This is a genomic window from Kribbella sp. NPDC104740 (assembly GCF_055583505.1).
On sequence record NZ_JBVJNV010000007.1, the window covers coordinates 1 to 56,138 of the forward strand.

The 56,138-nt window shown below is 69.2% G+C and carries 54 protein-coding genes (1 of these 54 running past the window's edge); 24 read left to right on the forward strand and 30 right to left on the reverse strand.

What is annotated here, in order from left to right; translation table 11 throughout:
• Positions 1–123: 123 nt before the first annotated feature.
• Complete coding sequence (locus tag ACZ6Z4_RS30470; RefSeq protein ID WP_363664982.1) at positions 124–1,800, reverse strand: ABC transporter substrate-binding protein; 1,677 nt, start codon at positions 1,798–1,800, stop codon at positions 124–126.
• A gap of 175 nt (positions 1,801–1,975) precedes the next feature.
• The gene (locus ACZ6Z4_RS30475; RefSeq protein ID WP_363664981.1) at positions 1,976–2,986 is read right to left on the reverse strand and encodes a LacI family DNA-binding transcriptional regulator; all 1,011 of its coding nucleotides are present in this window, start codon (positions 2,984–2,986) and stop codon (positions 1,976–1,978) included.
• A 256-nt stretch (positions 2,987–3,242) separates the two neighbouring features.
• Here ACZ6Z4_RS30475 and ACZ6Z4_RS30480 point away from each other — a divergent pair, with 256 nt between their 5' ends.
• Together ACZ6Z4_RS30480 and ACZ6Z4_RS30485 are read left to right on the forward strand one after the other, a co-directional pair.
• The gene (locus ACZ6Z4_RS30480) at positions 3,243–4,457 is read left to right on the forward strand and encodes an ROK family transcriptional regulator (RefSeq protein WP_465571877.1); all 1,215 of its coding nucleotides are present in this window, start codon (positions 3,243–3,245) and stop codon (positions 4,455–4,457) included.
• A gap of 99 nt (positions 4,458–4,556) precedes the next feature.
• Positions 4,557–5,897 (forward strand): GH1 family beta-glucosidase, encoded by a 1,341-nt coding sequence (locus ACZ6Z4_RS30485; RefSeq protein WP_465571882.1) that lies wholly within the window; start codon positions 4,557–4,559, stop codon positions 5,895–5,897.
• A gap of 3 nt (positions 5,898–5,900) precedes the next feature.
• Here the strand turns inward: ACZ6Z4_RS30485 and ACZ6Z4_RS30490 are convergent, their stop codons facing one another.
• Positions 5,901–6,602: a TetR/AcrR family transcriptional regulator gene (locus ACZ6Z4_RS30490; RefSeq protein ID WP_465571885.1), complete on the reverse strand. Its 702-nt coding sequence runs from the start codon at positions 6,600–6,602 to the stop codon at positions 5,901–5,903.
• A gap of 95 nt (positions 6,603–6,697) precedes the next feature.
• Between ACZ6Z4_RS30490 and ACZ6Z4_RS30495 the strand changes: the two genes are divergently transcribed.
• Both ACZ6Z4_RS30495 and ACZ6Z4_RS30500 read left to right on the forward strand, forming a co-directional pair.
• On the forward strand, positions 6,698–8,221 hold the full coding sequence (locus ACZ6Z4_RS30495) for a GMC family oxidoreductase (RefSeq protein WP_465571889.1): 1,524 nt from the start codon (positions 6,698–6,700) through the stop codon (positions 8,219–8,221).
• On the forward strand, positions 8,218–9,717 hold the full coding sequence (locus ACZ6Z4_RS30500) for a GMC family oxidoreductase (protein ID WP_465571892.1): 1,500 nt from the start codon (positions 8,218–8,220) through the stop codon (positions 9,715–9,717). Before ACZ6Z4_RS30495 ends, ACZ6Z4_RS30500 begins: the two co-directional genes overlap by 4 nt.
• 45 nt (positions 9,718–9,762) lie before the next feature.
• Here ACZ6Z4_RS30500 and ACZ6Z4_RS30505 read toward each other — a convergent pair whose 3' ends face one another.
• The gene (locus ACZ6Z4_RS30505) at positions 9,763–11,028 is read right to left on the reverse strand and encodes a family 16 glycosylhydrolase (protein WP_465571895.1); all 1,266 of its coding nucleotides are present in this window, start codon (positions 11,026–11,028) and stop codon (positions 9,763–9,765) included.
• 285 nt (positions 11,029–11,313) lie between these two features.
• On the opposite strand from ACZ6Z4_RS30505, the gene ACZ6Z4_RS30510 reads away from it, so the two are divergent.
• From ACZ6Z4_RS30510 to ACZ6Z4_RS30520, 3 genes are all read left to right on the forward strand, one after another.
• Positions 11,314–13,212 (forward strand): ricin-type beta-trefoil lectin domain protein, encoded by a 1,899-nt coding sequence (locus tag ACZ6Z4_RS30510; RefSeq protein WP_465571897.1) that lies wholly within the window; start codon positions 11,314–11,316, stop codon positions 13,210–13,212.
• Positions 13,213–13,330: 118 nt separating this feature from the next.
• Positions 13,331–14,149, forward strand: a complete 819-nt coding sequence (locus tag ACZ6Z4_RS30515) for a MerR family transcriptional regulator (protein ID WP_465571900.1) — start codon at positions 13,331–13,333, stop codon at positions 14,147–14,149.
• A 3-nt stretch (positions 14,150–14,152) separates the two neighbouring features.
• Complete coding sequence (locus ACZ6Z4_RS30520; protein ID WP_363664972.1) at positions 14,153–14,506, forward strand: VOC family protein; 354 nt, start codon at positions 14,153–14,155, stop codon at positions 14,504–14,506.
• A 9-nt stretch (positions 14,507–14,515) separates the two neighbouring features.
• On the opposite strand, the gene ACZ6Z4_RS30525 is transcribed toward ACZ6Z4_RS30520, so the two are convergent.
• The gene (locus ACZ6Z4_RS30525; protein ID WP_363664971.1) at positions 14,516–14,845 is read right to left on the reverse strand and encodes an ArsR/SmtB family transcription factor; all 330 of its coding nucleotides are present in this window, start codon (positions 14,843–14,845) and stop codon (positions 14,516–14,518) included.
• A 117-nt stretch (positions 14,846–14,962) separates the two neighbouring features.
• Here ACZ6Z4_RS30525 and ACZ6Z4_RS30530 point away from each other — a divergent pair, with 117 nt between their 5' ends.
• Complete coding sequence (locus tag ACZ6Z4_RS30530; protein WP_465571907.1) at positions 14,963–15,799, forward strand: SDR family oxidoreductase; 837 nt, start codon at positions 14,963–14,965, stop codon at positions 15,797–15,799.
• 71 nt (positions 15,800–15,870) lie between these two features.
• Here ACZ6Z4_RS30530 and ACZ6Z4_RS30535 read toward each other — a convergent pair whose 3' ends face one another.
• Entirely contained in the window at positions 15,871–16,305 is a 435-nt protein-coding gene (locus tag ACZ6Z4_RS30535) for a MarR family winged helix-turn-helix transcriptional regulator (RefSeq protein ID WP_465571910.1), read from the reverse strand.
• Positions 16,306–16,368: 63 nt separating this feature from the next.
• On the opposite strand from ACZ6Z4_RS30535, the gene ACZ6Z4_RS30540 reads away from it, so the two are divergent.
• Positions 16,369–16,980, forward strand: coding sequence for a maleylpyruvate isomerase family mycothiol-dependent enzyme (locus tag ACZ6Z4_RS30540; protein WP_465571913.1), 612 nt, complete (start codon positions 16,369–16,371; stop codon positions 16,978–16,980).
• On the opposite strand, the gene ACZ6Z4_RS30545 is transcribed toward ACZ6Z4_RS30540, so the two are convergent.
• Genes ACZ6Z4_RS30545 through ACZ6Z4_RS30555 form a run of 3 tightly spaced genes read right to left on the reverse strand, consistent with a single transcriptional unit; the run spans position 16,973 to position 19,879 of the window.
• Entirely contained in the window at positions 16,973–17,899 is a 927-nt protein-coding gene (locus ACZ6Z4_RS30545) for a phosphotransferase family protein (RefSeq protein ID WP_465571916.1), read from the reverse strand. The two genes, ACZ6Z4_RS30540 and ACZ6Z4_RS30545, sit on opposite strands and share 8 nt — an antisense overlap.
• Before the next feature lie 52 nt (positions 17,900–17,951).
• Positions 17,952–18,611 (reverse strand): LuxR C-terminal-related transcriptional regulator, encoded by a 660-nt coding sequence (locus tag ACZ6Z4_RS30550; RefSeq protein ID WP_465571919.1) that lies wholly within the window; start codon positions 18,609–18,611, stop codon positions 17,952–17,954.
• On the reverse strand, positions 18,602–19,879 hold the full coding sequence (locus ACZ6Z4_RS30555; protein ID WP_465571922.1) for a sensor histidine kinase: 1,278 nt from the start codon (positions 19,877–19,879) through the stop codon (positions 18,602–18,604). Before ACZ6Z4_RS30555 ends, ACZ6Z4_RS30550 begins: the two co-directional genes overlap by 10 nt.
• Positions 19,880–20,011: 132 nt before the next feature.
• On the opposite strand from ACZ6Z4_RS30555, the gene ACZ6Z4_RS30560 reads away from it, so the two are divergent.
• Positions 20,012–20,689, forward strand: a complete 678-nt coding sequence (locus tag ACZ6Z4_RS30560; protein ID WP_465571925.1) for a DedA family protein — start codon at positions 20,012–20,014, stop codon at positions 20,687–20,689.
• Positions 20,690–20,817: 128 nt separating this feature from the next.
• The gene (locus tag ACZ6Z4_RS30565; RefSeq protein ID WP_465571928.1) at positions 20,818–21,360 is read left to right on the forward strand and encodes an NADPH-dependent FMN reductase; all 543 of its coding nucleotides are present in this window, start codon (positions 20,818–20,820) and stop codon (positions 21,358–21,360) included.
• Between the two features lie 4 nt (positions 21,361–21,364).
• Here the strand turns inward: ACZ6Z4_RS30565 and ACZ6Z4_RS30570 are convergent, their stop codons facing one another.
• The 12 genes from ACZ6Z4_RS30570 to ACZ6Z4_RS30625 form a co-directional block, all read right to left on the reverse strand.
• Positions 21,365–21,868: a VOC family protein gene (locus ACZ6Z4_RS30570; RefSeq protein ID WP_465571933.1), complete on the reverse strand. Its 504-nt coding sequence runs from the start codon at positions 21,866–21,868 to the stop codon at positions 21,365–21,367.
• Positions 21,869–21,950: 82 nt separating this feature from the next.
• A complete protein-coding gene (locus ACZ6Z4_RS30575) occupies positions 21,951–24,497 on the reverse strand; it encodes an FtsX-like permease family protein (protein ID WP_465571936.1) in 2,547 nt (848 codons plus the stop codon).
• A complete protein-coding gene (locus tag ACZ6Z4_RS30580) occupies positions 24,494–25,282 on the reverse strand; it encodes an ABC transporter ATP-binding protein (RefSeq protein WP_465571941.1) in 789 nt (262 codons plus the stop codon). Before ACZ6Z4_RS30580 ends, ACZ6Z4_RS30575 begins: the two co-directional genes overlap by 4 nt.
• Positions 25,283–25,352: 70 nt before the next feature.
• Entirely contained in the window at positions 25,353–26,468 is a 1,116-nt protein-coding gene (locus ACZ6Z4_RS30585) for a condensation domain-containing protein (RefSeq protein WP_465571948.1), read from the reverse strand.
• On the reverse strand, positions 26,465–27,358 hold the full coding sequence (locus ACZ6Z4_RS30590; protein WP_465571951.1) for a hypothetical protein: 894 nt from the start codon (positions 27,356–27,358) through the stop codon (positions 26,465–26,467). The genes ACZ6Z4_RS30585 and ACZ6Z4_RS30590 overlap by 4 nt, the downstream gene beginning before the upstream one ends.
• A gap of 128 nt (positions 27,359–27,486) precedes the next feature.
• On the reverse strand, positions 27,487–28,368 hold the full coding sequence (locus tag ACZ6Z4_RS30595; protein WP_465571955.1) for a phosphotransferase family protein: 882 nt from the start codon (positions 28,366–28,368) through the stop codon (positions 27,487–27,489).
• On the reverse strand, positions 28,365–29,318 hold the full coding sequence (locus ACZ6Z4_RS30600) for a Gfo/Idh/MocA family protein (RefSeq protein ID WP_465571959.1): 954 nt from the start codon (positions 29,316–29,318) through the stop codon (positions 28,365–28,367). Before ACZ6Z4_RS30600 ends, ACZ6Z4_RS30595 begins: the two co-directional genes overlap by 4 nt.
• Positions 29,308–30,477: an ATP-grasp domain-containing protein gene (locus ACZ6Z4_RS30605; protein ID WP_465571965.1), complete on the reverse strand. Its 1,170-nt coding sequence runs from the start codon at positions 30,475–30,477 to the stop codon at positions 29,308–29,310. Before ACZ6Z4_RS30605 ends, ACZ6Z4_RS30600 begins: the two co-directional genes overlap by 11 nt.
• The gene (locus ACZ6Z4_RS30610) at positions 30,474–30,725 is read right to left on the reverse strand and encodes an acyl carrier protein (RefSeq protein WP_465571971.1); all 252 of its coding nucleotides are present in this window, start codon (positions 30,723–30,725) and stop codon (positions 30,474–30,476) included. The genes ACZ6Z4_RS30605 and ACZ6Z4_RS30610 overlap by 4 nt, the downstream gene beginning before the upstream one ends.
• 2 nt (positions 30,726–30,727) lie before the next feature.
• On the reverse strand, positions 30,728–31,903 hold the full coding sequence (locus ACZ6Z4_RS30615; protein WP_465571975.1) for a radical SAM protein: 1,176 nt from the start codon (positions 31,901–31,903) through the stop codon (positions 30,728–30,730).
• Complete coding sequence (locus tag ACZ6Z4_RS30620) at positions 31,903–33,117, reverse strand: MFS transporter (RefSeq protein ID WP_465571978.1); 1,215 nt, start codon at positions 33,115–33,117, stop codon at positions 31,903–31,905. Before ACZ6Z4_RS30620 ends, ACZ6Z4_RS30615 begins: the two co-directional genes overlap by 1 nt.
• A 180-nt stretch (positions 33,118–33,297) precedes the next feature.
• Positions 33,298–33,912 (reverse strand): TetR/AcrR family transcriptional regulator, encoded by a 615-nt coding sequence (locus tag ACZ6Z4_RS30625; protein WP_465571981.1) that lies wholly within the window; start codon positions 33,910–33,912, stop codon positions 33,298–33,300.
• A gap of 102 nt (positions 33,913–34,014) precedes the next feature.
• Here ACZ6Z4_RS30625 and ACZ6Z4_RS30630 point away from each other — a divergent pair, with 102 nt between their 5' ends.
• The 8 genes from ACZ6Z4_RS30630 (at position 34,015) to ACZ6Z4_RS30665 (ending at position 43,247) form a co-directional block, all read left to right on the forward strand.
• Entirely contained in the window at positions 34,015–35,016 is a 1,002-nt protein-coding gene (locus ACZ6Z4_RS30630; protein WP_465571984.1) for a hypothetical protein, read from the forward strand.
• A 181-nt stretch (positions 35,017–35,197) separates the two neighbouring features.
• Positions 35,198–36,598, forward strand: coding sequence for an extracellular solute-binding protein (locus ACZ6Z4_RS30635; protein ID WP_465571987.1), 1,401 nt, complete (start codon positions 35,198–35,200; stop codon positions 36,596–36,598).
• Positions 36,599–36,631: 33 nt separating this feature from the next.
• Complete coding sequence (locus ACZ6Z4_RS30640) at positions 36,632–37,564, forward strand: carbohydrate ABC transporter permease (protein ID WP_465571990.1); 933 nt, start codon at positions 36,632–36,634, stop codon at positions 37,562–37,564.
• Positions 37,561–38,388 carry a carbohydrate ABC transporter permease gene (locus ACZ6Z4_RS30645; protein WP_465571993.1) on the forward strand — a complete coding sequence of 276 codons (828 nt, stop codon included), beginning with the start codon at positions 37,561–37,563 and terminating at the stop codon, positions 38,386–38,388. Before ACZ6Z4_RS30640 ends, ACZ6Z4_RS30645 begins: the two co-directional genes overlap by 4 nt.
• Before the next feature lie 16 nt (positions 38,389–38,404).
• The gene (locus tag ACZ6Z4_RS30650) at positions 38,405–39,673 is read left to right on the forward strand and encodes a M16 family metallopeptidase (RefSeq protein ID WP_363664947.1); all 1,269 of its coding nucleotides are present in this window, start codon (positions 38,405–38,407) and stop codon (positions 39,671–39,673) included.
• Positions 39,670–41,013 (forward strand): M16 family metallopeptidase, encoded by a 1,344-nt coding sequence (locus ACZ6Z4_RS30655; protein WP_465571997.1) that lies wholly within the window; start codon positions 39,670–39,672, stop codon positions 41,011–41,013. Before ACZ6Z4_RS30650 ends, ACZ6Z4_RS30655 begins: the two co-directional genes overlap by 4 nt.
• A 55-nt stretch (positions 41,014–41,068) precedes the next feature.
• Positions 41,069–41,455 carry a DUF4190 domain-containing protein gene (locus tag ACZ6Z4_RS30660; RefSeq protein ID WP_465572000.1) on the forward strand — a complete coding sequence of 129 codons (387 nt, stop codon included), beginning with the start codon at positions 41,069–41,071 and terminating at the stop codon, positions 41,453–41,455.
• A 106-nt stretch (positions 41,456–41,561) separates the two neighbouring features.
• Positions 41,562–43,247: a S8 family peptidase gene (locus tag ACZ6Z4_RS30665; protein ID WP_465572006.1), complete on the forward strand. Its 1,686-nt coding sequence runs from the start codon at positions 41,562–41,564 to the stop codon at positions 43,245–43,247.
• 47 nt (positions 43,248–43,294) lie between these two features.
• Here the strand turns inward: ACZ6Z4_RS30665 and ACZ6Z4_RS30670 are convergent, their stop codons facing one another.
• The 3 genes from ACZ6Z4_RS30670 to ACZ6Z4_RS30680 all read right to left on the reverse strand — a co-directional run bounded on the left by ACZ6Z4_RS30670 (position 43,295) and on the right by ACZ6Z4_RS30680 (position 45,362).
• The gene (locus ACZ6Z4_RS30670; RefSeq protein ID WP_465572012.1) at positions 43,295–44,047 is read right to left on the reverse strand and encodes a DUF4190 domain-containing protein; all 753 of its coding nucleotides are present in this window, start codon (positions 44,045–44,047) and stop codon (positions 43,295–43,297) included.
• Positions 44,048–44,117: 70 nt separating this feature from the next.
• Positions 44,118–44,834 (reverse strand): DUF4190 domain-containing protein, encoded by a 717-nt coding sequence (locus ACZ6Z4_RS30675; RefSeq protein ID WP_465572017.1) that lies wholly within the window; start codon positions 44,832–44,834, stop codon positions 44,118–44,120.
• 102 nt (positions 44,835–44,936) lie between these two features.
• Positions 44,937–45,362, reverse strand: a complete 426-nt coding sequence (locus ACZ6Z4_RS30680; protein WP_465572021.1) for a CBS domain-containing protein — start codon at positions 45,360–45,362, stop codon at positions 44,937–44,939.
• 145 nt (positions 45,363–45,507) lie between these two features.
• On the opposite strand from ACZ6Z4_RS30680, the gene ACZ6Z4_RS30685 reads away from it, so the two are divergent.
• From ACZ6Z4_RS30685 to ACZ6Z4_RS30700, 4 genes are all read left to right on the forward strand, one after another.
• Entirely contained in the window at positions 45,508–46,725 is a 1,218-nt protein-coding gene (locus ACZ6Z4_RS30685; RefSeq protein ID WP_465572024.1) for an MFS transporter, read from the forward strand.
• A gap of 132 nt (positions 46,726–46,857) precedes the next feature.
• Positions 46,858–47,100 (forward strand): hypothetical protein, encoded by a 243-nt coding sequence (locus ACZ6Z4_RS30690; protein ID WP_465572027.1) that lies wholly within the window; start codon positions 46,858–46,860, stop codon positions 47,098–47,100.
• A gap of 244 nt (positions 47,101–47,344) precedes the next feature.
• Complete coding sequence (locus ACZ6Z4_RS30695) at positions 47,345–47,698, forward strand: hypothetical protein (protein ID WP_465572031.1); 354 nt, start codon at positions 47,345–47,347, stop codon at positions 47,696–47,698.
• 13 nt (positions 47,699–47,711) lie between these two features.
• A complete protein-coding gene (locus ACZ6Z4_RS30700) occupies positions 47,712–48,584 on the forward strand; it encodes a formylglycine-generating enzyme family protein (protein ID WP_465572034.1) in 873 nt (290 codons plus the stop codon).
• 32 nt (positions 48,585–48,616) lie between these two features.
• On the opposite strand, the gene ACZ6Z4_RS30705 is transcribed toward ACZ6Z4_RS30700, so the two are convergent.
• From ACZ6Z4_RS30705 to ACZ6Z4_RS30725, 5 genes are all read right to left on the reverse strand, one after another.
• Positions 48,617–49,708 (reverse strand): Gfo/Idh/MocA family protein, encoded by a 1,092-nt coding sequence (locus tag ACZ6Z4_RS30705; RefSeq protein WP_465572039.1) that lies wholly within the window; start codon positions 49,706–49,708, stop codon positions 48,617–48,619.
• Positions 49,705–50,652 carry a Gfo/Idh/MocA family protein gene (locus ACZ6Z4_RS30710; protein ID WP_465572042.1) on the reverse strand — a complete coding sequence of 316 codons (948 nt, stop codon included), beginning with the start codon at positions 50,650–50,652 and terminating at the stop codon, positions 49,705–49,707. The genes ACZ6Z4_RS30705 and ACZ6Z4_RS30710 overlap by 4 nt, the downstream gene beginning before the upstream one ends.
• Positions 50,653–50,790: 138 nt before the next feature.
• The gene (locus ACZ6Z4_RS30715) at positions 50,791–52,416 is read right to left on the reverse strand and encodes an extracellular solute-binding protein (RefSeq protein ID WP_465572045.1); all 1,626 of its coding nucleotides are present in this window, start codon (positions 52,414–52,416) and stop codon (positions 50,791–50,793) included.
• A gap of 18 nt (positions 52,417–52,434) precedes the next feature.
• Positions 52,435–53,343, reverse strand: a complete 909-nt coding sequence (locus ACZ6Z4_RS30720; protein ID WP_465572047.1) for a carbohydrate ABC transporter permease — start codon at positions 53,341–53,343, stop codon at positions 52,435–52,437.
• A complete protein-coding gene (locus ACZ6Z4_RS30725; protein WP_465572050.1) occupies positions 53,340–54,206 on the reverse strand; it encodes an ABC transporter permease in 867 nt (288 codons plus the stop codon). The genes ACZ6Z4_RS30720 and ACZ6Z4_RS30725 overlap by 4 nt, the downstream gene beginning before the upstream one ends.
• 270 nt (positions 54,207–54,476) lie before the next feature.
• Between ACZ6Z4_RS30725 and ACZ6Z4_RS30730 the strand changes: the two genes are divergently transcribed.
• The gene (locus tag ACZ6Z4_RS30730) at positions 54,477–55,475 is read left to right on the forward strand and encodes a LacI family DNA-binding transcriptional regulator (RefSeq protein ID WP_465572053.1); all 999 of its coding nucleotides are present in this window, start codon (positions 54,477–54,479) and stop codon (positions 55,473–55,475) included.
• Between the two features lie 21 nt (positions 55,476–55,496).
• Here the strand turns inward: ACZ6Z4_RS30730 and hisN are convergent, their stop codons facing one another.
• Positions 55,497–56,138 carry the 3' portion of a histidinol-phosphatase gene (hisN, locus tag ACZ6Z4_RS30735; RefSeq protein WP_465572056.1) on the reverse strand. Its footprint extends 138 nt past the window's final position, so the window shows 642 of its 780 coding nt (coding positions 139–780); its start codon lies beyond the right edge, outside the window — the gene reads right to left on this strand; the stop codon is at positions 55,497–55,499.

Here is a 56,138-nt window from a genome sequence, read left to right on the forward strand (position 1 = left end):
TTTTGTGTTCTGGGGTCGGTTTGCCCTGGGTCCCTCCCCCTTTCCTGGTCTTTTCTTGGGGTTGGCCCGGGGGCCCGCCCCCCCCCCCCCCCCCGCCCCCCCCCCCCCCCCCCCGGCGGGTTGTCAGGCCCCTGCGGGCTTCAGCTTCAGGACGATCTCCAGCGCGTTCTGCTGGGTCGGCTGCGCCGGTCCGTACGGGTTGGTGTCGTCCGGCCACCCGACCCAGTTCTTGGTGCTGTAGAGCGCACCGATGTTGGAGGCACCGGTCGGGATGATCGGCATCTGCTCGACCATGATCTTCTGCAGCGTGTTCAGCGCCGCGGTGCGCGCGGCGTCGTCGGCCGCGTTGGCGTACTCGTCCAGCGCCTTGGTCGCGTCGGCGTTGCTGAACCGGCCGTAGTTGCCGCTCACGCCACCCTTGCCGACCGGCTTCAGGATCTTGCCGTCCATGATGTTCTGGTAGATGTCGTACGGCGTCGCGCCGCCGTTGGTCCAGTGCATGCCGGCCTGGAAGTTGCCCTCGTCGAAGGCCTTGAACCAGGCGTCCTGGTTGGCCTTGTCGACGGTCGCCTTGATGCCGATCTGGGACAGGTTGTCCTTGATGATCTCCAGGCTGGTGACGTAGTCCGACCAGCCGGCCGGGTTGGTCAGCGTGATCGTGACCGGCTTGCCGGTCTGGTCCTTCAGGGTGTCGCCCTCGAGCTTGAAGCCGGCCGCGGCCAGCTCGGCCTTGGCACCCTCGACGTCGACGGCGTGCTTCTTGTCCTTGAACTCCGGCGCGATGTAGGACTCACCGGCCGGGGCCGGGATGCCGGTGACGGACTCGATCTTCGGGTAGAAGTACCCGGCCTCGGCCTGGGTGAAGATGTCGTCGCGGTTGATCACCTTGTCCATCGCCCGGCGCAGCGCCGGGTTGTCGAACGGCTTCACCGTGGTGTTGATCCACAGGCCGTGGATGCCCAGCGTGCCCGGCGCCCAGACCTTGTGGTTCTTCTCGTCCTTGGCCTGGAAGACCGTCTTCACGTTCGGGACGAAGACGAAGCTCCACTCCGAGGCGCCGTTGGCCAGCGCGGTGGTCTGCGCGTTGTTGTCGTTGTACGACGTGTAGCGCAGCTCCTTGACCTTCGGCAGCTCCTGCCAGTACTTGTCGCGCAGCTCCAGCGTCGTGGTCTGCGGCGTGAACGACTTGAGCTTGTACGGGCCGGTGCCGATCGGGTCCTTGACGGTGTCCTGGCTCGGGTCCTTGAACGTCGACCACTGCGCCTTCGGCACCACGAAGACGCCGAGGATCTTGTTCTGGTTGACGAACTGCGAGCGGGTGAAGGTCAGCTCGACCTTGTTCCCGGTCTGGGTGATCTTGTCGTACGGGATCGCGTCCTGGTTCAGGCCCTCGTTGTCCTTGCGGAGCTGGAACGAGTAGGCCACGTCCTCGGCGCTCATCGGCTTGCCGTCGGACCAGGTGACCCCGTCGCGGATCGTGAAGGTGACCTTCTTGAAGTTGTCGGCCCAGGCGAACTCGGTGGCCAGCCAGGGCTTGCCCGGCTCCTGCGGCTTGAGCGCGTTGATCATCACCAGCGGTTCGTAGATCATCCACCGGTACCCGAGCGAGGCGCCCGAGGAGGAACCGAGGAACGGGTTGTGGTTCTCGGTCTGCGGCCCGTTCGGCATGCCCACGTTGAGCACCGTGGCGCCGCCGCCGGCGTTGGCGTTCGAGTTGGTGGTGTCCCCGTTACTGCAGGCAGCGGTTGCTGCCGCGAGCAGGCCCGCGAGGGCCAGCGCGACTGTGCGTCGTGCTCGCATCGTTCCTCCTGTGTTCGTCAACTACTTGGCGGATGACTCCGGTTGACCCGGTCAGTGGTGTCGCATCGTGCCGTGAAAGCGCTCTCATGAGAAGAGCGCACGGCTTAACGGATCGATATCGGGACTACTGGGTGCCGGTGGCGAAGCAGGGGCAGCTACCTCGCCACCGGACGCTCTAAGAGGGGCGGGCGGGGGCGGTTGAGCTGCGCACGATCAACGTCGTGGGCAGCACTTGGGGTGCCTCCGGCAGCGGCTTGCCGCCGAAGTAGTCCATCAGCATCCGGGCCGCGGCCTGCCCCATCTGGCGCATCGGCTGATGCACCGTGGTCAGCGGCGGCTCGGTGTGCTGGGCGTACGGGATGTCGTCGAAACCGACCACCGACACGTCGTTCGGCACGTTCCGCCCGGTCTCCCGGACGGCCTGGATGGCCCCGCCGGCGGACAGGTCGTTGTGCGCGAAGATCGCGTCGAACTTGGTGCCGGCCTCGAGCGCCTGCTGGACGCCGCGGCGTCCGCTCTCGTGGGTGAAGTCGCCTTCGAAGACGAGCCGTGGGTCCAGCTCGAGGCCGGCCGCCGCGTAGGTGTCGCGGAAACCGTCCAGGCGTTCCTGGGTGCAGCCGAACCAGTCCACGCCGGTGATCACCAGCGGGCGGCGGCGGCCGAGCTCCAGCAGGTGCCGGGCGGCGGCCTCACCTCCGGCCCGGTTGGTGGTGGCGACGGACGGGAACACGGGTTGCTTGGCCCGGTCGTCGATCAGGACGACCGGCAGGCCGCGCGAGTGCAGCTGCTCGATGTAGGACAGCGTGCCCTCGGGCTCGATCACCAGCAGGCCGTCGAACGACTGCGCCGAGACCTGCGAGGCGAACTGCTGCATCGACTCCTCACCCCGGTTGCAGGTGAACAGCAGCAGGCCGTAGCCCTCGGTCTCGACCACGTCGACGGCTCCCTGCAGGACCTCGCCCATCCAGGGCCAGGTCAGCGAGGGGACCAGCATGCCGACGATCCGGGTCCGGCCGCGGGCCAGGCCGACGGCCCGGGCGCTGGGCACGTACCCGAGCTCGGCGATCACCTGGCGGACCCGTTCGGCGGTCCGCAGATCGAGCTCGCCCTTGCCGTTCAGGACCCGCGAGACGGTGGTCTTGCTGACTCCGGCACGGGCCGCGACATCGGCGATCGTGATCGACATACACAGCTCCCCTCGGGCGGTCGGGGTGGTGCGGGGCGGATGGAGCTGCTCCCGGAGCCGGTCGTCGGAACCGGTTTCGGAAGCGGTTCCGTAGAGTGAAGCGGTCCGTGCGGGGTGACGTCAATCACGGACCGGTAACGAAAGTCACTACTAAGTTCAAATCGTGTAAGAAGTGCGGTGGGCTGAGCTTGGAACTCCTCGTGCGGCAGGATGACGTCAACTGATGGAAGCTGCCGGAAAGGGTCGGGAAAACACCATGGACGGACGCCGGACGACGGTGCGCGACATGCGGCGGTCCAACCGGTCGGTGATCCTGACCAGCATCTACCGGCAGGGACCGCTGAGCCGCTACGAGCTGGGCCACGAGACGTCGCTGAGCGCGGCCAGCGTGAGCAACCTGGTCGGCGAGCTGCTGGACGAGGGCATCGTCGAGGAGGCCGGGTCCGTCGAGTCCGACGGCGGCCGCCCACGGGTGCTGCTCCGGGTCGCGCCCAGCTTCGGGTACGTCGTCGGCGCCGAGGTCGGCGAGACCCGGGTCCGGGTCGAGCTGTTCGACCTCGCGATGACGGTGCTGGCGACCGTGGTCTACCCGATCGAGACGCCGAAACCCGCGCCCGAGCTGGCGGTGAAGTACGTGCTGCAGGGGCTCGACGCGGTGATCACGCAGGCCGGCGTACCGGCTGAGCGGGTGCTCGGGCTCGGGGTGGCTGTCGCCGGTGTGGTCGAGGGACCCGCGGACGCGGTCGTGCACGCACAGACGCTCGGGTGGGACGGGGTTCCGCTCGGGGCGATGCTGGCGGCGGGGACTTCGATCCCGATCCAGGTCGACAACGGTGCGAACACGCTCGGCCAGGCGGAGATGTGGTTCGGCGCCGGGCGGGGTGCGACGGATGCCGTCGTGGCGCTGGTCGGGTCTGGTGTCGGTGCTGCCTTGGTGACTGGTGGGACGAGCTACCGGGGGACTCGCAGCAGCGCCGGCGAGTGGGGCCACACCACGATCATGTACGGCGGCCGCCGGTGCCGGTGCGGTGCCGAGGGATGTCTCGAGGCGTACGTCGGCGCCGAGGGTGTGCTCGACCGGTACCGGCTGGCCGGTGGGCCCGCCGCGCGGTCGGACGACGACGAAGCGGCCTTCATCGGGCTGCTCGGCGCGGTCGACTCCTCCGAGGTCGCCGCCAAGGTCGTCGAGGACACGATCGGGTACCTGGCCGCGGGGTTCGCGAACCTGGTGAACCTGGTCAACCCGGAGCGGATCGTGCTCGGTGGCTGGGCGGGGTTGCTGCTGGGGGAGCGCTACCTCGCGGAGCTGCGCGAGGCCGTCGGCAAGCACGCGCTGCACCGGCCGTACGCGCAGGTGACGATCGAGCTGTGCGAGCTCGGCCGGGACGCGGTGGCGCTGGGCGCCGCGACGCTGCCGGTGTTGCGTCTCCTCCGCGAAGGCGGCACCGCCAAACGAGTCAGCACCGCCTGATCCCCGCAAGTTCCGGAACCTGAACTCGCTGCGCAGGGTTCAGGACTTCAACTATGCTTTGAAAAAACCGCCTTCTCCACCACCCTTTGGGGGTCACCGATGGTCGAGCTCTCCCCGCTTCGGCAGGACTTCGTCTGGGGTACCGCCACCTCGGCGTACCAGATCGAGGGCGCTGTCGACGCCGACGGCCGGCTGCCGTCGATCTGGGACACGTTCTGCCGGGTGCCCGGCGCGATCGACAACGGTGACACCGGTGACGTGGCCTGCGACTCCTACCACCGCTGGCCCGACGACCTGGCCCTGATCAAGCAGCTCGGCGTCGACGCGTACCGGTTCTCGATCGCCTGGCCGCGGGTGATCCCGACCGGGTCCGGCGCCGTCAACGCGCCCGGTCTGGCGTACTACGACCGGATGGTCGACGACTTGCTTGCCGAGGGCATCAAGCCCTTCGTCACCTTGTACCACTGGGATCTGCCGCAGGCGCTGCAGGACACCGGCGGCTGGGACAACCGCGACACGGTGTACCGGTTCGCCGAGTACGCCGCGGTCGTCGGCGCGAAGCTCGGCGACCGCGTGCGCGACTGGGTGACGCTGAACGAGCCGCTCTGCTCGGCCTGGATCGGCCACTGGGAAGGCCGGATGGCGCCCGGCATCACCGACCCGGCGACCGCCGTGCGCGCGTCGTACAACCTGTTGCTGGCGCACGGGCTCGGCGTGCAGGCACTGCGCGAGTCGTGCCCGGAGCCGCCCTCGGTCGGCCTGGTCGTGAACCTGAGCGGTTGTGAGCCGGCCAGTCAGAGCGCCGAGGACATCCGCGCGTCGCGGATCGCCGACGGGCACATCAACCGCTGGTGGCTCGACCCGACGTCGGGCCGCGGCTTCCCGGCCGACATGGTCGAGACGTACGGCGTGGAGCTGCCCGAGCAGCCCGGCGACCTGGACGTCATCGCCGCGCCGACCGACTTCATCGGCCTGAACTACTACTTCCGCCAGATCATCAAGGCCGACGACTCGGTGCCGGTGCTCGGTTTCAGCCAGGTCCCCGGGCCGAACCCGGAGCACACCATGCTCGACTGGGAGATCCACCCGGCCGGCCTGGAGGAGCTGATCCTGCGGCTGGCCAAGGAGTACGACGCGGAGAAGATCTACATCACCGAGAACGGGTCGGCCTGGGTCGACTCGCCCGACGCGGAGTTCAACGTCGACGACGCGCAGCGGACGGCGTACCTGGAAGGGCATCTCGCGGCGTGCGTTCGCGCGGTGCAGCAGGGTGCTCCGCTGGCCGGGTACTTCGCGTGGTCGCTGATGGACAACTTCGAGTGGGCCTACGGGTACGCGCCGCGCTTCGGTCTCGCGTACGTCGACTACCCGAGCGGCCGGCGGGTGATGAAGACCAGCGGCAGGACGTACGCCGACCTGGTGCGGTCGCACCGCGCGTAACGGTCAGTTCGTGTCCGCCAGGCGGCGCAGCCAGTCGTCGAGCAGCGCCGCCTCGGTCGGGCTCAGCGGGTTCCCGGGATGATTGCCTAGGGCAACGCGCAGTGCGGTCGCCTGGGACGGGACGTCGCTGGCCGCCTCGGTCGGCCCGGTGGTGATCGAGCTCAGCACCAGCTCGCGGGTGACCGCGGACAGCTGCGGGTCGCGGTCCGCGGGCGGGATCGCGATCTGGGACAGCACCAGGCCGAGGCCGTTGGCGTAGATCAGCGCGGTGGCGCGCTCGACGCTCATCGTCAGCCGCCCGGCCGCGGCGACCCGGGCCACCATGCCGGTCAGTCGTTCCAGCGCCTCCGCGCGCAGCGTCGAGGCCTTCTCGTCGCCGGGACCGCCGTACCCGAGGGTGTAGAACATCGGCTTGGTGAGGCCGAAGTCGACGTGCAGGTCCCAGGAGCGGCGCAGGTCGTCGACCGGGTCGTCGGTCTCGCCGAGGCCGCGCTTGTCGCGCAGGTAGTCCTCGAAGGCCTGGGTCGCGACCGCGTCCAGCAGCCCGTCCATGTCGCCGAACTGCCGGTAGATCGTCGGCGGCTGGACGCCGGCCGCCGTACTGACCGAGCGGGTGGAGACCGCGGCGCGGCCGCCTGCGGTGAGCAGGTCGGTGGCGGCGCGGACGATCCGGTCGCGGGTGTCCGCCCGGGTGCTGGTTGGCATGTTATCGACGATAACAGCAAGTGGCCTACGCTGATTCTCGTTCCGGTGGTACACCTGAAGGTGTTATCACTGGAAACATCTCGAGGGGAACTGACGTGAATGACCACGACTACATCGTCGTCGGCGGCGGAACGGCGGGCTGCGTGCTGGCGACGCGGCTGTCGGAGAACGCCGGCGTACGGGTGCTGCTGCTCGAGGCGGGCGCCGCCGAGGCGCTGCCCGAGGCGGCGATCCCGCCGGCGTGGCCGGCGCTGTTGACCAGCTCGATGTCCTGGGGCGAGCTCACGGTCGACCAGCCCGGCACGGGCGGCCAGGTGCCGCTGCCGCGCGGCCTCGGCCTGGGCGGCGGCTCCGCGATCAACGCGATGAGCTTCCTGCGCGGCCACGCCTCCAGCTACGACGCCTGGGCCGAGAACGGCGCCAAGGGCTGGTCGTACGCCGACCTGCTGCCGTACTTCAAGCGCAGCGAGACCGCTCCCGGCCGGGACCCGGAGCTGCGCGGTACCGACGGTCCGGTGATCGTCGGCCCGGCCGACCCGGTGAACCCGGTGCTCGAAGCGTGCCTCGATGCCGCGATCGAGACCGGGTACCGCCGCGCCAGCGACCTCAGCAGCGGTGTCGAGGAAGGCTTCGGCGCGTCCGACCAGAACGTGTACGCCGGCCGCCGGCAGAACTCCGCCGACGCGTACCTGACCCCAGAGGTCCGCGGCCGGGCCAACCTGGAGATCGTCACCGAGGCGCTGGCCCACAAGCTCCTGATCGAGGACGGTCGCTGCATCGGCGTCGAGTACGCCGTCGCGGGCGCGGAGCCGACTTCGGTCCACTGCACCAGTGAGGTGGTGCTGGCGGCCGGCGCGATCGGCTCGGCCCAGCTGCTGATGCTGTCCGGTGTCGGCCCGCAGGACCACCTGCGCGAGGTCGGCGTCGACGTCGTACTGGATCTGCCCGGTGTCGGTGGCAACTTCCATGACCACCCGACCGCCGGTGTCGCGTTCAGCGCGACCCGGACCGTCGAGCACAACAACTTCAACCACGCCGACGTGGCCGGGCTGATCCGCACCGACCCGTCGCTCGACGTCCCGGACCTGCAGCTGCTGTTCGTCGACGTCGCCCAGGTCGCCGAGCACGGCGGTTACGCGGGCGCGCCGGCGAACGGGTTCACGATCCGGGTCTCGACGATGCTCCCGCGCAGCCGCGGCACGGTCCGCCTGGCCGGACCGGCCGCCGGGACGCCGCCGCTGCTCGACCCGAACTACTTCGCCGACGAGTACGACGTCGAGACGATGGTCACCGGGGTCCGGATCGCCCGCGAGATCGCGAAGGCGAGCGCGCTCGACGGCTGGCGCGGCACCGAGCTGTCGCCCGGGCCGGACGTCGACGACGACGCGGGGCTGGCGGCGTACCTGCGGGCCACGATGATCTCCTACTGCCACCCGGTCGGGACCTGCAAGCTCGGCACCGACGAGCTCGCCGTGGTCGACCTCGACCTGCGGGTGCACGGGATCGACGGTCTCCGGGTCGCCGACGGATCGGTGATCCCGTCGTTGCCCTCGGCCAACACCAACGCCACCGTGTACGCGATCGCCGAGCGCGCGGCCGACCTGATCCTGCGCGGATGACGTACGACTACATCGTCGTCGGCGGCGGAACGGCGGGCAGTGTGCTCGCCGCTCGCCTGTCCGAGCGACCCGACGTACGGGTGCTGCTGCTGGAGGCGGGCGCGCGCGAGCCACACCCGTTGGTCGCCGAGCCTCGCGATCACTACCTGCTGCGGCAGAGCTCTTTCAGCTGGGGCGACAGCACCGTCGTCCAGGCGGCCACCGGTACGGCGACGGAGTTGCCGCGCGGCCGCGGGCTCGGCGGCTCCTCGGCCATCAACGCGATGCTCTTCGTCCGCGGGCACCGGTCCGGGTACGACGACTGGGCCGAAGCCGGTGCCAAGAGTTGGGGCTTCACCGACCTGCTGCCGTACTTCAAGCGCAGCGAGACGGCGATCGGCCGTGACCCGGAGCTGCGTGGACAGAGCGGGCCGGTCGTGGTCGGTCCCGCCGACCCGCCGAACCCGGTGCTCGCGTCGGTGCTCGACGCCGCCGTCGAGGTGGGTCATCGGGCCGCGACCGACATCGGCGGCGGACTCGAGACCGGCTTCGGGCTACCCGACCTCTCGATCGTCGCCGGGCTGCGGCAGACCGCTGCCGACGCCTACCTGACACCGGAGGTGGTTGCCCGGAGCAACCTCGAGATCGTCACCGACGCGACCGTGCACGAGGTGCGGATCGTGAACCGGCGCGCGGTCGGCGTCCGGTACAGCACGTACGGCGCGCTGCTGTCGGTCGACTGCACCCGCGAGGTCGTGCTCGCCGCGGGCGCGATCGGGTCGCCGAAGCTGCTGATGCTGTCCGGCGTCGGGCCCGCGGACCACCTGCGCGAGCTGGGGATCGCGGTGCTCGGCCACCGTCCGGGCGTGGGGTCGAACCTGCAGGACCACCCGCTCGCGAACGTGGTCTTCGGCACGGCCACGGCGGTCCCGCCGGCGCGGAACAACCACGCCGAGCTGATCGGGCTGCTCCAGGTCGATCCCGTGGCCGCGGGCCCCGATCTGCAGTTCGTGGTGACGGACCTGCCGCAGGTGCCGGCCGGCGCACCGCCGTACGGGTTCACGATCAAGCCGTCGGTGATGCGGCCGTACAGCCGGGGATCGGTCCGGCTGGCGAGCACCGTCGCGACGGCGGCGCCGCTGATCGACCCGAACTACTTCGCCGACCCGCGCGACACCACGACGATGCTGCGCGGGATCGACCTGGCACGTGAGCTCGGCGCCGCGCGGGCGCTCGCCGAGTGGGGTCCGACCGAGATCGCGCCGGGGCCGGCGCTGACCGCGCGGGACGACCTGCGCGAGTACGTCGGGCGCACGCTCGCGTCGTACTGTCATCCGGTCGGGACCTGCGCGATCGGGGACGGCGAGCAGGCGGTCGTGGACAACGACCGGCGGGTGATCGGCATCGACGGGTTGCGGGTCGCGGACGCGTCGGTGATGCCGTCACTGCCGTCGGCCAACACGGTCGCGACCGTCTACGCGATCGCCGAACGGGCGGCCGAGCTGCTGCTGGCGTGACGAAAGGGCCAGACCGGGACGGCCTGGCCCTTCGTCGTGCTCAGGTCAGACGTTCCACTTCTGGTTCGCGCCGCCGCCGCAGGTCCAGATCTGCGTCGGGGTGGCGTTCGCCGAGTTGTTGCCGGTGACGTCGAGGCACTTGTTCGCCCGTGGGTTCACCAGATCTCGTGCGCCGGAGTACGTCCACTGCTGGGCCGCGTTGCCGTTGCAGGTCGCGATCTGGACCCGGGTGCCGTCGGCGGTCCCGGCGTTCGCGACGTCCAGGCACTTGCCCAGGGCCCGGATCGTGCCGTCGCCCGGCCGGGTCCACTTCTGCGCGGCGCTGCCGTTGCAGTCGTACAGCTGGACGGTGGTGCCGTCGGCCGCGTTCGCGCCGGCGACGTCCAGGCACTTGCCGGCCAGGCCGGTGATCTGGCTGCCGGACCCGCCGCTGCTGCCCAGGGTGGAGACCCGGACGTAGTCGACGACCATCGACTGCGGCATCACCGTGCTGCCGTCGGGGTAGCCCGGCCAGTAGCCGCCGACCGCGACGTTCATGATCATGAAGAACGGGTGGTTGTAGACCCACTGCCTGCCGCCGAGGTCGGCCGGCGTCCGGCGCTGGTACTGGACACCGTCGACCGACCAGGTGATCGAGTCCGGCGCCCAGTCCACGGCGTAGGTGTGGAAGTCGTTGCGGAACGGCTGGCCGTTCGGCGACTGGTACGCCGCGCCGATGCCGCCCTCGCCGGAGTAGCCCGGGCCGTGGATGGTGCCGTGCACGGTGTTCGGCTCGCGGCCGATGTTCTCCATGATGTCGATCTCGCCGTCGTTCGGCCAGTTGCCGCCGCCGAGCATCCAGAACGCCGGCCAGACGCCCTGGGTTCCGGGGATCTTGATCCGGGCCTCGAAGCGGCCGTAGGTCTGGGTGAACGTCTGCGCGGTGAGCAGCCGGGCCGAGGTGTACTCGCAGGTGCCGTAGTGGCACTGGAAACCGCCGCTCTCGCGGCGGGCGGTGATCACCAGGTTGCCGCCGCCGTCGAGCGCCGCGTTGCGGGTCGAGTTCGTGTAGTACTGGCGCTCGTTGTTGCCCCAGCCGCCGCCACCGATGTCGTAGCGCCACTTGGCGGGGTTCGGGGCCTGGCCGTTCGGGCCGTCGAAGGTGTCCTCCCAGATGGTGGCCTGCGGGGCCATCACCTGAGCGGCCGCCGCGGCCGCGGTCTCGGACTGGGTCCGGGCGTCGGCGGGGGACTGGAGTACGGCGGTGCCGAGCAGCGCGGCGCCTGCGGTGAGCAGCGCGGCGGCCCGGAACCGGGAACGCGGGACTCTCATGCGTGCCTCATTTCTCGCTCGGCCGGAGGGGCGTCCGGCCGGTAGGGGCGGGGGCGGGACGTGAACGAGACAGTTCGCTTGTGCGACGGAAGCGTGCCGTGAGAACGCTCCCACGTCAAGGCCACACGTAAATACAAGGCGTGAAAAAAGGCGTCGTACGGCATTGACTCCGGCAGGCACCGATGGTTACCTGCTGATGACCACCAGTTGCGGCGCGGGCAGACGCCGGATCCGGGGTGCAACGCCTCGTCCCCTGAACCCCTTGAGCAAAAGGGAGATCCGCCCATGCCCAGCCCTCTTCGTCGTGCCCGCCCCGGACGACGACGCCTGCTGCCCGCCCTGGCCGGGTTCGCCGCCCTCTCGGTGCTGGCCACCGGTCTCAGCCTGAGCAACCCGACGCCGGCGCAGGCCGCCGGCGAGCAGGTCAACGTCTGGCTGACCACCACCAACGACGCCGCCGGACGCAACGTCACCCGCGGCCTGCAGCAGCAGGCGCCGGTGAACTTCGGCCCGGCCGGCGGCAGCGCGAACCAGACGGTCAACGTCAACGAGAACACGACGTACCAGACCTTCGAGGGCGGTGGCGCGTCGTTCACCGACAGCGCCGCGTGGCTGCTGAACAGCAGCAACACGATCTCCGCCGCGACCCGCAACCAGGTGATGAAGGATCTGTTCGACCCGGTCAACGGGATCGGCCTGGCCTTCACCCGCAACCCGATGGGTGCCTCCGACCTGGCGCGGTTCAACTACTCCTACGACGACACCTGCTGCGACCTGAACGACTTCACGATCAACCACGACCTCGCCGACGTCGTACCGCTGACCAAGCAGGCCAAGCAGCTGAACCCGGCCCTGAAGGTCAAGGGCGCTCCGTGGAGCGCGCCGGCCTGGATGAAGGACAACAACAAGTTCACCAACCGCGGCTGGCTGAAGGCGGAGTACTACCCGCTCTACGCGCAGTACTTCGTCAAGTACGTGCAGCAGAACGAGGCCGCCGGCAACCACATCGACTACGTGTCGGTGCAGAACGAGCCGACCTGCTGCGGCAACGACAACACCGGCTACGCCTCGATGAACTGGAACGGCGCCGGGCTGCTGAACTTCACCAAGAACCACCTGATCCCGGCGTTCCGGGCGGCCGGCATCACCACCAAGGTGATGGTGCTGGACTACAACTGGGGCAACTACAACGACCTCGGTTCGGTCCCGCTGGCCGACGCCGGGCTGCGCAACGACCCGCTGTTCGGCGGTATCGCCTGGCACGGGTACGGCGGTGACGTGAACCTGCAGACCACCGTGCACAACCAGTACCCGGCCGTGAACCACTACATGACCGAGCACTCGGGCGGCACCTGGATCCCGAACCAGCAGGTCGAGGACATGAACAACCTGATCGACTACACCCGGAACTGGAGCAAGTCCTGGGTGAAGTGGAGCCTCGGCCAGGACGAGGCGATGCTGCCGTTCGTCGGCGCCGGGTGCAACGTGTGCACGGGTCTGGTCACGATCCACCGCAACGACGCGCAGCGCGGGCAGGTCACCAAGACCGTCGAGTACTACACGATGGGCCACCTGACGAAGTTCGTGAAGCCGGGTGCGGCGCGGATCCAGTCCGACGCCAACAGCGCGGTGAAGAACGTCGCCTGGAAGAACCCGGACGGCTCGAAGGCGCTGATCGCGTTCAACACCACCGGCAGCTCGCAGTCGGTGCGGGTGAACTGGGGTTCGCAGTCGTTCACCTACACGCTGCCGACCAAGACCTCGGCGACCTTCACCTGGTCGGGGACGCAGAGCGGCGGCGGTGGTGGCGGCGGGCAGATCACCGGTCTGGCCGGCAAGTGCATCGACATCGCTGGTGCCAACCCGGCTGACGCCACCGCCGTGCAGTTGTACGACTGCAACGGGTCGTCGGCTCAGCAGTGGACGCGTCCTGGTGACGGCACTGTGCGGGCGCTCGGCAAGTGCCTGGACGTGGCGTCGGGGAGTGTGGCCGACGGCGCTCGGGTGCAGCTCTACACCTGCAACGGATCGGCCGCGCAACAGTGGAACTACACCGGCGGCAAGGATCTGGTGAACCCACAGGCCAACAAGTGCCTCGACGTCACCGGCAACAACTCCGCCAACGCCACGCCGTTGCAGATCTGGTCCTGCACCGGCGCCGCGAACCAGAAGTGGAACGCCTGACCAGCTAGCCCGGGGTCCGCACGGGGACCCCGCCCGGACCGGCCGCACCCACCTGTGGGCTGCGGCCGGTCTGTGTTGTGTTGACCCTCCGGTGGCCGGAGGGTGCAAGGTGTGGGACATGACGGCTTCGGTGACCATCGGGGAGTTCTCCCGGCTGACCCATCTCAGCGTGAAGACGCTGCACCACTACCACGACATCGACCTGCTCGCGCCCGCGCTCGTCGACCCGAGCTCCGGCTACCGCCGGTACGAGATCTCGCAGGTCCCGACCGCCCAGCTGATCCGCCGGCTCCGCGAGTTGCAGATGCCGCTGGCCCAGGTCCGCGCGGTGATCGACGCGCCGGACATCGCGACCCGTGACGAGGCGGTCCGCCTCCATCTCGTGCAGATGGAACGTGAGCTGGTCCGTACCCAGCAGGCCGTCGCCTCGCTGCGCTCGATGCTGACCCTCGCGCCCACCGAGCTCCCGGTCGAGTACCGGTTCGTGCCCGCGTTCCGCGCGTACGGCGTACGCGAGCGCGTCCATCGCGACGACATCACCGCGTGGTGCGAGACCGTGTTCACCCGCCTCGGCGCGCTGGCCGGGCGGTACGGCATCAGCGCCGTACCGGGGGCGGCGTACAGCGACGAGTTCTTCGCCGACGAAGCCGGTGAGGTGACCGCGTTCCTGCCGGTCGCTCCCGACCAGCCGGCCGACGAGAGCGTCGACCTGATCGACCTCCCGGCCGGGCTGTTCGCCGTCGCGCTGCACCGCGGCTCCTTCGAGGAGCTCGACCGCGCGTACGGCGCGCTCGGCAGTCACGTCGCCGAGTTCTGCGCGATCGCGCCCGGCCCGGTCCGTGAGCTGTACGTCGTCGGGCCGGGCGACACCACTGATTCGAGCACGTTCCAGACCGAGCTCTGCTGGCCGATCCAGCAGCTCCCAACGAGAGGCTGAACCATGCCCGTCACCTTCGAGCAGCTCGCCGTCGACTGCGCCGACGTCCAGGCCCAGGCCGCCTTCTGGGCCGGGGTCTTCCAGACCGAGGTCGATGCCGGCGGCAATGAATTCATGGCGACCGTGAACCGCTCCGGCGGCGGTCCGGCGATGATGTTCCTGCAGGTCCCGGAGAAGCCGTCCGGCGTCAAGAACCGGCTGCACCTGGACCTCGGCAGCGGTGACTGGGCCGCCGATGTCGATCGCATCGTCGCGCTCGGGGCGAAGCGGGAGGGGGAGTTCAACGAGTACGGCACGCACTGGATCACGCTGGTGGATCCGGAGGGCAACGTGTTCGACCTCGCCGAGGCGCACTAGTCCGGCGTACTAGTTCGGCTGCTCGGGGCGCACCTCGTCCATCGTGTCGAGGTGCGCCTCGAGCGCGTTCAGGCGGTCGCGCCACAGGTCCCGGTACGGCGTGAGCCAGGCGTCGACCTCGGCCAGCGGCGCGGGCCGGAGCCGGTACCACCGCCGCTGGGCGTCCTGGCGGACCTCGACCAGCCCGGCGTCCCGCAGTACCTTCAAGTGCTTCGACACCGCCGGCTGACTCAGCTCGAGCGCGTCCACCAGCTCGCCGACCGGCCGCTCGCCGTCCCGCAACAGGTCGAGGATCTCCCGGCGCCGCGGTTCCGCGAGCACCTCGAACGTAGTTGCCATACGAGGAATATAACTCGCTCTCTCTAAACCAACTAGATAGTTGACATGCCGCTCGGTGTCGCTTTAAGGTCTCGCTCGGAAAGCAACTGACTAGTTGGATTAAATAGGAGGGTGTTCATGACAGCGAAGACCTGGTTCGTGACCGGCGCCTCGGCGGGGATCGGCCGAGCCGTCACCGAGCAACTCCTGGCCGCCGGCCACCGCGTCGCCGCCACCGCGCGCAGGCCGGAGGCCCTCGATGACCTCGCGACGAAGTACCCCGACCAGCTTCTGGTGGCGGCGTTGGACGTCACCGACACCGCGGCTCTGCGCCGCGTCGTCGCCGAGGCGTTCGCCGAGCTCGGCCGCATCGACGTCGTCTTCTCGAACGCCGGCCGCGGCGCCTTCGGTGCGGCCGAGGAGATGACCGATGCCGCCGTCGACGACCAGATCGCCCTGAACCTGACCGCGCCGATCCACCTGCTCCGCGCCGCGCTTCCGTCGCTGCGCGCCCAAGGTGGCGGTCGTTTCATCCAGCTCGCGACGATGGGTTCGCAGATCACCACGCCCGGCGCGAGTCTCTACCACGCGTCGAAGTGGGGTGTCGAAGGCTTCTTCGAGTCGGTGATCGGCGAGCTCGCGGCGTTCGGTATCGGCGTCACGATGATCGAGCCCGGCATCGTCCGGACGACGTTCGGCGCGAACCTCGCCGTCGCCGACCCGCTTCCGGCGTACGCCGACGGCCCGCTGGGCCAGATGCGGCAGTACCTGTCGGCGTCGGCCAACATCACCGCCGACGCGCCCGGCGACCCGGAGAAGGTGGCGGCGGCGATCATCGCCTCGGCCTCGACGACTCCGGCGCCTCGCCGCATCGCCCTGGGCAGCGACGCCTACGCAGCCATCAAGTCCGCCCTCACCGACCGCCTGACCGAGCTCGAAGCAGGCCGCGACCTCGCCCACTCGACCGACTTCTGACCTGAAGAACACCTACTGGAACCTGTGCAGCAGCGGAACCGAACTCGAGTACCGCTTTCCCTGATCCGCCTCTACGCGTACGGGTCGGTGATCTCGCGGAGGCTGGTGAGGGCCTGGCGGAGTTGGTTGGTGCGGGTGGGGCCGAGGTGGGCGGTCCACTCGGCTTCGACTTCGGCGACTGCGGCTGCGGCGATCGGGATGGTCTTGTAGCCCCGCGGGGAGATCTGGACGAGCCGGGCGCGGGCGTCGCTGGGGTCCGGCGTACGGCGTACGTAACCGGCGCGTTCGAGCTGGTCGACGAGGAAGCCCGCGGTCTGCTTGGTGACCTGGGCCTGCTCGGCCAGGTCGGTGAGGCGGGTGCCGTTCGGGCCGATGCGCTGGAAGATGCGCGCCTGTGCCGGGGTGAAGTCGTCGTACCCGGCCGCGGCGAGCGCGTCGAAGACGCGGGTTTCCAGTGCGCGGTAGGGGATGAACAGCAGCAACCCGAGATTCAGCTGGTCCGCCATACCGACATCTTGACCGGTGGTCAGAGAGGCTGTCTAATTTGATCAGAGAGGCTGACCAGTTGGGTGGTGGTTGTGGTGCGGGCCGAGGAGATCTGGCGGTACGTCGACACCGAGCGCGCGAGCCTGGCCGAACTGCTCGCGGGGTTGAATGCGGAGCAGTGGGCGACGCCGTCGATCTGCCCGGGATGGACTGTGAAGGACGTCGCCGCCCACGTGATCTCGTCCCCGCAGGCGAAGGTGCTGCCGGTGATCGTAGGGATGGCGCGGGCGCGGGGAGATTTCAACCGCTTCGTCTACGAGGAGGCTCGGCGCGCCGGGGCGGCGTACGGGACCGAGGACATCGTCGCCCAGTACGGCCGGTACGCGGGCTCGCGGCGTCACCCGGTGGGGACGGTGCCGGCCGATCCGTTGCTGGACGTGCTCATCCACGGGCAGGACATCGCGGTGCCGCTCGGGATCGCGCGGCCGATCCCACCGGAAGCCGCGCGGGTGGCGGCGAACCGGATCTGGTCGAAGGCGTTTCCGTTCAAGGCGCGTAAGCGCCTGGCCGGCGTACGGCTGGTTGCCACCGACATCGACTGGTCGGTGGGTCAGGGGGAGGAGGTGCGCGGCCCGATCGCGCTTCTGCTGCAGCTGATGAGCGGTCGTACGTACGTCACGGCGCAGCTCAGCTGAGGAACTCCGCGTACAACGGATCGTTGAGCAGCTTGGCGGTGAGCGGGACGCCCGAGTCACGCCCGAACGGGTCGGCGTCGTGCGCGTTCCCGACCAGCAAGGCGTGCACCGCCCGATAGGTCAGCAAGTCGTCGGCGTCGTACCCGAGCCGTTCGACGATCGCCGCATCGAAGTCGGCCTCGATCGCCCGAGTCTCCGGCGACCAGAGCGCGTACAGCGCCGCCGCGCTCGCAGCGTCGAACACGGGATCGCCCGGCATGCTCAGCAACCCGAAGTCGATCACACTCACCGGCCGAAGATCGTCGTCGACCAGGATGTTCCCAGCGGTCACATCGCCGTGAACGAGCCGATCGGCCTCCGGCATCGCCTTCAGCCGTTGCTGAAGGCAATCAAACTTGCCGCCGAAGTCGTCAACGAGGCGCTCGAGCTGATCGCCGTACGTCGCCACCCGCCGCACGAGAAGGTCCCCGAGCGCCTCCACCCACGCCTGCCGCGGCCCCCGGAACGGCGCACTCTCGTCCAGCACACTCATCGCGAACAACGCCGGAGGCGCCGGCGTCGCGGCGAGCTCGGCGACCACCTCGATCACACAGTCCCGCGCCGCAGTCCATCCAGACTGACCGAACTCCGGCGCCACCTCGTGCAACGGCCGGCCCGGAAGCTCGACCTCAACACTGACAATCCACCGCGGCCCTTGGTGGATCTCGACAATCTCCGGAGTGCGGAACGCCAGCCGCACCTCGGCGTACAACCGCTGCAGCCGCTCGAGCTCAGCGCGCGGCGAATGAAACCAAACCTTCGCCACCTTCCCGCCCCGCACCCGAAACACAGCCCCCTGCATGCCGATCGTCAGCAACTCAGGACTCGGATGACCGAGCCCACGAACATGCTCAGGGATGAGCTCGTCGGAGTAGTCCACCTTCAGAACCTTAGGAGACGGCGGTTCGCAGCGCCGACGGGTTTTCGCGGCGCTAGTTGGTGAGGTACGTCGCGATGGCGAGGCTTCGGCGGTTGTACGTGGGGTCGTCGTGCAGGGCCAGTTTGTCGAAGATGGCGTAGACGTGTTTTTCCACGGCGCTCTGGGAGATGAAGAGCTTTTCGGCGATGCCTCGGTTGTTGTGGCCTTCGGCCATCTTGGCGAGGACCTCGTGTTCGCGGGGGGTGAGTTTGCTGAGTGGGTCGGTGTGGGTGGTGCGGGCCAGGAGCTGGCGGACGACGTCGGGGTCGAAGGCGACGCCGCCGCTGCCTACTCGGTCCAGGGCTTCCAGGAACTCCTCGACGCGCATCACCCGGTCCTTGAGCAGATAGCCGAAGCCTTCCTGGCCGGAGGTGATGAGCTGGGTGGCGTAGGACTTCTCGACGTACTGCGACAGGACCAGCACGCTGACGGACGGCCATTCGGTGCGGATGGTCAGGGCCGCGCGGAGGCCTTCGTCGGTGTGGGTCGGGGGCATCCGGACGTCGACCACGACGATGTCCGGCGCTTCACCGGCTTCGGCGGCCATGCGGACGGCGGCGACCAGGGAGTCGCCGTCGCCGACTGCGGCCGGGACCTCGTGTCCTTCCTCCTCGAGCAGCAGGACCAGGCCCTGGCGGAGCAGGGTGGTGTCGTCGGCCAGCATCACTCGCACGGCAGCTCCGCTCGGATCGTGGTCGGACCGCCGGGTGGACTGTCGATGGTGAAGGTGCCGTCGTAGGCGGCGACCCGGCCTGCCAAGCCGCTGAGGCCGCGGCCGCGGGGGTCGGCGCCACCGCGGCCGTCGTCGGTCACGGTCACGACGACCGAGGTCGGCTCGGTGGCCGGGGCGAAGCCGAGCGGTGCCGCGGGCACGGCTGCCTGGACGGTGATTCTGATCCGCTCTGCTCCGGAGTGCTTGGTGGCGTTGGTGAGTGCTTCGGAGATGACGAAGTACACGGCGGTCTCGACCGGTGCCGGGGGACGGGTGGGCAGGTCGTACGACAACGTGACCGGGATGCTGGAACGTTCGGCCAGCACGCGGACGACATCCTCCAGGCCCAGCTGGTCGAGCACGGTGGGGTAGACCCGCCACGCGACGTCGCGGAGGTCGGCCAGCGCCTGCTCGGACTCCTCGTGCGCCTGGCGGACCAGGTCGGCCGCGCGGTCCGGGTCGCGGGAGCGGCGGGCTCGGCTGAGCAGCAGGCCCAGGGCGACCAGGCGTTGCTGGACGCCGTCGTGCAGGTCGCGCTCGATCCGGCGGCGCTCGTCGTTGACGACCTGGACGACCTCGCTGCGGCTCAGGGTCAGCTCGGAGACCCGTTGGGCGAGCACGTCCTCGGTCGACGGCGTCAGGTGTCGGCGGGCGAGCGCGGCGTCGAGCTGGCTGACGCCGGCGATGCCCATCACGTTCAGGTAGAGCAGGACCAGGCCGGGGACCGCGGCGACGGCGATCGTCGCCGTACTGACCGTGCCGCCGTCCTCTTCGATGAAGCTCCAGGTCCCGCCGAAGATCCAGGCGGACAGCATCGACCCGGCGACGGCCAGACCGAAGACCAGCACCAGCACGACGAGGCCGCCGAAGAGGCCGAGCGGCCAGCGACGGGCGACGTACCCGAAGGCTTGGCGTGCGCCGTACGGGCCGAGGTCGTGGACGTCGTGGAACCGAGCCAGCCGTCGCCGCTCCAGACCGGCGAGTTGCCGGGCGCAACGATGGGTGAGGCCGAGCACCGCCCGGCGCGAGCGCGGGACGGCAACGATCGGGATCAGGCCGAGCGCGCAGACGGCGAGAAACACCAGCTCGGCAAGAGCGAGCAGCGCGCCGAGGGTGACGCCGGCCAGAGTGCGCAGGCTCCGCCCGAGCAGCGGCGCGCGCCAGGCCGGCGTGCTCTGCCCGAAGGACGTGGGGTTGCGCAGTGGAGCGCGGGGATCGATGGCCTGCATACGCACCAGGCTAGTGGGAACCGGACGATCGGAGACTGTGGTTTTCCACAGGTCTGTACTGTGGAAAAGCCGAGCAATTACGACGGTCGACCACAGGGCGCGGGCAGTGTTCGCGGACCTAGCGTCGACGCCATGAACTCGACGAACCAGGTGATGATGACCGCGCTGCAAGCGACGCAGGAACCGACCGGTGGGGTGGCCGGGTGGGCCATCGACATGATGGAGAAACTGGGGGCTCCCGGCGCGGGCCTCGCGGTGGCGCTGGAGAATCTCTTCCCGCCACTGCCCAGCGAGGTGATCCTGCCGCTGGCAGGTTTCGCGGCCAACCGCGGTGACCTCGGGCTGATCAGCGCCATCCTGTTCACCACGCTCGGCTCGGTCGTCGGCGCGCTCGCGCTGTACGGCGTCGGCGGCGTGCTCGGCCGCGACCGGACCAGGGCGCTGGCCGCGCGGCTGCCGCTGATGAAGATCGAGGACGTCGACAAGGCCGAGCAGTGGTTCGCCAAGCACGGCCCGAAGGCGGTGCTGATCGGGCGGGTGGTGCCGGTCGTGCGCAGCCTGATCTCGGTGCCGGCCGGCGTGGAGCGGATGTCGGTGCCGCTGTTCCTCGGGCTGACGTCGCTCGGCAGCCTGATCTGGAACTCGGCGCTGATCGTCGCGGGCTACGCGCTGGGTGAGAAGTGGCACCTGGTGGAGTCGTCGGTCGGCGTCTTCCAGTACGTCGTGATCGCGGCCGCGGTGGCCGCGGTGACCTGGTTCGTGGTTGTCAAGGTGAAGGCGAAACGTTCGGAATCTGAGAAAGTCCAGTAGCCCGCTGGACTTTGGCTACGCTCGGGGTCTCACTGCCGAACCGCTGGAGATCCCTGATGCCGTCAGTCGCCTTCGAGCCGCGTGTTGTCCCTGATCCGCCGGTGTGGCCGCAGTCCGTGGTGACCGTCGTGGGTAATCCGCGCGCCGGGTCGCGGACGGCGGCAGCTGCCGCGTCGGTTGCCGAGCTGTTGAGTTCTGAGCTCGGTACGCCGTACCGGTTGGACGAGCTGGTGGATCTGGTGACGTTCGCGCCGGCGATCTTCCAGGGGGATGCGGCCGGGGAGGAGGAGCGTGCGGCGCTGGAGAGCGCGGTGGAGCTGGTGTCGTCGGCTTCGCTGGTGGTGGTAGCGACACCGGTTTACAAGGGGAGCTACACCGGGCTGCTGAAGAGCTTCCTGGACGTACTGCGGCCGGAGGCGCTCGCGGGGGCGGTCGTCGTACCGGTGACGGTGTCGGCGGCGCCTTCGCACAAGCTGCTCGCGGACCAGCACCTGCGGCCGGTGCTGGCGGAGCTAGGGGCGAGTGTGCCGGTGCCGGGGGTGATTCTCGAAGAGCGTGAGCTGGAGGATCTGCAGGTGGTGCTGGCCGGCTGGATCCGGCAGAACGCGGGGATCGTGCAGGCGACGACGATCGCCCTCCGGCCGATCGCCGAGCCGACCCCGGGGAGATAGAACGTCAGAGGACCGGGCGCGAAGACCGGCCGGGGTTGCCGGTCATTTCGGCGTCGAAGGTGGCTTGGGCGGTCTGCATCGCTTCGGCGTACCGGGGGTCGGCCATCCGGGCGCCGACCTCTTCGGCGGGGACGTCCTCGACGTGGGCGACCACCCACCAGATGTTGCCCCACGGGTCGCGGATGCGGCCGCCGCGGTCGCCCCAGGCGGCGGTGGACAGGTCGGTGACGATGCGGGCGCCGGCTTCGACCGCGCGGGCGAAGGTGGCGTCGGCGTCGGGGACGAAGATGCGGAGCAGGGACGGCATCGCGGGCCAGTCGGGGCGGCGGTCGAAGGCGAGCAGGACGGTGTCGCCGACGCGGATCTCGGCGTGGCCGATCAGGCCGTCCTCGGTGGGGATGCGGGCGAGCTCCTCGCCGTCGAAGACGGTGGTGACGAAGTCGAGCAGGGCGCCGGTGTCGTCGGTGACGACCCAGGGGGCGAGGGTGGTGTAACCGGTGGAGGTCATCGCGAGAAGTCCTGACGTCGAAGGAGGAGAGCCTTGCTGAGCAAAACTCTCCTCCTCGAAGCGGTCAGGTTCTGGCCTCTACTCAGTCCGGCCGTGAGGTTGTTTCGGCCGGGCTGGTCCGCAGTACGCCGGTGGCCGGGATCAGCGTCGACAGGTAGGTGAGCGCCGCGGCCGCGGCGACGATGACCAGGTAGATGGACCAGGGGCCGTGCGGGATCGCCGAGCCGGACAGCTTGGCGCTGAACGGGACCAGCGTGGCCACGGCGACCAGCGTGCCGAGGATGACTCCGGTGGCGGTGATGAGCGTGCTTTCCGTGGTGAGCATCCGGAGGACTTGACCTCGGGTCGAGCCGGTCAGGCGCTGCAGGGCGAACTCGCGCCGGCGACGGATGGTCGACGAGGCGAGCGTGTTGACGACCGAGACCGCGGTGTACCCGATCAGGAGGCCGACGAGCAGGTAGTTCACCCACGCCTGGGTCTGGGCGTCGGCACGGTTGTTCTCGATCAGGGCGTCCCGACCGGCGACCTGTACGCCGGGGTGCCGCGCGGCCGTCGCCGCGAGGGCCGCGGCGGGGTCGGCGCCGGGGGAGTAGCGGACGAGGATCTGCGGCGCCAGCCGACCAGTGGTGTGCTTCGCGAGCAGTTCGGCCGGCAGGACCAGGGATTCGTAACCGCGTTCGGCCGCGAAGGTGGCGACCACACGGAGGTCGACGGGAGTGCCGTCGCCGAGGGTCAGCTTGACCGTCGAGCCGAGGCCTTCGCCGGTCTTCTCGACCATGCGGTCGGGGACGGCGATCGTCGTACCGGTCAGGTTCTCGAGCGAGCCCGAGGTGATCCGGACCGGCGCCGGGCCGTCCGCACCCTGCGCGCTGACGCCGATCAGCGGCGCGCCGTCCTCGGCGAAAGGCGCCTTGCGGGGTGCGTCGACCGCGCCGAGGCTCGTCACGTACGACGAGGCGCCGGCGACGCCGGGGACCTTGCGGACGTCGTCGAGCAGCGACGCCGGGAGCCCGGTGCCGGTGCTGGAGACGAGGACCGCGTCGGCCCTGAGGTCCTTGGTGAAGGCCTGTTCGGTGGCGTGCACCGACGTGGTCTGCATGTACAGGTTGGCGGTCGAGATGCCGACGGCGAGCATCACCGGCATCACCGCGGCGGACATCGCGACCGACCGGGCGGTCACGTTGACGATCGCGAGGCGGCCGTTGACGCGGCTGACGGCGTACAGGGGCCAGCGGATCAGGGCCAGCGTGAGCTTCGTCCAGAACGGCCCGAGCAGCGCGATGCCGATCGCCCAGCACAGCACGGCCGGGCCGGCGGTCGCGGCGGCGAGCGGACCGGTCATCACCGTCGCGGTGACGATCATCAGCGCGATCGCGCCGCCGAGCGACAGTACGCCGAGGATCGCGCGGGTCCAGGTGAACCACTTGCGCTGCAGGCCGGCCTCGACGAGCGCCTCGACGGGCTTGATCTTCGCGGACTTGCGGGCGGCGATCAGGGCGGCGCCGATGGCGGCCAGCACGGCGGCGCCTGCGCCGGCGGCGAACGGGATCCAGCCCTGGTGGAACTCGACGTACGGCGACGCGACGCCGTGCTCGGCGAGCTGGTCGAAGAGGAACCGGCCGAGCAGGAAGCCGGGGACGATGCCGATCAGGACTGCGGGGATCGAGACGAGCAGTGCCTCGCCGAGGATCATCCGTCGGACCTGGCCGGGCGTGGTGCCGATGCTGCGGAGCAGGGCGAACTCGCGTTCGCGGTGCTGCGCGGCCAGGGCCAGGGTGGAGGCGACGACGAACATCATCGTCAGGGTGGCGATGCCGCCGAACGAGCCGGCGACGGCGATCAGGGCCTCCTGGAACTGGGCGGCGTCGGGGTGCTCGGCGAGGCCGCGGTCGGCGCCGGTGCGGACGGTGAGGTCGCCCTGGGCTTCGACGGCGTCCTTGACGGTGCCGAGGTCGGTGCCGGGGGCAACGATCAGGGCGAGCGAGGTGAAGGTGCCGGGGGTGTTGGCCAGGCGGGTGGCCTCTTGGGAGGAGAAGAAGGTGTGGCCGGCGGGGCCGTCGGCGAGGCCGCGGACGGTGTAGGTGGTGGGCTCGCCGTTGGTGAGGAGAGTGATCTTGGAGCCGAGGTGGAGGTTGGCGGCGCGGGCGGTGGAGGTGTCGAGGACGACGTCGTTGGGGCGCGTTGGTGGGTTGCCTGAGGTGAGCTCGTACGGCGTGAGGCGGGCGGAGGCCCAGGAGTGGCCTTCGGCGGGGAGGAACGTGTCGGCGGGGGAGGACGTGGTCGGGCGGGAGGAGGGCGTGGAGAGCTGGATCGGCGTTGCGAAGGTGAGGTCGCCGATCACCTCCTTCACGCCGGGGATCGCGCGGAGCTTGGGAGCCAGGTCGGCGGGAACGCCGGTCTGCTCCGTCAACGGGGTGGCGTCCTCGCGACCCGGGCGCAGATGGGAGTCGGGGCCGGTGACGACGAGATCGGCGGTGGCGAAGCGGGTGGCGGGGACGTTGGAACGGATGCCGGTCTCCATCAGTCCGCCGCAGGCCAGGACGATCGCCGTACCGAAGACGACGGCGACGAAGGTGGCGACGAAGCCGCCCTTGCGGAAGCGCAGGGTGCGGACGGCGAGTTTCATCATCGCGCGACCGCCAGACCGTGGGCGCGGGAGCGGGCGCCGAGGTGGGTGAGGCGCTCGGCGACCTGCTCGGCGGTGGGGGCGACCAGGCTGCCGGCCAGCTTGCCGTCGGCGAGGAACACCACCTGGTCGGCGTACGACGCAGCGACCGGGTCGTGGGTGACCATGACGACGGTCTGGCCCTGGCTGCGCACGGGTTCGCGGAGCAGTTCGAGTACGTCGGCCGCGGTCTGCGTGTCCAGCGCGCCGGTCGGCTCGTCGGCGAAGATCACCGCGGGCCGCGCGACCAGCGCCCGCGCGATCGCGACGCGCTGCTGCTGACCGCCGGACAGTTCGCCCGGGCGGTGCTTGTGCCGGTCCGCGAGGCCGACTCGCTCGAGGACCTCCTCGACCGAGTGCCGGTGCGGACGCCGGCCGTCCAGCTCCTGCGGGAGCGTGACGTTCTGCCAGACCGTCAGCGCGGGCAGCAGGTTGAAGGACTGGAAGACGAACCCGATCCGCTCCCGGCGCAGCTCGGTGAGCTTCCGCTCGCTCAGCCCGGCCAACGGCTGGTCGTCGATCGCCACGGTCCCGGACGTCGGCCGGTCGAGCCCGGCGGCGCAGTGCAGGAAGGTGCTCTTGCCGGACCCGGAGGGCCCCATCACCGCGGTGAACGTCCCCCGGGCGAAGCTGATGCTGATCCCGTCGAGCGCGACGACCGCGCCGGCGCCCTTGCCGTAGACGCGGCGGACGTCGGACAGCACGACGGAGTTCGACGACCTCTGGAGTGTTTCCTGCTTGCGCTTCATGGGCTCAACGCTAGGAAGATCGGGCCGCTCGCCCCAGGGAGCTGGGCCGCCGGTCGGAGTGGTGCTAGGCCTACCCCAGAAGGTAGGTGCGGAAGTCGTCGACCAGTGCGGAGACGTGCTGCTCGGTCCAGTCGGTGCCGTCGCCGCTGAAGTGCCCGGTCAGTACGCCGGTTGTCGTGGGGCGCATCCGAATGGCGAGGGTGTCGGCGAGGCCGGTGTCCTTGGGGCCGGCTGCTCCGACCACGGTGGCTCGGGTGGTGCCGAAGGAGTAGGGGGTGGGCCATTGCTGGGGGACGTACTCGAAGAACGGGGTTCGGCTCGGCACCTCCAGCGAGAGCACCGGGAAGCGGGCGTAGCGGCTGCAGTTGACCACGGCGGCGCGCATGGCTGGTACGTCGGCCGCGAGGGCGCCGGTGGAGCGGGGGACGGCGAGGACCGAGGGGACGATGCAGGGGCCGAGGACCTGTTGCCAGGCGGGGCGGTCGCGTTTGCTGAACAGGGTGTTGAAGAGGAGGGTGTCGCCCTCGGAGGGGTTCGTTGCTGCAGCTAGTGCGGCGAGCAGGGTGACCAGGGCGGTGCTGCGGTGGGTGCGGGTGAGCTGGTCGACGTGAGAGAGCTCGGTGGGGGAGAGGAGGTCGCTGCGGTAGGCGAAAGCCGCAGAGCGTGAGGAGGAGGGTTGTGGGCAGAGCTTGGCGTCGGTGACCTGCGACTGCCACCAAAGGCCAGCTGCAGCAGCATGCCGGTTGACCTGTTCGGTTTCGTCGGCCGTGTAGTCGGCGTACTGGGGTGGTGGCGGTAGCTGCGTGCCGGAGTACAGGGCGGCCAGTTCGGTGAGGGTGAGCCAGAGGGTGGCGGGGTCGGAGACCAGGTGGTGCAGGTGCAGGGTCAGGTGCTCGCTGGAGAGTTGGAGGCGTACTGGAGCTTCCAGAGGCACTGGGACGTGCAGCGCGGGTTCGGCGACCAGCTCCAGGGCGGCGGTGGGGGAGTCGTGGACGCCGACCGGGACCTCGGTGCGGAGGACGTCGTGGCGTTGCTGGAGGGTGTGGAAGGCCGCAGCCAGGCGGTCGGCGTCGACAGGGCCGTCCAAGGCGAGCTGGGCGTTCATGGTGAACCAGGGGCCGAGCGCGAAGCCGGGGCGGCGAGCGTCCAGCTCCAGGGCGAAGGTCTGCCAGAGGGATGTCTTCACAGCAAGGCCTTGGAGTAGTCACGGACGTCGGCGGTGAGTAGAGCCGCGTGCAGCTCTTCCAGTACGTCGAGCGAGTAGTCCTTGCGTTGCCAGTCTTCGTAGGCGATGCCGTAGCCCAGCGAGATCCACAGGTCCGCGTTGCGTTGTTCGTGGGGGCCGAACGGCTCCAGCAGGACCAGTGGTGTTGCTGACCAGAGGGAGTCGAGCAGCGTGCCGCCGCCGGGCTTGCTGACGGTCGCCAGTGCTTGGCGGCAGAGGTCGAAGGAGCCGTGGTGGCCGGTGCGCTGGACGAAGGGATTGCCTGCTTCGGCGAAGGGCGGGTAGCCGTCGTCGAGCCAGGGGTGCCAGTCGGGGTCGATCATGAAGTAGCGGACGCCGTCGGTGGAGAGGTCCTGCTGCTCGTAGGCGACGACGTCCAGAGAGAAGCCGGCGGCGAGGAGCTCGGCAGCGTGCTCGCGGTAGGTGCCCATGCCCCAGCCGCCGCCGTGGACCAGCAGGCGATGGTCGCGGGCGGGCCAGGTCAGAGGAGCGTCGCGGGTGACCGGGATGCTGCAGGGCAGCGTGCCGCTCCGAGCGTCGGCCAGCCAGATATGGCGGACCGGCAACGTGCTCGCTTCAGCTTTGTCGAACGAGGGGGACTGGACCGAATCGACGTGGCAGACGTCAACGGACACAGGTCCGTACCGGGCGACGTACTGCTCCAGCAGTTGGAGCCAGAAGCCGGAGAGGACGACGAAGTGGGTCACACCGCGCTCATGCCAGTCGCTGAAGAGCTGGTCGACTGCTGCAACCTCCGTGGAGACGGCGGCGTTGCGGGCGAGCTGCTGGCCGGCCAGGGCGACGCGGAAGTCGCGGTGGAAGGCCTGCTTCGAGCGCAACGTGGTGGCCAACGTGGAAGGGGACATGAGGCGTTCGAGGACGGAGACAGACGCTGTGCCGCCCTGTTCGCGGATCCGGTCGACGAGCAACAGACCAGGGACATGGACGCCCAGAGCAACACCCGAGGTGAGGATCTCGATCACAGCACACTCAGCTCCTTCGCCAAGTGCTTCTGGATCAGCTTCAGCATCCCCGGATCGTCGTCACCCCGAGGCGTCCGCTCGACCAACATGATCAAGTACAGGTACACCCGGTACAGCGACAACAGCTCCCGGTCGATGTCACTCCCGTACCCCGCGAGCAACTCGTCGTCGACCGAGCTGAACAGCGTCAGCGACACGAACTCCGCGACCGGATCCCCCCAGAACGCCCGCTCCCCGTCGATCAACCCACTGATCCGCCCACCGTCCACGAGAATGTTCCCGTCCCACAGATCGAAGTGCACGAGCCGCGGCGTCCGCACGCCGTTCAGCAGCTCGAACCGATCGAGACCGAGCTGCCGCGACACACCAGCGGGCAGCTCGACGCCGTAGCGCTCGGCATCAGCCAGTACGTCGTCCAGCATCCGCTGGAACGCCACCGCCCACGTCGCCACCAGCCCGCGCTGCGGATACCCGAACCCGTCGGCGCTGACCACCTCGTGCAGGTTCCGCACGATCGCGCCCAGCTCCCGCCGGTACGCCGTACGCTCCGCGCCGACGCTCAGCATCGTTGCCCCCGGCAACGCCGTCATCAGCAGCACCTCGGCGTCGGCGTACACGACCTCCGGAACCGGTGCCTTGCCTCGGGCCGCCTGGTAGAACTCGGTCTCGGTCCGGATCAGCGCCTGCTCGTAGGTCAGCCCGGGCGACGCCGGGTCGGGCGCGACCTTGAGCACGAGCTGCCGCTCGCCGACGGTGAGCCGGTAGACGGTGTTGTACGTGCCCTCGGTCAGCTCCTCGTGGGCGTGCAGCTCGTGCGGCGCGATGCCGGCCCGGTCGAGCAGGGCGTGGATCGCCGCGAGGTCCAGCGTGCGCTTCACCGGTTCTCCCTTCGGGACAGGGCGTCGGAGTAGATCGCCTCCATCAGCTGGATGCGGGGCAGCGCGGCCTCCAGGTCGTCGCCGTCCTCGGCCAGGATCCTCGCCAGTTGCTGCTCGTAGTACGCGGCCGGCGGGAAGCCGATCACCTCGCGGTCGCCGTCGGCCGGGGTGACGACCAGGTTCAGCGGTACGGCGCCGAGCACCGGGCGGAGGAAGTTGCGCAGCTTCACCGTCGCGTGCTCGAAGGTGAACAGGTGCTCGGCGACGTGGTCCGCGCCGACCGCGCAGGTCAGCGTCGCCTCGGTACCCGATGCCCAGCGCAACGACGCGGTGAAGTCACGGTCGACGCCGTTCGGCCCGTCGAAGGCCGAGCGACCCTCGTACGCCGTGACGTCGAGCCCGGTGGTGGCCTGCAGCGCCTGCAGCCAGTAGCTCGCGCAGTCGTAGAAGATGCCGCCGCCGAGGTCGGGGCGGTCACGATAGCCACCGGCCGCCGGTACGGCGAACGTCATCCGGCTCTCGACGGATCGCAGCGCGCCGTGAACAGCGCCCTCGACGAACTCGCGAACCGTCGCCTGCCACGGATGACCAGCGGTCGCGACGGCCTCGAAGACCCGCGTCTCCGCGGCGGCGAAGCACAGCTCCTCCGCCTCGGCCGCGGTCAGGCAGAGCGGTTTCTCGACGATCACGTCCTTGCCCGCGACGGCCGCGCGGACCGCCCAGCGGTGGTGCGCGGAGTTGTGCAGCGAGATGTAGACGGCGTCGATCGCCGGGTCGGCGAGCAGCGCCGAGTAGCTTTCGTAGACCAGCGGGATGTCGTAGCGGCCGGCGAACTCCTTGGCCCGGACGGGATCGCTGGCCGCGACCGCACGGACGTCGACGCTCGCCTTGCCGATCATCGTCCGGGCGGCGATCCCGGTGGCGCCGATCAGGCCCAGCTCAAGCGGCATCGGTCATCCCTCGTGGAGTCAGGCCGGCCGCGGTGACCGCGGCCAGCAGGCGGTGCTGCCAGCGGGTGAGCTCGCCGGCGGGGCAGAAGATCGCGACGTACACGCGGCCGCCGGGGGCGGCGAGGTGGGTGCCGTTGAGGACCATCGCGCCGGGGTGGTCGCCGGTGGTGAGCAGGCCGTCGAAGGCGAGCAGGACGTCACCGAGGCCCTTGCCCGGGGCAATGTTGAGCTCCAGCTGCCACAGGTGGGCCGGCAATGAGCCACGCTGCCCGAGCTGCAACGCGAGCAGGCCGAGGGACTGCCGCGCGTTGATCTCCAGGACCGGTACGACGGAGTCGTCGTCGAGCAGCATCGCGTCGATGCCGACCGGGCCCCAGTACCCGGCGGTGTGCAGCGCGGCGACCACCTCGCCGAGAGAGTCGGCGTACCAGCCTGCGTCGAGGAGAGCGGTCGGGGCGGGGCTGGAGCCGAAGTGCCGGAAGCCCTTGTTGGTCATCTGCTGGAGACCGAGGAACTCCCAGGAGCCGTCGCGGGCGAGCGAGAGGTGGCCGGAGAAGTCGTGCTTCTTGGGGAGCTTCTGTTGGACGACCAGCTCGACGCGACGTTCGGGTTGCTTGCGGAGAAAGCGTTCGACGGCGCGGAGGACGCCGGGTGTGCTGATCTCCAGGAGAGAGCGGCCGGAGACGCCGTACGGGTCCTTGACCAGGGCGTGGAAGTCGAGGTCGGTGACGGCGGCGACGAGTTCGTCGGCGGAGCGGACGACCTGGCCGGCGCCGGGGAGGCCGAGCTCCAGGACGAGGGCGTTTGACCAGGACTTGGAGTTGACCTGGGCAACTACGTCGGGTGAGGGGAGGGGTGGGAGCGGGGACAGGACTGCGTAGGGGGCTGGTACTTGGTTGTCGAGCGGCGGGAGATGGTTCTCGACCGGGCCGGAGTCGGGGGCGTCCAGCGAACGATGGGTGAAGGCGACGCCGTACCCGGCCAGCAGCTCGGGGGCGACCGCCCGCCTGGTGATCAGCAGATCACCAGGCGCGCAGAAGCCGGCCAGCAGTTCGTCCATCGTGGCCACCGACGGGTCGCTGCCGACCGACGGCAGCACGGCCAGGTCGCCGGGCCGCCACCACGACTCGGCGTCGAACGTGCCGAAGCGGACGCTCATTGGGTCAGTCGGGCCACGAACGCGCTGAACTGGCGGACCGAGCGCAGGTCGTCGAGCTGCAGCTGCGGGTAGTCCAGCTCCAGGTCGAACTCGTCCTCGATCGCCAGCAGGAACGTGATCGTCTGCAGCGAGTCCAGCCCGTACTGCTCGACCAGGTCGGCCTCCGGGCCGATCTGCTCGGCGGTCGTCCCGTTGTCCAGCACCTTGGCCAGGACGATCTTCACGCGGTCCTCGATCACAGCGGACATGCTCAGACTCCGTTCAGGTAAAGGAGGATGCACTTCGAGCAGACCGGCATCATGCCGTTCTCGGACATGATCCGGCGGACCTCGCGGAACGACTGGCTCTGCCACAGCTCGCCGACCGGCTGGTCGTACAGGTTGCCGACCACGAACTCGGGGAAGAACTTGCACGAGCTGACCGCGCCGTCGGCGTGCACCTCCATCCGGTTCGAGACCGCGAGGCACTTGCTGCGGTGCTGGGCCGGCCGCGAGGTGCCGAGGATGAAGTCGGTGACCTCGTCGTCCTCGAGCTGCGGCTGGTAGCGCAGCCGGACGTTCCAGGCGCGCGACGCCAGCCGCGCCATCGAGTCACGCAGCGCGGGCAGCTCCTCCTCGGGCAGCTGGTAGGTGTAGCTGTGCCAGGTCGGCTTCTTGGTGTCGGTGCTCGGGTTCAGCCAGGAGAACGTCTTCTCGTACAGGCGGTCCATGGACTCGGCCACCTCGGGGCTGATGTACCACGGGAACTGGAAGTAGACCGTGTTCACGCCGAGCTCCTCGGCCCACTCCATGAACTCGTACATCTTGTGCACGGTGACGTGGCTGACCATGCACGACAGCGACAGCTCGCCGTCCCACTGCCCGGACCGCTTCAGGTCCAGCATCAGCTGGATCTTCTCCATCGTGCGCTTGAACGTCCCGCGGCCGCGCAGCGCCTCGTGGTCCTCGCCGAGGCCGTCCAGGCTGACCAGCAGGTTCAGGTTCTCGCCGATCCGCAGCAGGTCGTCCAGCTTGCGCTTGAACAGCAGGCCGTTGGTGCACATGTTGACCGTCCGCGGGTACTTCTCCAGCAGCGCGGCGACCTCGTTGAACTTGGTGTGCATCAGCGGCTCGCCGCCCCACAGGAACAGCTTCGAGCGCACCGGCGCGGTGGTCCGCAGCACGTCCTCGACGACCGCCAGGTCGAGCTCCGTCTTCTGCTTGACCGCGCTGAAGTCGCGGAAGAACCCCTGCTCGTTCCACTGGTAGCAGTGCGTGCAGCGCAGGTTGCAGCGGTAGGTGAGCTGCAGGCTGACCTCCTGCGGCAGCGGTGCGGCGTACGACGGGTCCGCGAGCAGGTTGCGCCGGGCCTTGGAGCGGATCGACACGGTGTGCTTGATGTCGGCGAACTCTTTGGTGTTCAGCGTGCGGGTGGTGGTGGGACGCATCAGACCTCCTGGTGGGTGGCTGTGGCGACGAGCAGTGCGCTGGCTCCGGCGATCACACCTCCTGTCGCGAGGACGAGGACCAGACCGGTCGCCGTACCGAGCTGTGCACTCAGTACGCCGCCGGCCAGGCCGCCGGTGATCGCGCCGAGCGGCACGGTGGACGAGGTGAGCGTGCGCGCGGTGGCGTGCACGGTGCTCTGCAGCGCGGCCGGGGTGACCTGCTGGCGGACGCTGGTGGTGACGACGTTCCACACCGGCAGCCAGACCGAGGCGCAGATCCGGATGGCGACCAGTGCGAGCGCCGGAGCGCTCAGCAGACACAGGGGAACGGCCAGCCAGCACAGGGCTTCCACACCGGTCAGCACGAGCGTCCGCCGTACGCCGATCGTCGCGGCGAGCCTGTTGGCGACGAACGCGCCCAGCAGCCCGCCCACCGACCCGGCGGCGATCAGCAGCCCGCCGGCGAGGCTGGACAGGCCGAGCACCCGGTACGCGAACAGCAGCAGGACGGCGTCGACCATGCCCGAGCCGAAGCTGCGGATCGCCGCCGCACCGACCAGTCGACGCAGCAGCTGGTGCTGCCAGACGAAGGTGAAGCCGGTGCGGATCCGGTGGGGGAGCGGCTCGCGCACTGGCTCAGGTGGCGGCTCTACGGCCGCGATTCGGGTGCGGCCGAGAGCTGAAGCCAGGAAGGGGACCGCGCAGAGCAGCAGACCGGCGTACGGCGTGGTGGTGCGGAGCAGGAGACCGCCCAGCGCTGGGCCGACGAGCTTGGACAGGCTGTCGGAGCTCTGCAGTTTGGCGTTGGCGCCGACCAGGTCGCCAGGTTCGACCAGGGCGGGCAGGTACGACTGGCCGGCGATGTCGACGAACACCATCGCGGCGCCGGCGAGCGCGACCACGACGCACAGCTGCGGGACGCTGACCCAGCCGGCCAGTGCGGCGAGCGGGACGCTGGCGAACGCGGCGAAGCGGACCAGCTCACCGGCGATCATCACCCGGCGGCGGGGGACGTGCGCGAGCGCGGCACCGGCGACCAGCCCGAGTGCGGGGTAGGCGAACCAGCCGAGCGCGGACAGGACGCCGACCTGCGCCTCGCTGGCGTCGAGGGTGAGGATCGCGATCGTCGGGACCGCGAAACCGGTCAGCCGGTCCCCGGTGAAACTCGCGGTCTGGCTGGCCCAGTACCAGGGCAGGCCGGTTCGCGACCGCACGGCAGTTGTGGTTGATCGCACGACTCTCCCCAGCGTCGTCGGTACACCGGCCCTGCGGCTGACCCCTTAAGTTCAAGGCTTGAAATAACCCCGGACAACTTAACCGGACAAGTCTGAGGACTCAAGCCCTCCGTGACCCTGTAATCGCTCACAGTGGCGAAGTCGGAGGATCTTTCAGTTTCAGGTGGTCTGAGGAGTCGACGACCCGAACAGCGCGTCGATACCCGCGGAGTAGCTCTCCGGGGTGACGTCGCCGAGCAGCAGACGCTGCAGGATGAAGCCGGGGAGCAGGCCGAACAGGGCCTGCGCGACGTGCTCGGGGTCGACGTCGGCCGCGACCGTGCCGTCGGCCTGCGCACGCCGTACGACGCGCAGGTAGTGACCGCGCAGCATCTTGTACTTCTCGCGGGCGATCGCCCCGATCGCCGGGTTGTGCACGGCCTCGGCCCAGGCCTGCAGGCCGATCCGGGTGATGTCGCCGCCCGGCCGCTCGGCGATCGCCACCACGTGCACCAGCACCCGGCGCATCGCCTCGGCCGGCGTCAGCGGCTCGTCGGTGGACAGGATCTCGGCGAACAGGTCGTCGACGGTGCCGAGCGCCTGGTCGGCGATCGCGGCGATGATCTCGTCCTTGCTCCGGAAGTAGCCGTAGACCGCGCCCGCCGACAGGCCGGACTCGCGGATCACGTCGGCCATCGTCGTCTTGTGGAAGCCGTGCTCGGACACGCAGGTGAGCGCGGCGGTGACGATCTGCTCGCGCCGGGCGACCCGGTGCTCCGCGGTGACCTTCGGCATACCGCGAACATAAAACGAATGTCCGTTCTTGACAACTCGACCGGCCAGGGGTCAGGCTCGGAGCATCTAAAAGAACGGTCATTCGTTTTTAGGGGAGAACTCATGTCCGAGACCACCGAACGCCGCCGCCCGCCGGTGCTCGTCGTCGTCACCCTGCTCACCGCGCTGCTGACGGTGCTGCTGATCGCGTTCGCCTGGCCGGCCGCGCGGTCCGAGCCGCGGGAGGTCCCGCTGGCCGTCGCCGGTCCGCAGGCGGCCGTCGGTCAGGTCACCGCCGCGCTGGAGCAGGCGATGCCCGGTGGCTTCGCGATCGAGCCGGTGGTCGACCGGGCGTCCGCCGTACAGGCGATCAAGGACCGGGACGTGTACGGCGCGATCGTGCTCGACCAGGCCGCGCCCGAGGTGCTGACCGCGTCGGCGGCCGGTCCGGTGGTGTCGCAGCTGCTCACGCAGGTCGCGGGCAAGCTGGCCGCGCAGAACCCGGCCGCCGTGCCGAAGGTGACCGACGTGGTTCCCTTGCCTGCCGAGGATCCGCGGGGTGCGGGGCTCGCCGCGGGCGCGTTGCCGCTGGTGCTCGGGGGCATCCTCGCGGCCGCCGCGCTGACCAACTTCGCCAAGGCCGGGCGGAGCCGAATCGTCGGCGCGCTCGGGTTCGCCGTCGCCGGCGCGCTGGCGCTGACCGCGGTGCTGCAGTTCTGGCTCGGCTCGTTCGAGGGCAGCTACTGGGCCAACGCCGGTGTGATCGCGATGTCGATCGGCGCGATCAGCCTGACCCTGCTGGGCCTCGAGTGGCTGCTCGGCGCGGCCGGGCTCGGCTTGGGCTCCGCGACGATGATGCTGCTCGGCAACCCGCTGTCCGGGATGACGAGCGCGCCCGAGATGCTGCCGGGCGGCTGGGGAACGCTCGGCCAGTACCTCCCGCCGGGAGCCGCCGGTACGGCGTTGCGCTCGGTCAGCTTCTTCGACGGAGCCGGCGCGGCCCAGCCGCTGCTGGTGCTGACCGGCTGGCTGGTGCTCGGCCTGGTTCTTTGCGGACTCGGCTCGATCCGCGGCCGGCGGCCCGTCGTACAGGCCCGTCACGAGGCGTCGCCCGTTACCGTCTGACCTACGGCAAAGCGGTGACCGGATCGTTACGGCCCGGTTGCCGCTTCGGTCCGTCCGGACGGCGACAACGTTGTCTGTCAACCATTGACTTCACTGGTCTGACACTCCTACGGTCACGGGAAAGCCCACGGGGTTTGAGCGGTGGTACCGGGATGACAACGATTGCCCGAAGGTGGACGTGATGGTCATGAAGAACGGTTTCAAGACGGCGGGTGTCCTCGCCGTGGGCGCACTCCTGCTGGGGGTTTCGGCCTGCAGTCAGGGATCGACCACCAAGACGCCGGAAGCAGCTGGTTCCAGCTCCGGCCCGGCGAACATCAAGATCGCCTACCAGCAGTGGGGCCCGGGCACGGTGATGAAGAGCTTCCTCACCGGCGCCAAGGCCGAGTACGAGGCGGCCAACCCCGGCTCGAAGGTCGAGATCGTGCCGATCGTGGCCAGCGAGAACGACTACTACACCAAGCTCCAGCTGATGATGCGCTCGCCGAACACGGCGCCCGACATCGTCTACGAGGACACCTTCCTGATCAACTCCGACATCACCGCGGGGTACCTGAAGCCGCTGGACGACTACATCAAGGACTGGGCCGACTGGAACCAGTTCGAGGACACCGCCAAGGGCGCGGCCAAGGGCCAAGACGGCAAGACGTACGGCGTACCGGACGGCACGGACACCCGGGCTCTTTGGTACAACAAGGAGATCTTCGCCAAGGCCGGGCTGCCGGCCGACTGGCAGCCGAAGACCTGGGACGACGTGCTCAGCGCGGCCCGCACCATCAAGCAGAAGGTGCCCGGTGTCATCCCGTTCAACATCTACTCGGGCAAGCCGATGGGTGAGGCCTCGGCCATGCAGGGCATGGAGATGCTGCTCTACGGCACCAAGGACACCCTGTACAACTTCGACCAGCAGAAGTGGGTCGTCGGCAGCCAGGGCTTCAAGGACTCGCTGAACTTCGTCAAGACCGTCTTCGACGAGGGCATCGCCCCGCAGCCGAAGCAGTCGCTGGACCCGAACTGGGGCAACAAGGTCGGCAGCGACCTGCTCCCGAACGGCAAGCTGGCGATCGCGCTGGACGGCTCCTGGCTGTACAACAACTGGCAGAAGACCGGCGCCAAGCCGTGGCCGCAGTGGTCCGAGGTGCTCGGCCAGACCGCGATGCCGAGCCAGGACGGCAGCGGCAAGGGCAAGGTCAGCCTCTCCGGCGGCTGGACCTGGGCGATCCCGGCCAAGTCGAAGTCGCCCGACGCCGCCTGGAACTTCATCAAGACCCTGCAGACGCAGAAGAACGCGACCAAGTACGCCACCGACGGCGCCCAGATCGCGGTCCGCAAGGACGTCGCCTCCGACGCCGGCTACAAGACCTCGGCCAAGTCGACGCAGTTCTTCACCGACCTGGTGGCGGTGACCGTGTACCGGCCGGCGCTGCCGGAGTACCCGAAGGTCTCCAACGAGATCATCACCGCGATGGAAGCGGTGATGACGAAGCAGTCGACGCCGGAGGAAGCGGCCAAGAACTACGACGAGGCCGTCGAGAGCATCGTCAGCAAGGACAAGACGACCAGCCAGAGCCAGGGCCAGTAACAGCCTCCTTGCGCTGCTGAAGGGATCTTCTCTGTGACGACCTCCGCTTCCGCGCTGCCCGCTGCCTCCGGCCGAAAGGCCGGGGGCGGTGGGCGCCCGCGCGGCGCCAAGCTGCTGAAGATGCTGCCGCTCGGACCGGCGATCGGGCTGATGCTGGTCTTCCTGGCCGGCCCGATCATCTACTGCCTGTACGCCGCGTTCACGAACATGGCGCTCACCGGTCCCGGGGCCAGCGACGTGAAGTTCGTCGGCCTCGACAACTTCCGCAAGGCCTTCGGCAGCTCGGCGTTCACGAACTCGATCTGGCTGACCCTGGTGTTCACGCTGATCTCCGCGATCATCGGCCAGAACACCCTCGGCCTCGGCCTGGCGCTGCTGATGCGGCGCTCCACCAAGCTGGTCCGCAACTTCGTCGGTACGGCGGTGATCGGCGCCTGGGTACTGCCCGAGGTGGTGGCGGCGTACCTGCTCAGCGCGTTCTTCAACGACGAGGGCACGCTGAACGTGATCCTGCACAAGGTCGGGCTGCCCGGCCAGGACTGGTTGTACGCGGCACCGATCATCGCGGTCTCGATCGCCAACATCTGGCGCGGTACGGCGTTCTCGATGCTGGTCTACTCCGCGGCGCTCAGCGAGGTGCCCAAGGAGATCGAGGAGTCGGCCGAGATGGACGGCGCGGCCGGGCTGCGACGACTGGTCTTCGTGACGCTGCCGATGATCAGCCGAGCCATCATGACCAACCTGATGCTGATCACGCTGCAGACGCTGAGCGTCTTCGGCCTGATCTACGCGATGACCCGCGGCGGGCCCGGCACCAAGAGCCAGACGCTGCCGCTGTACATGTACGAGCAGGCGTTCAGCTTCTCCCAGATCGGCTACGGCACCGCGATCGCCCTGGTGATGCTGGCGATCGGCGCGATCTTCTCGCTGATCTACCTGCGTGGACTCAACACGGAGGCAGCGTGATCGCCCGCGACCGCGTCAGCAAGCTCACCTCGAACCTGGTGCTGCTGGCGATCGGAATCCTGTTCGTGCTGCCGTTGCTGTGGGTGCTGTTCGCCTCGATCAACCGGACCGCGGGGCTGCGGGTGGAGTTCCCGACCAACCCGACGCTGGGCAACTTCAAGGCGGTGCTGAACACCGACACGACGTACCGGCCGGTGCTGAACGGCATCGTGCTGTGCGGCGGGGCGGCGCTGCTGACGATGGTCTGCGCGGTGCTCGCGGCGTACCCGCTGTCGCGGTTCAAGTCGCGGTTCAACCGGCCGTTCCTGCTCACCGTGCTGTTCTGCACCGGGCTGCCGATCACCGCGGTGATGGTGCCGGTCTACGGGCTGTTCGTGCAGCTCAACCTGGTCGACACCATCGGCGGCACGATCATGTTCATGGCGACCAGCTCGCTGCCGTTCGCGATCTGGCTGACCAAGACCTTCATGGACGGCGTGCCGATCTCGCTCGAGGAGGCCGCCTGGGTGGACGGCGCCGGCAACATGCAGGCGCTGCGCCGGATCGTGCTGCCGCTGATGTGGCCCGGGATCGCGGTGGTGCTGATCTTCACCTTCATCGGCATGTGGGGGAACTTCTTCGTCCCGTTCATGCTGCTGCTGTCGCCGGAGCGCCTGCCCGCCTCGGTCAGCATCTTCACCTTCTTCGGCCAGTACGGCGAACCGAACTACGGCCAGCTGGCGGCGTACTCGCTGATCTACACGTTCCCCGTGCTGCTGCTCTACCTGTTGCTCAGCCGCAAGCTCGGCGGCGCGTTCGCCCTGGGCGGAGCGATCAAGGGGTGAGGGTAAGTTTGTCCGTATGCCGCTGACGTATCCGCTCGCTGAGCAGACTCTGGACAACGGGCTGCGTGTGGTCGTGAGTATCGACCGCGCGGTGCCGATCGTCGCCGTGAATCTCTGGTACGACGTGGGGTCGCGGCACGAGCCGCCGGGGCTCACCGGTTTCGCGCACCTGTTCGAGCACCTGATGTTCCAGGGCTCGCGGAACGTGAAGTCCGGTGAGCACTTCGGGCTCCTGGAGAGCGCGGGTGCCAGCCTGAACGCCTCGACGTTCTTCGACCGGACGAACTACTTCGAGTCGCTGCCCAGCGGCGGGCTCGACCTCGCGCTCTGGCTCGAGGCCGACCGGATGGGGTACCTGCTCGACGCGGTCAACCAGGAGAACCTGGACAACCAGCGCGACGTCGTCAAGGAAGAGAAGCGGCAGAGCTACGACAACCGCCCGTACGGCGACTCCTACGAGCGGCTGGTCCGGCTGGCTTTCCCGCAGGGCCACCCGTACGGGCACATGACGATCGGGTCGATGGAGGACCTCGATGCCGCCTCGGTCGAGGACGTGCACGCGTTCTTCCGCAAGTACTACGGCCCGAACAACGCGGTCCTGACGATCGTCGGCGACGTCAACGAGGAAGACACCTTCGCGGCGGTCAAGCGGTACTTCGGCCACCTGCCCGCGATCCCACAGCCGCCGGCCGCGCCGGACGGCACGATCGGCCCGATGACCGGAGTCGCCCGCGACGACGTCGTCGAGGACGTGCCGTCGGACCTGATCACGATGATGTTCCGGCTGCCCGTCGACGGGACACCCGAGCTCGACGCGGCGGCGCTCGCGCTCGACGTACTGGCGGCCGGCCAGAGCGGCCGGCTGAACCGGCGGCTGGTCCGCGACGAGCAGATCGCGCAGTCGGTGTCCGGGGGAGCGCTGCCGCTGATCGGCGGCGTCTCGTTCGGGACGCTGACCGGGATCGCGTCGGACGGCGTCGACCTGCAGAAGGTGGAGGACGCGCTGGTCGAGGAGGTCGAGAAGCTCGCGGCCGACGGGATCACCGCGGACGAGCTGGCCACCGTCCAGGCGCAGGCCGAGCGGGACTGGCTGGAGCAGCTGGCGACCTGCGCCGGCCGCGCCGACGAGATCTCCCACCACACGCTGCTGTTCGGCGACCCGAACCGGATCAACACCCGGATCGACCAGCTCCGCGCCGTCACGGTCGAGCAGGTCCAGCAGGCAGCGCAGCAGTGGATCCGGGCCGACGGCCGCGTCCAGGTGACCTACAGGAAGAGCTCATGACCCAGAACCTCGCCACGCCGCCCGTCGTCGCGCCGCCGAGGCCCTGGACGTTCCCGGCCTCGACCACGACCACCACCCGCGCCGGGACGCCGGTGCACGTCTTCGACCGGCCCGGCCAGTACGTCGCGACCGTCCGGGTCACCATCGCGCTGCCGCTGTTCGCGGAGCCGCGCGAGCTCGAGGGCGTCGCGACGATCATGTCGCGCACCCTCGACGAGGGCACCGAGCTGCACTCGGCCAACGACTTCGCGGCCGCGCTGGAGCGGCACGGGGCGGCGTACGGGGTGGACGTCAGCTCCGACGCGCTGCACGTGGAGATCTCGGTCCCGACCTCGCAGCTCGCGCCCGCCGTGAAGCTGCTCGCCGAAGCCGTCACCCGGCCCGCGTTCAACCCCGCCGACGTCGGCCGGCACGTCACGATCCGGCTCGGCGAGATCAACCAGGAGCGCGCCAACGCCGGGTACCGGGCCCGTGAGGCGTTCTCCGCGCACCTGTTCGAGCCGACCGTACGGCGCTCCCGCCCGACCGCGGGCACACCGGACACGATCCGTCCGCTGACCAACGTCGAGGTCGCGAAGTTCTACCGCGACAACGTCGGACCGGCCAGGGCGCAGATCCTGTTCGCCGGGGACGCCACCGGTGTCGACGTCGCCGGGATCGTCGACGACGCGTTCGGCGACTGGACCTCCGAGGCCGGCCCCGCGCTGGAGACCCCGGAGCCGCTGTACGTGCTCGGCGACCGGATCGTGCTCGTCGACCGGCCCGGTTCGGTGCAGAGCCAGCTGCTGATCGGCTGCCCCGGCCCGGACCGCCGCGAGGACATCTGGGGCGCGGCCGCGGTCGCCAACCACGTCGTCGGCGGCACCATCACCTCCCGCGTCGACACCGTGCTGCGCGAGGAGAAGGGCTACACCTACGGCACCCGGTCCAGCTTCACCGCGCCGCGCAAGGGCGGCACGTTCAGCCTCGGCGGCTCGGTCCGCACCGAGGTGACCGGCGCCGCGATCACCGACGCGCTGCGGATCCTGCGCGAGGCCCGCGACGGGCTGACCGACAAGGAGGTCGGGGAGTCCAAGGACAACCTGATCCGGACCGCCCCGCTGCGCTACGAGCAGGCCGACTCGATCGCCCAGCAGGTCGGCAGCAACATCGCCGCCGGCGTACCGCTGGACTTCGCCGACACCTACCTGGCCCAGATCGCGGCGACCACCGCGGAGTCCGCGACCGCGGCGTACAACCGGTACGTCGGAACCAACGGGCTGCTCGTGGTCGTCGTAGGGGAGGCCAAGGACGTCCGCGACCAGCTCGCCGGGCTGGGGGACGTCACCGAGCTGAGCTGAGGACCTGTCATCCTCTGCTCAGGACCACTTGGCCCTGAGCAGAGGAGAGCACGACATGTCGTTCGACGAGCGACCGCAGGACCGGCCGCCGCAGTACGGCCAGGCGCCGTACGGGCAGTACCCGCAGCAGCCGGGGTTTCCCGGCCAACCGGCGTACGGCGTGCTGCGCGACAACTCGAACGCGACCGTCGCGCTGGTGCTCGGGCTGATCCCGTTCATCACCGGGATCTTCCTGCTGTCCCCGTTCGCCTGGTGGAAGGGCAGCCAGGCGGTCGCCGAGATCGACGCGAACCCGGGCGTCTACAACAACCGCGGGATGGCCGTCGCCGGCCGGATCACCGGCATCGTCGGCACCGTGCTGCTGATCCTGATCATCCTCTTCGGGATCGCGATGATCCTGATCTTCGTGGTCTTCGCGGCGAACAGCTCGTACTCGGGCTGATTCAGTCGTTTGAACTGAAATCCTGACAACGTCGGCCCCCTCCCGTGATCCGCACCGCTGACTTACGTTGTGCGCGTCAGACTCACTTCAGGGAGGGGATCCGCTCGTGAGAGACGTCCGCAGATCGTTGTACGCGGCATCGGGTGCGTTCGCACTGGTCGCCGCCGGCCTGGCCGTGCCGGTCGTCGCCGGCGCCCAGGCGCAGGGTGGCAGCACCGAGTACCTGGTCCTGGTCGAGCAGGGGGCCGACCGGGCGCAGGCGCTGGCCGCCGTCAAGGCCGCCGGGGGTGAAGTGGTCAAGGAGAACACCAACCTGGGCACGATCACCGTGCGGGCGGCCTCCTCGGGCTTCGCCAGCCAGGTGTCGGCCTCCGGCGCGGTCGAGGGCGCCACCCGGAGCCGGCCGATCGGGCAGCTGCCGCGGTCCAAGCCGACCCTGGTCGAGCAGGAGAAGGGCGCCGCGAAGGCCAAGGCCGCCGCGAAGGGTGCCAAGGGCATGGACCCGCTGGACGCGCAGCTGTGGGGCCTGAAGATGGTCCGCTCGGACCTGGCCCGGACCGTGCAGCCCGGCAAGAAGCAGGTCAAGGTCGGCGTCCTCGACTCCGGTATCGACGCCCGCAACCCCGACATCGCGCCGAACTTCGACTGGAAGCTGTCCCGCAACTTCGCCTCCGACCTGCCCGAGATCGACGGGCCGTGCGAGTTCCGCGGCTGTGTCGACCCGGTGGGCTGGGACGACAGCGGCCACGGCACCCACGTGGCCGGCACGATCGGTGCCGCGGTCAACGGTCTCGGCGTCTCCGGCGTCGCGCCGAACGTGTCGCTGGTCGAGATCCGCGGCGGCCAGGACAGCGGTTTCGTGTTCCTCGGCCCGGTGCTCGACGCGCTCACCTACGCCGGTGACGTCGGGCTGGACGTGGTGAACATGTCGTTCTACGTCGACCCGTGGCTCTACAACTGCACCAACAACCCGGCCGACAGCCCGGAGGCGCAGCTGGAGCAGCGGACCACGATCCGGGCCATGCAGCGGGCGCTGAACTACGCGCACAACCGCGACGTCACGCTGGTCGGCTCGCTCGGCAACAACCACGAGGACCTGGGCAAGCCGCGCACCGACATCTCCAGCCCGGACTTCGGCGACGTCCCGCCGTACCCGCGGCCGATCGACAACGCGACCTGCGTCGACCTGCCGGTCGAGGGCCCGCACGTGATCGGTGTCTCCGCGCTCGGCCCGTCGGGCAAGAAGGCGGACTACTCCAACTACGGTCTGGAGCAGACCGAGGTGTCGGCCCCCGGTGGCTGGTTCCGTGACTACTTCGGGACGCCGCAGCACCGGGTCAACGAGAACCTGATCCTGTCGACGTACCCGGTGAACACGCTCCAGGCCGGCGGCCTGGTCGATGCCGACGGCAACATCACCGAGGCCGGTGTGGCCGGCGGCGTGCAGAAGCAGTGCGCGGCCGGCGTGACCGACTACACCAAGTGCGGCTACTACAACTGGTTGCAGGGCACGTCGATGGCGTCGCCGCACGCGACCGGTGTGGCCGCGCTGATCGTCAGCGAGTACGGCAAGAAGGGCAAGGGCAACTCGTTCGGCATGAACCCGGACAAGGTCCGCACCATCATGCTCGGCTCCGCGCAGGAGCGCGCCTGCCCGAACCCGCCGCTGGTCTCGTACGCCAACGAGGGCCGGCCGGCCGAGTTCGACGCGCTGTGCGAGGGCAACCGGAGCTTCAACGGCTTCTACGGCAACGGGATCGTGGATGCCTGGGCGGCGGTGACGCGGTACTGATGATGTTGTGACGAGGCCCCGACCGCCGCGGCGGTCGGGGCCTTCGTCTAGCGGGGCGTCAGCAGGCAGGTGACGCGGTGGTCGCCCAGCTTCCAGCTCGCCGCGGTGGGAAACAGCATGAAGACGTCCGTCGGGTCGCTCATCTTGCCGCCGTCCTCCGCCCAACGCTCGGTGCAGCGCTTTTCGGCGGTCTTCTGCGTCGCGGTCAGGCCGGGGTACGGGCCGGCCGGGAGCTCGAACAGGGCGAAGACCCGCCCGCCGTTCGGCCCGGAGCACGGCCGGACCTCGAGGTCGCCGACACTGCCTTCGGCGACGCGCGTCACGCAGTCACCGACCTCGAGGTCCTCGCGCGCGATGTCGGCGGTCGCGGTCACCTGCCCGGCGGCGTTCCGCGTGGTGGCGGCGGCGTCCCGGTCGGCGCCGGAGCCGGCCGTGGCGCCGATCAGAGCGCCGACGACCACCCACCCGCAGGCCAGGACGATGCCGGTGATCGCCTGGCCCTTGCCCTTCTCGCGGGTGCGCGGGATCCGGTTCAGCGCGACGATGCCGAGCACGATCGCCACCGGGATGGCGCCGATCGCGCCGAAGATCAGCGCGAGGGTTGCCGGGGTGCTGGTCTTCTGGTTCGGGGCCGGCTCGTGGCCGGGGTAGCCGTGCGGCGGCGGGCCGTAGTACGGCTGCTCGGAGTAGGCCGAGACCGGCCCGGCGGCGAACTCGCCGTACTTGGGGAGCGGTCGGCGGGCGGCCGGTTCGGGGTCAGGCCCATGAGGCGGGCCAGGTGGCGGTTCGGCGGGGTTCACGGAGGGACTGTAGATGCGACCCGGACACCGGTGTGCCGAGGGTCCCGGTCGGGGCCCTCGGCAACTCGGTTCAGCGGGGTGCGAGGAGGCAGGTGACGCTGTGGTCGCCGAGGCTCCAGCTGTCTTCGGTGGGGTGCAGGTAGAAGATGTCGGACAGGTCGGTGGCCTGTTCGCCGAGTTGCTTCCAGCGGTCGGTGCAGCCCTTCTCGGCGCTGGCCTGGACGGCGTCGAGGCCGGGGAAGGAGCCCTTGGGGAGCTCGAAGACGGCGTAGACCTTGCCGCCGTTGGGTTCCGAGCAGGGCTGGACCTTGATGTCCTGGACCTCGCCCTCCTGCACCTCCGCGACGCAGTCGCCGACCCTCAGCTTCTCCGGCGCCACGTCGGCGGTGGCGGTGACCTGGCCGGAGGCGTCGCGCTCGGGGTCGGAGTCGGAGAACGCGACGGCGAGCACGATGCCGACCAGCCAGAGGCAGGCCAGGACGATGCCGGCGATCGCCATCCCCTTGCCCTTCTCGCGGGTCTTCGGGATCCGGACCAGGGCGATGATGCCGAAGATGATCGCGAACGGGATCGCGCTGATCACGCCGAGGACGAGGGAGAGGATGGCGAAGACGCTGGTCTTCTGCTGCTGGGGTGGGAGTTGGTACTGGCCGCCGGGGTAGCCGCCGTACTGAGGCTGTCCGTACGGCGGTTGGCCGTACTGGGGTGGTGGTTGTCCTTGACCCGACTGGTCACCGGGTCGCTGCGGCGGCCCGGGCGGTCCGGCCGGCGGTTCGGTTGGCTCCATGAACGGACTGTAGTCCCATGGGGGCACAGGGCAACGATCCGGCGACTCCCGCGTGCCGCGGGAGCCGGCGGACCGGCGTACAGGCTGGTGCGGGTGGAAAGATCAGCCGGCGATGTAGTTCGAGAGCTGTTCCTTCTCGAACTCCAGTTCGCCGATCCGGGACTTCACCACGTCGCCGATGCTGACGATGCCGGTCAGGGCGTCGTCGACCACCACCGGCACGTGCCGGATCCGGCGGTCCGTCATCAGCCGCATCAGGTTGTCGATCAGGTCGTCGGGTCCGCAGGTGTGCACCGGGGACGTCATGATCGCGCTGACCCGGACCTGGCCCGCGTCAGGTGTGCCGTGCAGGAGCCGGACCACGTCCCGTTCGGAGACGATGCCGGCCACGCTGGAGCCGTCCGGACTGACCACGAGCGCGCCGACGTTGTGCTCGGCGAGCAGCGCGAGCAGCTCGGTGACGGTGGCTTCGGGGGAGATGGTGACGACCTGGTTGCCTTTACCGCGCAATACGTCGTTGATCTTCACGGAGCCTCCTGCTGAATCGAGAGCCCAAGACCCCACGGTAGCGGTTCGGCGCCCTGAACGGCAGGTCTGGCAGAATGCGCGCGGTGACCGCCGCCCGTCCCGCCCGCCGGAACCATGGTCCATTTTCGTCACGGTCGGTGATCGGATGAGCTGGCGCGACGACCTCGCGGTGCTCCGGCACCGCGACGTCCGGATCTTCGTGTCGGCCCGGTTCGTGGCCGTGCTCGGGTCGTCGATCGCGCCGATCGCGCTGGTGTTCGCCGTCCTGGACGTGTCCGACTCGGCGACCGCGGTCGGAGTGGTGCTGGCCGCGCGGAGCATCCCGAACGTGGTGTTCCTGCTGATCGGCGGGGTGATCGCCGACCGGCTGCCACGGCATCTGGTGCTGATCGTCGCCAACACGGTCAGCGCGCTGACGCAGGCGCTGGCCGCGATCCTCGTGCTGTCGGGGCACGCGCAGATCTGGCAGCTGGTGGTGATCGAGGCGCTGAACGGCGCCGCGTCGGCGTTCGTGATGCCGGCGTTGATGGGGATCATGCCGGCGCTGGTCGAGCCGGTCGAGCTGCCGCAGGCCAACGCCGTCGCGGGGTTCGCGCGGTCGGCGGCGCTCGTCGGAGGCGGAGCTGTGGCCGGGGTGATCGTGGGGTTCACGAGCCCCGGCGTCGGGCTGGCGGTCGATGCGGCGACGTTCGCGCTGGCCGTCGTACTGTTCGCGCGGCTTACGCTGCCGCGGGTCGAGCGCGCCCGTACGTCGATCCTGCGCGACCTGCGGGAGGGCTGGACCGAGTTCGTGTCGCGGCAGTGGGTGTGGAGCGTGGTCGCGGCGTTCAGCGTGCTCAACCTGATCTTCGTCGCGTGCTACTCCACCCTCGGCCCGGTGATCGCCGACGACACGTTCGGCCGGGCCGGCTGGGGTGTCGTCAGTGCGTGCTTCGGGGCCGGACTCGTTGCCGGAGGCATCTTGATGATCCGGCTGAAGCCGCGTTACCCGGTGCGGGTGGGGATGTTCGGCATGCTCGCCGCACTGCCGATCTTCGCGGCGCTCGCGCTCGCGCCGAACACGGTGACGGTCGCCGCGGCGGCGTTCGCCGTCGGCCTGGGGTTCGAAACCTTCGGCATCGGCTGGGAGACCGCGCTCGGGCAACACATTCCGCTCGACAAGCTGTCGCGGGTGGCGTCGTACGACATGCTGGGCTCTTTCGTCACCGGGCCGCTGGGGCAGTTGTTGGTCGGCTACGTGGTCGCCGCGACCAGCGCCAAGGCCGTCCAGCTGTACGGCGGCGGCATCTACCTCGTGGTGGTCCTCCTCACCCTGATGGTCCCGGCGGTCTGGCGCCTCCAGCGGTACACAGCCTCCGTGTGAGGGGTGGCCGAAAGTACGAGCTGGTCCGGTGGGTTCGTCCTGGTGGTTGAGGTGGTGACCGCTCCGCTCGCCCTACGTTCGAAGGGTCGGGTTGCTCCAGCGGGGAGTGGCCTCTTGGGGAAGGAGCTCGGGATGAAGCGGGTGTGGCCGGAGGACGAGCCCTGGTGGCAGTTCACTCCTCGGAACTTGGGGACGGGGTATCTGACGCTGTTCGCCGCGGGGCTGTTGCTGGTCTGGAGTGGGGTGGAGCTGACGCGCGGCGGGCTCGGGACCGGGCGGACCGTGTTGTTCGTGGTGATCGCCGTGTGCGGGGTGGCGATGTTGTGCCAATCGACGTCCGGGTTGAAGAAGCTGCTGCGTCGGCGGGCTCGCTGACAGGTTGTACTCTCTGTCGCGGTGCTGTGGCTGAAACGGCCGCGGTGCAGGCCGTGCTGGCCCCCGAGCACGGACGGAAACGTCCTCTGCCGGCAGCGACCTGGAGTTGGCTGTGTCTGATTCTTCTGTTGAACCTGATCACCGTGACGCGCTGATCGGGCGGATCCATGATCGTCGGGTGGTGCTCGACGCGTTTCTCGATCGGGCTCGGCCGCGGAACCATCGGCTGGGCACGATCGGGGTGGTGAGCAGTGCGCTGACCGCCGTACTGACTGCTGGGCCCGCGGTGGGTGGGCAGGAATTCGCCAGTTCGGTGCAAGGGGCGCTCGGCCTGCCGTCCAGTACGGCGGTGTGGCAGGGGCTGTGTCTGCTCGGGCTCGCCATCTCGGTGGTGGCCGCGATCTGTACGAACCTGCTGCGGTCGCAGGAGACCGCCGAGCGGATCAGCGCCGCCGAGCAGGTGGGGGCGGAGCTGAACGGCGTACAGACGTTGCTGGAGCTCGGGCGGCTCGATCTGGCGAGTGCGCTGGAGGTGTACCAGAAGTCGCTGAGCCGGACGCCGTTCATCGACGAGGATCTGGCGCCGAGCAAGGGGTGAGTACGGTGGGCGGGTGAGCGAGGGGTGTTGCAGTCCGCGGCGGGAGCCGGGAGGCGTCGTCGGTGAGATCCACGTCGCTGCATCGGCCAGTTCGGCCATCGAACGCAGGCGGATCGAGCAAGGTGTCTTCCTGATGGGCACCGAGGACGCCGACGCGTTCCCGGCCGACGGCGAAGGACCGGTGCGCGAGGTCGAGGTGGACGCGTTCGCGATCGGTGTCACCGCGGTCACCACGGCGCAGTTCGCCGAGTTCGTCGCGGCGACCGGGTTCGTCACGGAGGCCGAGCGGTTCGGGTGGAGCTTCGTGTTCGCGGGGTTTCTCCCGGCCGCCGTACGGAAGGTCAGTCGGCGGCCGCCGGCGACGCCTTGGTGGTGCGGGGTCGAGGGTGCGACCTGGGATCGGCCGGAAGGGCCGCACTCCGACGTACAGGGTCGCGAGGATCATCCGGTCGTGCACGTCTCGTGGTCGGACGCGGTCGCGTTCTGCTCCTGGGCGGGCGGTCGGCTCCCGACCGAGCCGGAGTGGGAGCGCGCGGCCCGCGGTGGGCTCGAGCAGAAGCGCTTCCCGTGGGGCGACGAGCTGACGCCCGACGGGAAGCACCTGTGCAACATCTGGCAGGGCACGTTCCCGGTGAAGAACACCCTCGACGACGGCCACCGCGGCACGGCGCCGGTCCGCTCGTACCCGCCGAACGGGTACGGCCTGTACGAGGTGGTCGGCAACGTGTGGGAGTGGACGGCCGACGCCTGGGGCGACAACCGCGCGATGCGCGGCGGCTCGTACCTGTGCCACGCGTCGTACTGCAACCGCTACCGCGTCGCCGCCCGCTCCGCCAACGACCCGACCAGTACGGCGGGCAACCTCGGCTTCCGCTGCGCTTGGTAGCCCCCGCACCGGGGCGAGGGCTACCAGCAGCATCAGGGCGCGAACGCCTCGGTCAGCTCCGACTGCGGCAAGCCGCCGTTCAGCGCCTGGTAGAACGGATGCCCCGGGACGAGATCAGCACGCCGTACGGCCTGCCCGGTCAGCGCCGACGCGTAGAGCGCAGTCACGAACTCCATCGTCGGCCGCGTGCTCTCCAGCGTCGTGTCGTGCGGACGCCCCGCGAGCAGGTCGTCGACCAGCCGACCGAGCTGCGCCTCGTGGCTGCTCGCCACATCCTCACCAGCCGACGGCGTCCACGTGTCAGCCGCGTCCGGCGCCGGTGTGTACTTCCAGTCCGCGTCCTTGTAGCCGTACAGGTGGTTCACCTCGAGCGACCCGCCAGTGGTGTCGATCCGGATCCGGCTCAGCTCCTGCGGCGAGAGCAGGCTGTTGATCACCGTCGCGACGGCGTTGCTCTCGAAGATCACCGACGCCATCGAGACGTCCTCGAACTCGACCGGACGGTCCAGCCGTACGGCGGTGGCGTTGATCGTCTTCCACGGTCCGAGCAGGTGCAGCAACAGGTCGATCTGGTGGATGCCGTGGCCGAGCGTCGGCCCGCCGCCCTCGCCGACCCACGTGCCGCGCCACTCCGGGTCGAAGTACGGCCGCGGCCGGAACCACAGCGTCTCGCAGACCGCGACCTGCGGCGCCCCCAACGTCCCGGCGGCGAGCAGCTCGGCAGCCCGTACGGCGCCAGAGCCGTGCCGGTGCTGGAAGACGACGTACACCGACCCCGCACTGGAACGCTCGGCCTCGGCGACCGCGTCGAGCTCGGCCAGGCTGAGCACCGGCGGCTTCTCCAGCAGCACCGACTTGCCCGCGGCCAGCACCTCGATGGCGATCTCGGCGTGGCTGCCCGGCGGCGTCGTCACCGTGACCAGGTCGGGATCGACCGCGGCCAGCAGCTCGGTGACGCTGCCGAACGGCTTCGACCCGTGCTTGTCCGCGAGCGCCTGCGCGTTCGCGGCGACGATGTCGGCGACGCCGACCAGCGTCGTACGGCCGGTGCTCGCGAACGCCTCGGCGTGCCTCCGGCTGATGCCTCCGGCACCGACTACCGCGACCTTGAGCTGTGCTGTCACTTGGCGGCTCCCCGTACGGCGGCGTTCTGCTGCGCTGTCAGCGCCAGCCGCATGGTCTCGAAGGTGTGCTCCTGCGGCGCGGCCGTCGTCGTCCGCTCCTGGACGTCGCGGACGAGATCCGGGTAGTAGGTGAGCTCGACGTCGGAGCAGTCGATGTACTCGGTCTTCTCGCCGTCGACGACGAACAGGTGGTTGCCGCCGTCGCGGCCGCCGATGTCGACGTACTTGCGCAGCTCGATGTAGCCCTCGGTGCCGAGGATCATCAGCCGGCCGTCGCCCCAGGTGCCGAGGCCGGCCGGGGTGTACCAGTCCACCCGGATGTAGCCCTGGGCGTGGTCGCTGCGCAGCAGCAGGTCGCCGAAGTCCTGCAGCCCGGGCTTGTCCGGGTTGGCGAAGTTGCCGACCGAGCTGGTCACCACCTCGGCGGTGCGGGAATCGGTGTACCAGAGGAACTGGTCGATCTGGTGCGAGGCGATGTCGGCCAGGATGCCGCCGTACCGCTCCTTCTCGAAGAACCAGTCCGGGCGCCCGGCGTTGCCGCCGAGGTGGCCGCGGTCGCCGATCCGGTGCGGGCCGAGGCCGATGGTCTGGACGACGGTCCCGATCCGGCCCTCGCGGACCAGCTGGCCGGCCTTGATCGCCGAGGCGACCTCGAACCGCTCCGAGAACGTCACCGACCAGAACCGGCCACTGTCGGCGACTGCCTTCTCGATCTCGGCCAGCTGGTCGAACGTCACGCAGCCCGGTTTGTCGGTAACCACGTCTTTGCCAGCCCGCAGAGCGGCAACCGAGATAGGACCACGGCGGTCCGGGATCGCAGCGGTAACGATCAGATCGAGGTTGTCGCGAGCGATCAGCTCGTCCGGGTCATTGACGTATGGGACATCCGGATAGCGCTCGCGAACCTGTTGGGCGATTGCCGACGACGGATCGTCGGTTGACATCGCAACGAACTCAGCGCCTGACTTGACGAGTCCAGCGATCTGGCCGTTGACATGGACATGGTCCAGTCCGACGGCGGCGAAGCGGACGGGGTGGGTGGAGGTCAACGGAGTTCCCTTCAGGTGAACTTGTCGGGTGAGTCAACGAGAGGCCTGCAGCGCGGCGGCGTACTCCTCGGCCATCTGGTCGATGCCGTCGCTCTTCCACTTTTTGACCGCGCCGGCCCAGGCGGACACCGGTTTGCGACCCTGGATGATGTCGGAGGTCAATTGGTCGACTTCCTTGGTTATCTGTGAACCCTTCCGCACGTTTGCCTCGGAGTACAGCCCGGCCACCGGATTGGCCAGGGCGCTCGGACAGGTCAATTTCATCGCCTGGAAGGCGGCCTCGGCGCTCTCCTTCTTCTCCGGCAGAAAAATCGTCCACGGACTGTCAACGGTATACATGAGACCCAGCTGCGTCTCGCTGAAGCCGCGTTCGGTAAGTATCGGGTTGCCGTCGACAACTCGATGATGCACGGCCGGCAGGCCGAACTTGCGGAACAAGTACTCCCGAGTTCCGAAGGGTGCTGCCAAGAAGTTCAGGTAGGAGAGCAGCGTCTCAACCCTGTTCAAAGACTTCTTGCTGATCGCGGTGGTGCTCAGGTTGGGCGCCCCCAGCCAGATCCGTCCCGGCCCCGAACCGTCGTGCTTCGGAGGGGAGATGATCCCGATTCGGGCCCGCTGGTCAACCGCGGTCTGCAGGTAACTCGGCCACGCGCTCAACGTGTCCACTACCAGGGGACTCGAGCCGTTGCCGAACCGGACCTTGAGGTCCTGGTTCTGCCCGGTAAAGGCGTCGGGGTGGATGTAACCGGCGTTCCACAACTTGTGCAGGATCTGGAGCACCTCCTCGTGAGCGTCGTGTTCGAGGTAACTGACGACGGCCTTACCGTCCTCGCTCCACAAATTCGGGATGTCGTACATGTTGCGGACGAAGATCGTCGGTGCAGATGCCAGCGCGAAGCGGTTCTGGCGGCGGTCTGTCAGTGCCTTGCACAGCTCGGTGAAGTCGTCGGTGTTCTTGACCGAGGCTGAGACACCGCGCTGCTCCAGCAGGTCGGCGCGGCTATACAAGACGTTCGAACTGATCGCGCCACGCGGCACTGGTACGGCGAAGATCTGGTCGCCGAAGATGCAAGCGTTCCAGTGTTCGGCGGGCAGGTTGGCCAGATACGGGTACTTTCTGATGTTGTCGCCCGACAAGTGCGGAGTGAGGTCTGCGGCCTTGGTCCTCAGCAGCTGCGGGATCTGTGGCACGCCGCCGACCATGAAGACGTCCCCGAGTTGGTCGCCCGCGACGGATGTGGCGAACTTCTGGTTGTAGTCGACCGATGGAGTCAGGCTGACCTCGACCGGTGAACCGACCCGTCGGTTGAACTCCTGCCAGAACTTGTTCTGCTCCACTCGCGGAGGGACCGGCGTGTTGGTGAACGTCACGACGCTGATCGGCTCGCCGTCGCCGGGCGGCTCCGCGATCGCCCGGACCGGGTTGGTGGGGTACCGGACGAACGCGTCCGGGATCTTGTACTGGGCGCCGGCGAAGTCGGGCTTCACTCCGGTGTACGGGACGTAGGCAGGGCGGACCCGGGACTGCGGAGCGTTATTCTGAGCCGTGGTGCCGCCGCGGCCCTCGTTCGAGCAGGCGCCGACGACGCCGCTCAGTCCGAGGGCTCCGACGCCGCCCAGCAGGGCCCGGCGGCCGATCCGTGAATCACCAGTGCTCATGGTTCTGCCTTTCTCGTGTCAGCCCTTGACGGCGCCGGTCAGGACACCCTTGGCGAAATGCCGCTGGACAAACGGGTAGACGCACAGAATGGGAATGATGGAAATCATCAGAATGGCCATTTGAATGGAGGTTTGCGGCGGCAGTGCTTCACTCGCGCCGCCGAGGTCCTGGGCGCCGATTTCGACACCGTCGACGACGTACGTGCGCAGCACGAGTTGCAGCGGCCATTTGCTGGCGTCGTTCAGGTAGAGCAGGGCGCCGAAGAAGCTGTTCCAGTAGCCGACGCCGTAGAAGAGGCCGACCACGGCGACCACCGCCTTGGACAGCGGCAGGCCGATGTGCCAGAACAGTTTCCACTCCGAGGCGCCGTCGATCCGGGCCGAGTCGAGCACCTCACCAGGGAGCCCGACGAAGTACGCGCGGACCACGATCACGTTGAACGCGCTGACCGAGATCGGCAGGATGACGGCCCACAGGCTGTCCAGCAGACCGAACTGCTGGACCACCAGGTACGTCGGGATCAGGCCCGGGTTGAAGAGCAGGCTGACCAGGACCAGCAGCAGCAACGGCTTGTTGCCGAAGGTGCCGCGGCGGCTCAGCGCCCAGCCGAGCGTGCAGGTCAGGAACAGCGCGAGCGTCGTACCGACGGCGGTGATGAACGCGCTGATCAGCAGCGCCTGCGTCACCGTGCCGCCGGACAGGATCGACTTGTACGCCGACAGGTCGAACCCGTGGGTCGGGAACATCACGAACCCGCCGGCCTTGATCACCTGGTCCGGGGTGGCCAGGCTGGTCGAGATGACGCCGATGAACGGCAGCACGACGACCGCGCAGATCGCCAGCAGGAACACGGCCTTGATGATGCGTTCCGGCCAGCCCGGCATCGGCATGCCGCCGACCAGGATCTCCTTCTGCTTGCGGCTCATCCGCGGTACACCCCCTCCTCGCCGAGGCGGTGCGCGAGCTTGTTGGCCAGCAGCACCAGCGTCAGCGCGACCACGCTCTTGACCAGCCCGACCGCGGCCGCGACGCCCCAGTCGCCGCCGATGATGCCGTTGTTGTAGACGTAGGTGTCGAGCACTTCGCTCGCATCGACCCCGACGCCCTGCTGCTGCAGGATGATCTGCTCGAAACCGACCGTGAGCGAGTCGCCGAGCTTGAGGATCAGCAGCAGGATGATGATCGGTTTCAGGCCCGGCAGCGTCACGTGCCAGGTCTGCCGCCAGCGGCCGGCGCCGTCCGCGGCCGAGGCCTCGTACAGCGACTTGTCGATCTGCGAGAGCACGGCCAGGAACAGGATCGTCGCCCAGCCGGTGTCCTTCCACATCACCTGCGAGGTGAGCAGACCGCGGAACGCGTCGGCGTTGCCGATGATGTTCAGCGGGTCGTAGCCGTGGGCCCGCAACCAGTTGTTGATCATGCCGGTGCCGCCGAGGACCTGCTGGAAGACGGCGACCACGATCACCCAGGACATGAAGTGCGGGACGTAGATGATCGTCTGGACGATCTGGCGCAGCCGGTTCGACAGCAGGCTGTGCAGCACCAGCGCGACCACGATCGGGGCCGGGAAGACGATGACGGTCTGGATCAGCGTCAGCACCAGCGTGTTCTTGACCGCGTTCAGGAACTCCGGGTCGCCGTTGAAGACGGTGGTGAAGTTCTCGACGCCCGACCAGAGGCTCTGCCCGACGCCCAGGTAGGGCTGGTAGTCCTGGAAGGCGATGACGTTGCCCCAGAGCGGGTAGTACTGGAAGGCGAAGATGACCAGCATGCCGGGAACAGCCAGCAAGAGGACAGGATAATCTCGTCGTAAACGCTCGCGAAAGGAAAGTTTTCGGCTGCGGGCGGCATCGCTCATAGGCGCTCCCGGGGTCAATCAATAAAATGTGATCGATCCACTTCTGATCCGGTAGCTAACCGCAGCCTGTCCGACGATGTCAACCCCTCGGACCGGGATCGGACGGATGTCAGGTCAAACGTTGTAGAACCCAACCAGTGAACGGTTGGATCGGTTAACGTGTGTGTCGCAGCGGCGCTGCGGAGGGGAAGGTGTGCAGAGGTGGAGCAGAAACGGCCGGCGACGATCCATCAGGTGGCACGGCTGGCGGGGGTGTCGCACACGACGGTCTCGCGCTACCTGCAGGACGCCGACAGCCTGAAACCGAAGACCCGGGTCAAGGTCGAGTTCGCCGTCAAGACCCTCGACTACCGGCCGAACCTGGTCGCCCGCTCGATGCGCACCCGGCGGACCAACCGGCTCGCGATCGTGCTCGCCTCCGGCCCGCACTTCCCCGGCCGGCTGCTTGCCGCCGCGACCGAGACGGCGCACCGGGCCGGGTACCAGGTCGAGGTGGTCAGCGTAGAAGGCGGTTCGCGGGCCCGGTCGGCGCGGATCGAGGACCTGGCACGATCGGGTGCCGTCGAAGGGATCCTGGCGATCTCACCGACCGGCCTGAAGAGCCGCAAGCTGCGGCAGGTCCCGATCGTCGAGAGCGAGACGTACGACGACAAGCTGCGCGGCCTCGGCGAGCTCGCCGAGGCGTCCGAGGTGGTCGAGATCGTCGAGTACCTCGCGTCGCTCGGGCACCGGTCGTTCTTCCACGTCGCGGGGGACCAGGACTTCGCGTCGGCGCGGAACCGGAAAGCCGTTTACCTGGAGGCGATCGAGCGCCTCGGGCTGCGCTCGATCGGCGTGTACGACGGCGACTGGACGGCGCAGTCGGGGTACGACGCGATCGCTGCGCTGGCGGGTGATTGCGGGGTGACGGCTGTGGTCGCGGCGAATGATGTGGTCGCGATGGGGGTCGTGCGCGCGGCGCGGGAGCGGGGATGGAGCGTGCCGGACGACCTGAGCGTGTTCGGGTGGGACGACGAGGTGATGGGGAAGTTCGCGACACCGTCGCTGTCGACGGTCGCGGTGGACCGGGAGGCGCAGGGGCGGGACGCGATCCTGCGGCTGCTGGCGGAGATCAAGGACGAGCCGGCGCCGAAGGCGGCGGAGCGGGGGATCAACCGGCTGATCTTCCGGGAGTCCACGGGACCGGCGCCTGCGGTCTGAACGTCGTACCGGGCTGCTTGATCAGGCCAGGCGGTTGAGGACGTCCTCGTGCAGGCGGCCGTTGGTCGCGACGGCGTTCGCGCCGTTCGGGCCCGGCTTGCCGTCGACCGAGGTGAACTTGCCGCCGGCCTCGTCGACGATGATCGACAACGCCGCCATGTCGTACAGGTTGAGCTCCGGCTCCGCCGCGATGTCGACGGCGCCTTCGGCAACGAGCATGTACGACCAGAAGTCGCCGTACGCACGCGTCCGCCAGGCGTCGTCCATCAGGTCGGCCCACTGGTCGCGCTTACCGAGCTTGTCCCAGCCCTTCAGCGACGAGTACGACAACGAGGCGTCCTCGACCTTGCTCACATCACTCACCCGACAAGGCTGCGCCGACATCAACGCCCGCCCCGTCCACGCACCATCGCCGTACGACGCCCACCAACGCCGCCCGAGCGCCGGCGCCGACACGACACCGACGACAACCTGATCCTCGATCATCAAGCTGATCAACGTCGCCCACACCGGGACCCCGCGGATGTAGTTCTTCGTCCCGTCGATCGGATCGACCACCCAACGCCGCGGCCCCCAGCCGGTCGTCCCGTCCTCCTCACCGACGAACGCGTCCCGCGGGCGAGCCCGGCTCAGCGTCTTACGCATCACGTCCTCGACCCGCTT

Coding starts and splice junctions, on each gene's coding strand:
- ACZ6Z4_RS30470 (WP_363664982.1), bottom strand. CDS start 1,800: ATGCGAGCACGACGCACAGTCGCGCTGGCCCTCGCGGGCCTGCTCGCG.
- ACZ6Z4_RS30475 (WP_363664981.1), bottom strand. CDS start 2,986: ATGTCGATCACGATCGCCGATGTCGCGGCCCGTGCCGGAGTCAGCAAG.
- ACZ6Z4_RS30480 (WP_465571877.1), top strand. CDS start 3,243: ATGGACGGACGCCGGACGACGGTGCGCGACATGCGGCGGTCCAACCGG.
- ACZ6Z4_RS30485 (WP_465571882.1), top strand. CDS start 4,557: ATGGTCGAGCTCTCCCCGCTTCGGCAGGACTTCGTCTGGGGTACCGCC.
- ACZ6Z4_RS30490 (WP_465571885.1), bottom strand. CDS start 6,602: ATGCCAACCAGCACCCGGGCGGACACCCGCGACCGGATCGTCCGCGCC.
- ACZ6Z4_RS30500 (WP_465571892.1), top strand. CDS start 8,218: ATGACGTACGACTACATCGTCGTCGGCGGCGGAACGGCGGGCAGTGTG.
- ACZ6Z4_RS30505 (WP_465571895.1), bottom strand. CDS start 11,028: ATGAGAGTCCCGCGTTCCCGGTTCCGGGCCGCCGCGCTGCTCACCGCA.
- ACZ6Z4_RS30510 (WP_465571897.1), top strand. CDS start 11,314: ATGCCCAGCCCTCTTCGTCGTGCCCGCCCCGGACGACGACGCCTGCTG.
- ACZ6Z4_RS30515 (WP_465571900.1), top strand. CDS start 13,331: ATGACGGCTTCGGTGACCATCGGGGAGTTCTCCCGGCTGACCCATCTC.
- ACZ6Z4_RS30520 (WP_363664972.1), top strand. CDS start 14,153: ATGCCCGTCACCTTCGAGCAGCTCGCCGTCGACTGCGCCGACGTCCAG.
- ACZ6Z4_RS30525 (WP_363664971.1), bottom strand. CDS start 14,845: ATGGCAACTACGTTCGAGGTGCTCGCGGAACCGCGGCGCCGGGAGATC.
- ACZ6Z4_RS30530 (WP_465571907.1), top strand. CDS start 14,963: ATGACAGCGAAGACCTGGTTCGTGACCGGCGCCTCGGCGGGGATCGGC.
- ACZ6Z4_RS30535 (WP_465571910.1), bottom strand. CDS start 16,305: ATGGCGGACCAGCTGAATCTCGGGTTGCTGCTGTTCATCCCCTACCGC.
- ACZ6Z4_RS30555 (WP_465571922.1), bottom strand. CDS start 19,879: ATGCAGGCCATCGATCCCCGCGCTCCACTGCGCAACCCCACGTCCTTC.
- ACZ6Z4_RS30560 (WP_465571925.1), top strand. CDS start 20,012: ATGAACTCGACGAACCAGGTGATGATGACCGCGCTGCAAGCGACGCAG.
- ACZ6Z4_RS30570 (WP_465571933.1), bottom strand. CDS start 21,868: ATGACCTCCACCGGTTACACCACCCTCGCCCCCTGGGTCGTCACCGAC.
- ACZ6Z4_RS30575 (WP_465571936.1), bottom strand. CDS start 24,497: ATGATGAAACTCGCCGTCCGCACCCTGCGCTTCCGCAAGGGCGGCTTC.
- ACZ6Z4_RS30580 (WP_465571941.1), bottom strand. CDS start 25,282: ATGAAGCGCAAGCAGGAAACACTCCAGAGGTCGTCGAACTCCGTCGTG.
- ACZ6Z4_RS30600 (WP_465571959.1), bottom strand. CDS start 29,318: ATGCCGCTTGAGCTGGGCCTGATCGGCGCCACCGGGATCGCCGCCCGG.
- ACZ6Z4_RS30605 (WP_465571965.1), bottom strand. CDS start 30,477: ATGAGCGTCCGCTTCGGCACGTTCGACGCCGAGTCGTGGTGGCGGCCC.
- ACZ6Z4_RS30610 (WP_465571971.1), bottom strand. CDS start 30,725: ATGTCCGCTGTGATCGAGGACCGCGTGAAGATCGTCCTGGCCAAGGTG.
- ACZ6Z4_RS30615 (WP_465571975.1), bottom strand. CDS start 31,903: ATGCGTCCCACCACCACCCGCACGCTGAACACCAAAGAGTTCGCCGAC.
- ACZ6Z4_RS30625 (WP_465571981.1), bottom strand. CDS start 33,912: ATGCCGAAGGTCACCGCGGAGCACCGGGTCGCCCGGCGCGAGCAGATC.
- ACZ6Z4_RS30630 (WP_465571984.1), top strand. CDS start 34,015: ATGTCCGAGACCACCGAACGCCGCCGCCCGCCGGTGCTCGTCGTCGTC.
- ACZ6Z4_RS30635 (WP_465571987.1), top strand. CDS start 35,198: ATGGTCATGAAGAACGGTTTCAAGACGGCGGGTGTCCTCGCCGTGGGC.
- ACZ6Z4_RS30650 (WP_363664947.1), top strand. CDS start 38,405: ATGCCGCTGACGTATCCGCTCGCTGAGCAGACTCTGGACAACGGGCTG.
- ACZ6Z4_RS30655 (WP_465571997.1), top strand. CDS start 39,670: ATGACCCAGAACCTCGCCACGCCGCCCGTCGTCGCGCCGCCGAGGCCC.
- ACZ6Z4_RS30660 (WP_465572000.1), top strand. CDS start 41,069: ATGTCGTTCGACGAGCGACCGCAGGACCGGCCGCCGCAGTACGGCCAG.
- ACZ6Z4_RS30675 (WP_465572017.1), bottom strand. CDS start 44,834: ATGGAGCCAACCGAACCGCCGGCCGGACCGCCCGGGCCGCCGCAGCGA.
- ACZ6Z4_RS30685 (WP_465572024.1), top strand. CDS start 45,508: ATGAGCTGGCGCGACGACCTCGCGGTGCTCCGGCACCGCGACGTCCGG.
- ACZ6Z4_RS30690 (WP_465572027.1), top strand. CDS start 46,858: ATGAAGCGGGTGTGGCCGGAGGACGAGCCCTGGTGGCAGTTCACTCCT.
- ACZ6Z4_RS30710 (WP_465572042.1), bottom strand. CDS start 50,652: ATGTCAACCGACGATCCGTCGTCGGCAATCGCCCAACAGGTTCGCGAG.
- ACZ6Z4_RS30715 (WP_465572045.1), bottom strand. CDS start 52,416: ATGAGCACTGGTGATTCACGGATCGGCCGCCGGGCCCTGCTGGGCGGC.
- ACZ6Z4_RS30720 (WP_465572047.1), bottom strand. CDS start 53,343: ATGAGCCGCAAGCAGAAGGAGATCCTGGTCGGCGGCATGCCGATGCCG.